A 57,671-nucleotide genomic window follows, 5' to 3' on the forward strand; every position below is an offset into this window, starting at 1 on the left:
CACTTCATCTGAAAAATTTAGATTTTTATCTTTAATTCTTAATGTATTTAATATAGACTTACACATAGGCGCATTACCTTTCTTTTTTATTTTGTTTGGTAGCTAATAATTATAGAGGTAATTGCGCCATTTTTGTATTCAAACATAAAAATTGGACTGATGATTTTTAGTCATCAGTCCAATTTATTATAGAGCCGAAAAAGTTGGTGATATAGGTTAAATTAACCGATAGAGCCTTCCATTTCGAATTTAATTAAACGGTTCATTTCTACTGCATATTCCATTGGTAATTCTTTAGTGAATGGTTCAATAAAGCCCATAACGATCATTTCTGTCGCTTCTTCTTCTGAAATACCACGGCTCATTAAGTAGAATAATTGTTCTTCTGATACTTTAGAAACTTTCGCTTCATGTTCTAATGAAATATTGTCATTGAATACTTCATTATAAGGAATAGTATCTGAAGTAGATTCGTTATCTAAAATTAAAGTATCACATTCAATATTAGAACGTGCACCTTTCGCTTTACGTCCGAAGTGAACGATACCACGATAGATAACTTTACCACCATTTTTAGAAATAGATTTAGATACGATTGTTGAAGATGTGTTTGGTGCTTTATGAATCATTTTAGCACCAGCATCTTGTACTTGACCTTTACCAGCAAAGGCGATAGATAATGTACTACCTTTCGCACCTTCACCTAAAAGAACACAGTTTGGATATTTCATCGTTAACTTAGAACCTAAGTTGCCGTCAACCCATTCCATGTTACCATTCTCATGAACAAACGTACGTTTTGTAACTAAGTTATAAACGTTGTTAGCCCAGTTTTGAATTGTAGTATAACGTACGTGTGCATCTTTATGAACGATGATTTCAACTACTGCTGAGTGTAATGAACTTGTTGTATAAACAGGTGCAGTACAACCTTCAACGTAGTTTACTGAAGCACCTTCATCAGCAATAATTAATGTACGTTCGAATTGACCCATGTTCTCAGAGTTAATACGGAAGTATGCTTGTAATGGTGTATCTAATTTAACATTCTTAGGTACATAGATGAATGAACCACCTGACCATACTGCTGAGTTTAATGCTGCGAATTTGTTATCAGCTGCTGGAACAACAGAAGCAAAGTATTCTTTAAATAGTTCTTCGTTTTCACGTAAAGCACTATCAGTATCTTTAAAGATGATACCTTTTTCTTCTAATTCTTTTTCCATATTATGATATACAACTTCTGATTCATATTGAGCAGAAACACCTGCTAAATATTTTTGTTCAGCTTCTGGAATACCTAATTTATCAAATGTACGTTTAATTTCTTCAGGCACCTCGTCCCATGAACGTTGAGTATGCTCTGAAGGTTTAACGTAGTATGTGATGTCATCAAAGTTTAATTCTGATAAATCGCCACCCCATTGAGGCATTGGCATTTTGTAGAATAATTTTAAAGCTTTTAATCTGAAGTCGAGCATCCATTCAGGCTCTTCCTTCATTTTTGAAATTTCTCTAACGATATTTTCTGTTAAACCACGTTCTGATCTGAAAATGGAAACATCCTCATCGTGGAAACCATATTTATAATCTCCAACATCAGGTGCTTTTTTAGCCATTTCAATCACTCCTTAAATATATTTAAAACGACGTGCGTGAGATTTTTAATATTCATTATTGTCTATTGCCATTGTAACAATATGCAACCTTCATAAAAAGTCAAAAGTGTAAAAAGTTAAAGTTGGACTTTAGAAATTGCTATCTATCATCACTATAAAGTTTCACATACGACTAAAGTTTACTCTTCTGTCGTCCCTTCTGCTTTACCTTCCTTTTCAACTGTTCCTTTTTCAAGTGCTTTCCAGGCTAATGTTGCACACTTGATGCGTGCTGGGAATTGAGATACACCTTGTAGTGCTTCAATATCTCCCATTTCTTCAGTGATTACATAGTCTTCACCAAGCATCATCTTAGTAAATTCTTGACTCATTTGCATTGCTTCACCTAGAGAATGACCTTTTACAGCTTCAGTCATCATAGATGCACTAGACATCGAAATAGAACAACCTTCTCCTTCGAATTTAGCATCATTAATAATGCCATTTTCAATATCAAACGTTAATCTGATACGATCACCACAAGTAGGATTGTTCATGTCTACAGTCATTGAGCCATTGTCCAAAACGCCTTTATTTCTAGGATTCTTATAATGATCCATAATTACAGATCGATAAAGTTGATCTAAATTATTAAAATTCATAAGAGAAAAACTCCTTCGTTTGTTTCAATGCTTCAACAAGTTGGTCTACATCTTCTTTAGTATTGTATACATAGAAGCTTGCACGTGCAGTAGATGATACATTCAACCATTTCATTAACGGTTGTGCACAATGGTGTCCAGCTCTTACAGCAACACCTTCTGTATCTACTGCTGTAGCAACATCATGTGGATGGATATCAGCCAAATTAAATGTGATAACACCGGCACGACGTTCTTTTGGAGGACCATAAATTTCAAGTCCTTCAATAGATGACATTTGTTCATAGGCGTATTCTGTTAATGCTTTTTCATGTTCATGAATAACATCAAAGCCTAATTTCTCAATGTAGCGAATGGCTTCACCTAATCCAATTGCTTGAGCGATAATAGGTGTACCAGCTTCAAATTTAGTAGGTAAATCTGCCCATGTAGCGTCATATTTACTTACAAAGTCAATCATATCTCCACCAAATTCAACTGGTTCCATTTCTTTTAATAAATCACGTTTACCATATAACACACCGATGCCAGTAGGTCCTAACATTTTATGACCACTGAAACTGAAGAAATCAGCGTCTAAATCTTGAACGTCTATTTTCATGTGAGGTGCTGATTGTGCACCATCGACACTAATAATTGCACCATGCTCATGGGCAACTTTAGCAATTTCTTTGACATCATTAATTGTACCTAACACATTAGACACATGTGCTATTGCTACAATTTTAGTATTATCATTTATTGTCGCTTTAACATCCTCAAGTCTTAATTCACCCTCATCTGTCATTGGAATGAATTTTAATGAGGCATTTTTACGTTTAGCTAATTGTTGCCATGGAACAATATTGGCATGGTGTTCCATTTCAGTAACAACTATTTCGTCGCCTTCTTCAACATTGGCATCTCCGTAACTGCGCGCAACAATATTGATTGCTGCAGTTGTTCCTCTAGTAAAGATGACTTCTTCAAAGTATTTAGCGTTAATGAAACGTCTTACAGTCTCACGAGCACCTTCGTATCCGTCAGTAGCAAGTGAACCAAGTGTATGAACACCACGGTGTACATTTGAATTATAACGTTTATAATAATCATCCAATACGTTCAACACTTGAACAGGTGTTTGACTGGTAGCTGTAGAATCCAGGTATGCTAATCTTTTTCCATTAACTTTTTGATCTAATATTGGAAAATCTTTGATGATTTCCTCAACATTTAATGAAGTTTCGGCCACTTTTTTCACGACCTTTCTAATATTAAAAATCTCTTTTAGATTTATATGTTTATTTATTTACTTTAAGTTCAATTACTTCTCTTAATTGACGTTTAACGTCTTCAATTGGTAATTCACGCACTACAGGATCTAAGAAACCATGAATTACTAATCGTTCAGCTTCTTTTTGAGAAATACCACGACTCATTAAGTAGTAAAGTTGCTCAGGGTCAACTCGGCCAACAGACGCTGCGTGTCCTGCTTCTACATCATCTTCATCAATTAATAAGATTGGATTGGCATCGCCTCTTGCATTCTCAGAAAGCATTAAGACACGTGACTCTTGGTTAGCGATAGATTTTGTACCACCATGTTTAATATATCCAATACCATTAAATACAGATGATGCATTTTCACGCATAACACCGTGTTTTAAGATGTAACCATTAGTTTCTTTACCATATTGAACAATTTTAGATGTTAAGTTGATTTTTTGGTCACCTGTACCGACAACAACTGATTTAAGTTCACTTGTTGAACGGTCACCAATTAAATTAGTTGTATTATCAATGATTTGATTACCTTCATTCATTAGACCTAATGCCCAATTGATTGATGCATCTGCAACAGTAGTACCACGACGAATGATATGACCAGTAAATCCTTTATCTAAATAGTCAACTGAGCCATAAGTGATATTTGAATTAGCACCGGCAATAACTTCTGAAACAATATTTAATTGGTTACCTTCACCACTTGCAGTTGATAAATAGTTCTCAACATACGTTACTTCAGCGCTTTCCTCAGTAACAATGATCACGTGGTTAAAGAAACTAGCATTATCATCATCATGTAACACAACATATTGAATTGGATCTTCAACAACTACATTTTTAGGCACATAAACAAACACGCCACCATTAATTAAAGCTGTATGCAATGCAGTTAAACGATGTTCATCAACACTCACTGCATCTGTCATTAAATATTTTTGAACTAACTCCCCGTGATTAATTAAAGCTTCTGATAATCCTTCAATTATCACGCCATTTTTTTGTGCTTGATCTGATACTTGAGTATAAGCTAAAGCATTATTATGTTGAACAACTAAATTTTTAGTGTTTTCAACGTCTATAATTTTTTTAATAGCTTCTGGAAGCTCTGATAAATTACTGAAAGATTGACCTTTAACTTCATGTTGTTTAAATGAATCAAAGTCCCATTTTCTTAATTTAGTTTTATCTGGTTTTGGCATTTCTAAAGTTTCTGTTAATTTCAACGCTTTTTGACGTAACTCAGTCATCCAAGAAGGTTCATTGTGCGCTTTAGAATAATCAACAAGTTGTTCCTCAGAAATGTTTAAAGTTTCAGTTGTCATAACTCTCTTTTCCTCCTACTTGATGAAAAATTTTAGCGACTGTAGATATTTCGTATACTTAAATGATTAAGTTTATACGATGTCTAAGTCTCACATATTTAATCGTTGATATTAATGCAATGTTTCACATTAACACCATATTTCTAGTTTCATCATTTAAAATAAACGATTGCTAGATTATTCTTTAGCACCGAATTCTTCTTTAACCCATTCATAACCTTCTTCTTCAAGACGTTTAGCTAGTTCAGGACCTCCTGATTTAACTACTTTACCACCGTACATAACATGTACTTTGTCTGGTGTGATGTAGTTTAATAAACGTTGATAGTGTGTAATCATTAAAGCACCAAATTCTTCGCCACGCATTTCGTTGATACCTTTAGATACAACTTTTAATGCGTCAATGTCTAAACCTGAGTCGATTTCATCTAGGATGGCAAATTTTGGTTCTAACATCATTAATTGTAAGATTTCGTTACGTTTTTTCTCACCGCCAGAGAAACCTTCATTTAAGTAACGTTGTGCCATATCTTTATCGATATCTAAGAAATCCATTTCTTTATCTAATTTTTTGATAAATTGCATTAAGTTGATTTCTTGTCCTTCTTCACGTTTCGCGTTAATAGCTGAACGCATGAAGTCAGCATTTGTCACACCAGTAATTTCTGATGGATATTGCATTGCTAAGAACAGACCAGCTTTTGCTCTTTCATCAACTTCTAATTCTAAAATATTAACGCCATCTAGTAACACTTCACCTTGAGTTACTTCGTATGATGGATGTCCCATAATCGCTGATGATAATGTTGATTTACCAGTACCATTTGGTCCCATAATTGCATGTATTTCACCTGTATTAATAGTTAAATTAACACCTTTTAAAATTTCTTTATCTTCAATAGACACATGTAGGTCTTTAATTTCTAATGTTGATGACATTTATATTCCCTCCGTAAAATATAAAGTTTTCTTAACTAGTTTATAATAATTTTAATTTGTAGTCAAAAAGACTTTGTGTACTTTAATACACTTCATTATAACGTAAATAGACCTTAATATAAACTTATTAAAACTCTAAATTATAGTGATTATCTATCTAAAATAATTTTTATTTGATACTCAATTTTTTCTCGCAACTGATAATCAAAGGCTTATTGTTCTCAATAGAAATATTTCCGACACAAATGTTATTAATTTAGCGCGATTTTTATAAAAATTATATTTTTACAAACTGAATATTTTATAATTATTCAAAATTCTGTTATGATGCTATTTAATTGAAAGGAGACATTCATGCAAAATTTTAAATGGATAAATATATTAAAAGGGTTTGGTATGGGAACAAGCGATTTAGTTCCTGGAATAAGTGGAGGAACCATTGCCTTACTATTAGGCATATATGATGGATTCATTTCTTCAATTAGTGGCTTATTCTCAAAACGATTTTGGCCTAGTTTAAAGTTTTTACTTCCTATTTTAATAGGTATGGCTTTAGCTGTCGGTATATTAAGTAATCTAATCAATTATTTATTAGAACATCACCAAGTAATTACTATGTTCTTCTTTACCGGTTTAATTATTGGTATCATCCCTTATTTACTAAGAACTGCGAAATTTAATAAAACGTTTAAAGCAAAACATTATAGCATTATGGTAGTAGGCATTATCATTTTAGTAGTAATTACATTAATGAATTCAAGTAATCAAAGTGCTGATACATCACTAGATTTATCATTCGGTCTTATTATTAAATATTTCTTAGCTGGTGCGTGTGCTTCAAGCGCAATGTTATTACCTGGTATTTCCGGATCGTTTATGCTACTAATATTTGGTGCTTATGGAACAATTATGTTAGCCATTGCTGATTTAGTTAAATTGAATTTCGATGGCCTACCATTATTAATTGTTGTAGGATTAGGTGTATTAGCAGGGTTTTTATTATCAAGTCGTATTATTAAATACTTCTTACATCATCATTTCTATACCACATTCGCATTAATAACTGGATTCGTTATCGGCTCCATATATGCTGTATTCCCTGGTCTTCCTCAAACTGGTATTGAGTGGACACTTTCGATCATCACTTTAATCATTGGATTTGCAGCTAGTTATTGGATTGGTCAAATTACTGATGATAATGTGTAATTAATTTTAAAATATTATATAAATATTTATAATGAAACGGACCCATAAGGTTAATCTAATGGGCCCGTTTTTCTGTTAAATTAAAATTCATTTTAAATTGAAAGCGCAAGTGCTGAGCACTTACGCTTTGTGATATAGACAAATTATTTGTTATCGTTATTACCTTTTACTTTATCGATAAGGTCGTTAGCTTTATTTTTAACGTTTTCAACTGCTTCTTTGGCTTTACCAGAAGCTTTATCGTTTTGACCTTCTTTTTCTAAATCTTTATTGTCAGTTACGTTACCAACAGTTTCTTTTAAGTTACCTTTTGCTTGTTCAAATTTATCTTCAGCCATTTAAAATTCCTCCTTGATTGTCTGTATCTTTACTTAATGATTACATACCCCTATAATCTTATCATTAAACACCTTATTCATAAATTTTATATATTATAGAATATTTTCATTCTATTGAATAATTCTTATATAATGACACTGTAACAATAAAATTAAAGGGGGTATATGATGAAATTTATTAATTTTACCGCTATGACTGAAAGTGGTTTAACTAAAAAAGTAAATCGCTTTTTAGAGGAGAATCCGTATATCGAAGTTATTAAATTTGATTATACAATGGGATCTGGTAGACAAGGCATCGGTATATTGTATAAGGACAGAAAATCTTTCTAAATAATAGAAACTCCGTAATCAAAATGGTTACGGAGTTTCTTTCATTATTATTTTGCTGGTACAACTGCACCTTTATATTTGTCTTTAATGAAATCTTGGATTTCTTTAGATTGTAACACTTCAATTAAAGCTTTAATTTTTTCATCATCTTTATGTCCTTTTTGAACTGCGATTAAGTTAGCATAAGGGTTGTTATTTGGTTTTTCAATAGCAATTGAATCTTTTTGAGGGCTTAAGCCTTGATCAATCGCATAGTTAGAGTTGATGATTGCAGCATCTACATCTTCATTTTGATAGATTTTTGGAAGATATTCTGCTGATTGTTTACTGTTGAATTTAATGTCTTTTTTGTTTTCAGTGATATCTTCGAATTTAGCATCTTCGATTTTTACACCTTTTTTAATTTTAATTAATCCTTCATCAACAAAGAATTTTAAGAAACGTCCTTGTTCAGCTGGGTTATTTGATACATAAACTGTTGCACCTTTAGGAAGGTCTTTTAAACTTTTATATTTTTTAGAGTAAACAGCCATTGGTTCTAAGTGAACTTTACCTGCGTCTTCAATTTTGTATCCTTTTTCTTTACTTTCAGTTTTTAAATAAGGTACATGTTGGAAATAGTTAGCATCCAATTCACCTTTATCTAATAATTTGTTTGGCGTAGTGTAATCATTAATTGTTTTAATTTCTAAGTCATAGTCTTTCTTTTTAAGTAAAGGTTTAGCCTTTTCAAGAATTTCAGCGTGAGGTGCTGGAGATGCGCCTACAACAATTTTTTTATCTTTATCCCCACTACCATTACCACAAGCTGCTAAAACGACTGTTAATGTTAATACTAAAAATAAGCTTAAAAGTTTTTTCATTGAATCATTCCTCTTTTCTTTTAGCGTTTGTCAATTTTATTTGTAATCCAATCCCCAATAAATTGAATTATAAATACGATAATTAAAATAAATACAGTTGAAACTAAAATGACATCGTTTTGGTTACGAGTGAAACCTGTTAAGTAAGCTAAGTTACCTAAACCACCTGCACCAATTACACCTGCAATTGCAGTAGAACCAACTAATGCGATTGCTGTTACAGTAATACCTGAAACTAGTGCTGGCATTGCCTCAGGTAGTAATACTTTTCGGACAACTGTCCAAGTACTAGCTCCCATTGACCAAGCCGCTTCGATAACACCTTTATCTATTTCTTTGAAGGCAATTTCTACTAATCTTGCATAGAATGGTGCTGCACCAATAACTAGAGCTGGTAAGGCACCAGTTGGACCACTTATTGTTCCAAGGATCACACTTGTAAATGGAATTAATAACAAGATTAAAATGATAAATGGAATCGCTCGGAATAAGTTAACAATAAATGAAACGATGCTATAAAAGACTCTAGCACCTTTAGAATTACTCTTAGCTGATAAGAATAATAATACTCCTAAAATCAATCCAAAAATAAATGCGAAAATAGTTGAAACTACAGTCATATATAATGTTTCATAAATGGCTTGCCATACTTCAGGCCATTGGACGTTAGGCATTGTAATCATCTCTTTAAAAATATCACCATAAGATTTATCCATGCTTAACCACCTCCACATTTACATGTTGCTGATGTAAATCTTCTTTAAATGTCTCAAACTCTGTTTCAGCAATATGTGGAATATGAACCACCAAGAACCCGACAGAACCACCACGGGTATTTTTTATGTTTGCTTCAAGAATATTTATATCAATGTTATGCGTTTTACTTATGTAAGATACAACTGGTTCAGTCGTATTACCACCATTGAAATTAAGTCTAACAATGTATGCATCTGAATCTAATGGTTCTAGATGTTTGATTGATTCTTCAAAATCATCATCCAAATCATCTTTCACAAATCGTCTTGTAACTTCATGTTGTGGATTTTCAAATACTTGCGTTACTTTACCTTGCTCAATTACACGTCCACTTTCCATAACGGCTACTTCATCACAAACACGTCTGATAACATGCATTTCATGAGTGATAATCACGATTGTAAGGTTTTCACGTTCTTTAATTTTTAGCAGTAGGTCTAAAATCTCATCTGTTGTTTGTGGATCTAATGCGCTTGTAGCTTCGTCACATAAGAGGACGTCAGGTTCATTAGCCAAAGCTCTTGCAATACCCACACGTTGTTTCTGCCCACCTGATAATTCTGATGGATAAGCATTTTCTCTGCCATTTAAACCAACAAGGTTAATTAATTCTTTCGCCCTTTCATTTGCTTTGGTTTTAGAATACCCTGCAATTTCTAGTGGGAACGTGATATTTCGAAGTACTGTTCGTGACCATAATAAATTAAAGTGTTGGAATACCATACTTACTTTTTGTCGTTTTCTTCTTAATTCTGCTTTTGAAAGTTTGTTAATATTATCGCCATCTATAATAATATCGCCAGAAGTAGGTTCTTCTAAATTATTGAACATTCTGATTAACGTACTTTTACCAGCACCAGAGAATCCGATAACTCCGAAAATAGAGCCCGTTTCTATATTTAAGTTAACGTTATCAACTGCTAGTACATCTTTATCTTTAGTGTGATAACGTTTTACAACTTGATTTAACTCAATCACGTTTAGTGCCTCCTTAAAAATCATTATGTAATTAAAAAATGCTTTCTCACTTTAGCAAAGTTGAGAAAGCATTGATTCATCTTTCTCTCATCTTCTAAAGTAATCAACTTTATGTGAATTGGCACCATTTCTATAACTAGACGGTTGCCGGGCTTCATAGGGCACATCCCTCCACCTCTCTTGATAAGAATTTTCGCACTATTTAATTAATTTATATCCTACCATTGCACTATAATTTCGTCAATAATTATTTTAACTTTTCTAACAAATAAGGAACAGATTGAAAAGCATAGATTCTATCTATTTCTATATCTTTATTCATTACTATTAGAACAGGAACTGACATAATTTTGTTACGCTCACTATATTTAGGATGGTAATTCAAATCGATTTTTTTAACGGGTAATTGTAGTATTTCATTCGCAATATCTAGCATTCGCTCTGACATTTTACAAGTACCACACATCGGTGTGTATCCAAAAATTAAATGTTTTTCTTTATTAAAATTCTCACAAATATCTTCTATTTCTACAGATTTACTCATGCATGATTACTAACCTTTCAGTCGTTAAATTAGGAATTAGACGTTTCTCTTTACGAACTGTAAAACCATGTTTACTCAATACATGCGCAAGATAATTCTTTGGGCATCTAGCTACCTCACAAAATGTTTTATCCACATAGATATGTTCACATTCGCTAAGATGACGTTTAAACCATTTTCTTATCTTTTCACCTTCATCATCTGAGTCTGCTAGAACAAAGACTTGCTTATCATATAATGTTTCAATCATGTCATCTAATTTATCAATACTCATTGTACCATGCGTACAAATAATATTTATAGGTTCAGCGATGACTTGTTGTACTCTCTTCTTATCAGATTTGCCTTCAACAATAATAACTTTATTTAAAATTGCCATGATAATCCACCTTCTAAGTCGATAATAAACAATCAGTTACTTTTTCACAGAACGCTAATAGATTAAACATTATTTACGATTACTTAACATTTTATATCAACAAAGTATAAATTTTAAAATTTGTTGATTAATATTTACAAAAAATAGGCAAAATAAAAACTCCATGACCGCAATCAAGGAGTTTAAATTAATTATTCACCAATCATTTCTTTGTATTGATCAGCTGATAATAAATCATCTAATTGGCTTTCATCGCTAAGTTCAACTTTAACCATCCATGCTTTCTCATATGGTGATTCGTTAACAAACTCAGGACTATCTTCTAATTCTTCATTTGATTCAACAACTTTACCAGATACTGGCGCATATAATTCAGAAACAGTTTTAACTGATTCTACACTACCAAAAGTATCCCCTTCGTTGATTTCGTCATCAACTTCTGGTAATTCAACGAATACGATATCACCTAATTCACCTTGTGCGTATTCAGTAATACCAATTGTTACTGTGTTGCCTTCAACTTTTACCCATTCATGTTCTTTAGAATATTTTAATTCGCTCGGTACTGCCACGAGAATCCCCTCCTAAAATTAATTACAATTTAATGATGCCATACCGTAAGTTTTCATTCAACTATTAAAACAAAAAGTTACAATAATTTATATAATTAGAATTTGTAATTTTAAACTATAACCAAATTTCTTTGTATTGATCTTCTTTAAATCCTAATGTGATATTATCTCCAGCAATAGCTAATGGTCGTTTAACTAACATGCCATCTGAAGCTAATAAATTTAATTTTTCATCAGTTGATAAATCTTTTAATTTATCTTTTAACCCTAGTTCTTTATATTTAGCACCATGGGTATTAAATAATTTATTAACCTCTACACCTGTTTTATCGATAATTTCTTCAAACTCTTTTTTAGTTGGTGTGTGTTGTACAATATCAATTGGTTCGTAACTTACGCCATGTGTATCTAAAAATTTTGCGGCTTTTTTACAAGTTGTGCAATTTGAATATTGATAAAATTTAATCATTCAGATGTAACCTCCTATTCTGTCTTAATTTAAATATATCAGATAATCTATGTAAACGCTCTATATTTTAAGCTTAATTTTTCAATTAAAGGAAATTATTCGTTATAATACATTTAGTAATTATCTAAAGGAGCGTTTATTATGCAAAGTATTAATACAACTGATGCGTTTAAATCAACAATTGAAAGCGACAAACCAGTTATCGTAAAATTTGAAGCTGGTTGGTGTCCTGATTGTAAATCTATGGACATGTGGATTGATCCAATCGTCGAAAAATATAATGACTATGATTGGTATACTGTTAACCGTGATGAACTCGAAGATGTAGCTGCAGATAATGATGTAATGGGTATTCCTAGCTTATTAGTATTTGAAAATGGCAATAAACTTGCGCATTTACACTCTGCTAATGCTAAATCACCTGAACAAGTAGAATCATTCTTATCAGAAACATTTAATAAATAGGATATAGAATAGTTATCTAATTTGAAAAATTAATTTGATGATACTATTCTGGCATAGATGACTAGAACTGAATAAAGTTTGTTATAGATGCTTTCTCAGTTCTGTTAGCTATGCCCGTGTAATAATAAAGACGGTTGAGACATTTATTTGTCCAGCCGTCTTTATTAATTCTAGTATTTTGAAATTAAATGTTTGTTTTTACGCAGTGCTTTTGGTGGCACTTCTTCTAAATCTGTTAGGTAAAGGAAACCTGCAATGACTTCATCTCCATGAACGCCAAATACCTTACGAACTTTTGGTTCAAAAATGTATGGTGGTGTCTTCCAACATGTACCAATTCCTTGTTCATGTAATAGCAGCATTAAGTTTTGAGCATACGCACCCATTGCAAAAAAGTTTTCACGATTTTGTCGTTGTCTTGGGTCAGTTTTAAGTACTAACACTAACATACCACCAAGATTAGTCACATTATTATAATGATCTTCTTGTTTCTCAGGATGATTTGGAAATGCAAAATGCGTTACATCTCTGCTCATTTCACCTAATCTATCTTTGGCTATATGGATAATTCTCCATGGTTCTCGCATGCCATGGTTTGGAGCATCTGCAGCTTTTTCAATCGCTTGATAAAGCTTATCATCATCTATTGTCATATCATGTTTGAATTTCTTTATACTTCTTCTTGAAGCAATTGCCTCTTGTAATTCCACAATTATCGCTCCTTATTGTTGATAACTCTTCTCAATTATAAAACCTTTACCTCTTAATTTCAAATGTATTTTAATGATTACTATAAAATAATAGTTGTTGTTTTAAAGTTTTAACATGTATTTGTCCAGGCGCTTGGGGCTCACCTAAACATCCATAGGATACAGTGCCTCCAAACACACCTTGAGCTGTTCTACTAACTAAGCCAACACTAGACATAGAAATACCAATCACCTTAGCATCAAGAGTGTCGGCACTTGTTGCTACCGCTTCAAGCAATGTAGCTACGTCTTCTTTGTCTTGTGGCATGACAGCTATTTTGACATAATCAGGGTTTAATTGATTCATTTTATAATATGTGAATTTTAAAATATCTATATCAGGTGTTTCTTGAAAATTATGATAAGATACAACAACTTGTTTATTATATCGATGTGCTAGATCAATTAAATCACGATGCGTGAAAACATCAAGATCACTATCCCATTCAATATCGATCATTTGGCAATGATGATTTTTAATAATTTCTTTTAATAATGTCATGTATGCTTCATATGTCATTTCACCTTTACCGCCTTGTGAGACCGTGCGATACGTTACCAAGACGTTAGCGTTTATATTTAATTCTTGTAGTTGTTCTAAATTGGATTTAAGCAATTCAAGATGTCGACTTTCCCATTGGTCAATTCGTAATTCGATTATATCAATATCATTACTATATTCTTTGATATTATTTATTGTTAATGTATCCAGTAATTGATTGGGAGCAACTGTGGCAGCCACTTCAACATTCGTCATAATGATCCCTTCTTCCTCAATTTAACTTGTATTTATTTTAAACTATTGGCCGTCTCTCTCCAACCTTGAGTAACTTACTTTTCAATAAAATTAATATTCAATGATTTAAAATTATGTAAATGGGTAAATAATAAATGCATACAAATTTAGGAGGTAATAATAATGGCAGTTCAATATGAAACAAAAGCTACTAACGTTGGTGGACGTAAAGGACATGTAAACACTGACGATAATGCAATAAACGTAGATGTATTACCACCACAACAAGCGGACGGAAACGCAACTAACCCTGAGCAATTATTTGCTGCTGGTTACGCTTCATGTTTCAATGGTGCGTTCGATCTTATTTTAAAACAAAATAAAGTACGTGACGCTGAACCAGAAGTTACTTTAACTGTTCGCCTTGAAGACGATCCTGATGCGGAAAGCCCAAAATTAAGCGTAGCGATTGATGCTAAAGTTAAAAATGTATTGTCTCAAGAAGACGCTGAAAAATATTTACAAGATGCACACGAATTCTGCCCATATTCTAAAGCAACTCGTGGTAACATCGATGTTGATTTAAATGTTCAAGTAGTAGATTAAATTTATATATAAAATAAATATGTGATTATTTTTAATCATATACTAATTATTAGACACAAAAATCTTTTCACGGATTTTTGTGTTTTCTTTTTTTGTGAATTTTTTAAATTTAAGTTATTCTATAAATACAGTAAATAATTAACTTTATAAAACATTTATACATATTAAAACTCAAATAGTTTTTTATAAAATCATTTATATACCAAGTTTTTTGATTTTAACCTATTATATATATAAGTAAGAAACATTAAACTATGACAGTTATGGGAGGACATGATGACTAATATTCGTATACTAAATCAAAATGATTTAGACCATTATACTCAACTCTTATTCAGCAACACGCACACTTATTCGTGGGACAAAGCCTATTTAGAAAATCTTTCAAACGATGATCTTAAACAAATGCTATCCGATGAAGATGAATTTTGTAATATTATCGGTGCTTTTAAAGATGATAAACTCGTAGCATGTGTTACTTTGCGTCAATTAAAGCAAGTTGGAAGTTCGCACAAAGCTATGATAGAGAATTTATTTTTACTTGATAAAAAAGATGAAAGTACGATTTTAAATTTAATGCAATTTGCTATAGATCACGCTAAATCTCGCAATATTGAAAAATTGATGACTTGCGTAACTTCTAATAACATTAGTGGCAAAATCTTTTTCTCATCTATAGGATTTGAAACTTTGGGTCTCGAATCGAAGTCTTCAAAAATTGGTGACGAATATTTCGATGTTCATTGGCTGTTGTATGATATCGTTTAATCCCCTATTTTAACTATACTATTAAAAATTTTTCTCCAGACATTTAATTTATAGCCACTATAATAATTGATATATTCTAAATTTTCAGATTTTGTAAAATTTAAAAATACTTAAGTCTAAGGGGATAAAATTGTTACAAGCTATTTTTCATGGAGTATTGTTAGCTATAGGCTTAATACTACCATTAGGCGCTCAAAACATATTTGTTTTTGACCAAGGCGCTAACCAAACGAAATTTAGGCGTGCACTTCCTGCTGTTATTACAGCTGGTTTATGTGATTCTTTACTCATCATACTAGCAGTGGTTGGCGTGTCCCTTATACTTATGTCATTTCCAATACTTCAAATGATTGTTTACATAATAGGATTAGTATTTCTACTTTATATGGCGTGGGCATTGTGGCATGAACAAAGTAGTGATATTGATTTGCAGGTGGCATCTCACCTGCAAATCAAATAAGCTTCGCACTTTCTGTTTCATCACTTAATCCTCATGCAATTATGGATACCATTGGCGTAATAGGTACAAGCGCTTCTGCCTATGGTGGTTCAGAAAAGGTAGCCTTCACTGTTGCGACAATTAGCGTTTCATGGCTATGGTTTATCTTTCTATCTATTGCTGGTCGTACTGTAGGTCATTTTGATAAATCAGATCATCTATTGATCTTACTAAATAAAATTTCAAGTATTATTATCTTAATTGTTGCATTAATGATACTTCAAAAAATTTATCAACTCATATTTTAAAGGTGATTTTCTAAACATTAGTAGCAGGCTAGAACTTAAAATAACTTATCATAAGTGTTTTTGGTTCTAGCCATTTATGTTTTGAAGATTTAAACAGCAAAAAACCTCTACAAGTAATTGATCTTGTAGAGAATGTTGAGTTAATATTTTATTTTTTTACTTGTGTCTATTTATATTTGCTATATTTTAATTTTCATGTTTAGTAATTTCTCCGTTTTCTGGATCAATTTTTTCAATAAACTGAAATTCATTATTTCTATATTCAAATTTTAGAATATGACAATTGCCAATAAAGTAATTAATTGCATCTGTATCTCCAATAACTTTTCTTAAAAATACGTCAATCGTAGTTCCATGACTTACAACTAAATTCGAATCACTATCTGATGTACGCATTATTTCAGTTAATGTACCTATAAAACGTTCTTCTACTTCATTTTTAGACTCTCCGTCAAACACTACTAAACGATCCCCAAAAGCATCTGTAATATCATAATTTGCATTTAATAAATCATTACTTTCGCCTTCTAAAATACCAAAATGCCATTCTTTGAGTCCCTTTAAACGGTTATAGTCTTGGTTTGGTGCGACGCATTCCAATGTATCACATGCGCGTTCAGAGCTCGATGAATATAAATTTCCAAATGAAATATTATGTTCGTTAAAATATTGACCAGCTTGTTTGGCTTGAGAGGTTCCTAAACTTGTTAAAGGAGAGTCACTTGCCCCCTGCACCTTACCTCGTAAATTAAACATTGTTTGTCCATGTCTCATTAAATAAAGTGTTTTTAACATTGTATACACCTCAAACTTAGTTTTTGTTTCAAATTACTGACATTAATTGAACGCTTTTATTTGTTATTAACCGTTCCTAAGTACAATTGTATTTTCGAGTAATAGTATACATTAATTTTTTAATTTTCAAAAACAAGAACATAGAAAAAATTTATAAAGTGGTTTGAGTCCCGTCATGGTGGGTATAAAATATTATAAGATTCACAATTCTAAAAGGAGTGTCTTTCATGAGCGACCATAATCAATATAATTATGTTAATCCAAATAAGCTCTCGTTAGATTGGGAATGTTTAATCATAAGTAAAACAGATATGTTATTAGATGGTGTTCCAAAAGAATTAATTAATTCTTGGATGGACAGAAATATTATTGAGCCTTTTTCAATAAAAGATAATGAAATTAACTTTAAAACTAAAGATGTGTGGAATGCGCTAAACACCCAAAATTGGTATTACGCTCACTCAAATTAATTTATATAGACTTATTGCTCTATTAGTACTTTCAATAAGTTGATGATCGACGTAGTTAGACATAACATACGATCTAATAGCTTTGTTATTTCGTTCATGTTTTGGAAACTCACAGTCGTTTTCAATATATTGAGCTAAACTTCCTAGAGGTGTATCATCGTTTATAAACCCAATTACAAAATCATAGAATGTCATAGTTCCCCTCCTCAGTTTAATTAATCTCTCTTAAAATATTTCATTATTAATATTGTCTAAACATATAAGATAACTCAACTTTAATATGTAATTAGCAACTTTTGCTTGTTTCTAGTATATAACTCATTGCATTAAATATACTGTTTAAGATTATTAAATCATTTACCCAATAATTAATCACTAAATTTGTTATTTATTAAGATGGTAACTTGTCGTAATTGTTACAATATGGTGAAGAAATCGAAGTTCATTTGTTTAGTTACGTAGCTTCATGCAAAAATGAAAATAAATATTAAAACATTCATCAAAAGTTATAAGGGATGTTGTGTCAGCCGCTTCATTAAGTCGGTTGGCATTTTTGTATATAAAGAAGATTAAATATAAGTTTGATATTTATTATTGCTCACTTTTACAATATTAGCAACTAAATTTTTGACAAATTCTAATATTAAGATAAAAACATACAATTACTTTGATTAACTCATTTTACCGGTATACAATAAATGATATGATTATGTAAAGTTTTACTATTTAATAAGAGGTGACACCCATGAATAATAATAAAATTTTTTGGATAAATATTTTTATTACGCTATTATTTTTGGGTTTCAATATCATTGTTACTTACAATGCAGACTTAGATGATTTCTTCTGGCTAATTCCAGGACTTACAATTAGTGGTATTACAATTGTACTAAGCTTAAGTACTGCGCTCATTTGCAAGAACCTGGTTAGCGAAGTTATTTTTCTAATCAATATTGCTATGCTTTTATACTACATTTATCCTATAGTATATACATTTTTTTAATATAAATTTAGGAGGCTTACACATGAGTTTGCATTTAACTATATTGTTATGGCTTGGTATCATTTTTGTAATAGCAGCCTCAATTATATTGGGCTTATTACTTAAATCTAAAAAAGAAGAACGTAAAGAATCATATTTAGGTTTTACCGTAATATTTTATATTTTTGGATTTGCTTTACTCATCTACGTATTCATATTTGGTATATTATAGCGTAGAATTAAAGAACAAAATGACACTGTTATTTTTGTTCTTTTTTATTTATATCTATATGTAATATTCATTAATAACTCATCAAATATGATTTGTTAATTTCTAAGGAGTATCAAAGTGAAATATTCAATTTCTCCATTTATAAAAATATTATTTGTTACACTGATAATTCTTATAACTTTTCCAACACATTTATTAGCTTATACGAGTAACTCTAATCCACTCTCACCAACTGAAGATGATTTTGATTTACAGCCAGGTGATATTATACTTACTAAGGGCCCAGTTTTATATGGTTTCTTTGGTCATTCTAGTATCGCACTTGATCACGATACCGTTTTACAAATAGAAGGCCCTGGGGACAAACCTATTACAGAGTCGTTCCATTCTTTCAAACAACGATTTGGTGAAGGCAAAGATGATTGGATTAAAATCTATCGTTGTTCTATGCCTGGAGCTGGAGAGAGAGCCGCTAAATGGGCTGAAGAACACTATAAAGATACAGATAAGACATATCTAGTCACTTTAAATCTTAAAAGTGAAAGATTTACATACTGTACTAAGATTATTTATCAAGCTTATAAATATGGCGTAAGTAAAAATTCAATTAACGAACATGGCTTACTCATCATTTCTCCATACGCGCTTGTAGATAATTTCACGAAAGATTATCAACTCAAATTAGTTAAACAATACTAAATATCCATAGTAAAAAGAGTAGCTTTGAAATAGTTACTCTTTTTCGTTAGACAGTTTCCTTGAAATAATTTATGAAATGCTCATTTTCTTCTAATAAATCAATATAAGAAATAGAGCTAAACGGGATAATACGCGTACAATTTTTTAAAGGATAGATAATAATTTCATTTTCATAATCTAGATGAATATCATTTTCTAACACCATTTTTTTAGAACCCACTACAATCGCAATTGCTTTAAAATCATTATTATCAAAGTACTTTTTTAATAATTTTTTATCCATGTTATCTCACATCCTATTCACTTCATATTTACCACTATTTTGTAAAATAACAATGAAATTACCTTATAATTTATGTAAATATATCTTTTAAAATATTTTCAAACATTTACTAGTCATTTCATTATAAAATAGTATTATATTAAATTTAGGAGTGACTATATTGAAAAAAGTTTTATTTACATTATTATTAGGTCTTTTTATATTAACTGGTTGTAGTTTTTCGAATGAAGATAAGGAAGAAGATCATTCTAAATCTAAATCTTCCTCACAGAATAAAAAAGAGAATGAAAATACTATAAAGAAAAATGATCAACATTCTAATTCTAAGTCATCAAAATATGATGCAGAAAGCGATGATGAATCTACTGATCAAAACAATGAAGACAGTTCTTCCAACGAACAGCAATCCACTTCTAATTCGAATTCTCAGAATGCAAAGCAAATCGATATTCACAATATAACTGACCGTGCCACATTAGAAGCAGTTATTAACAGCAACGATTACTCTGAAATAGATAAAATTGCTGCATATAATAGTGCAGTTGCAAATGGTGTTATTCCACAAGGTAATGTAATGGAAGGCCCTGCAAGTGAAGCTTATGCAAGTTCACTACGCGTGGAAAGTGGTCAAGAAAAATCTGTTTATGATCAGTCTAACCAGTCTTCAGAAGAAGAAAACATAGACGATCCAAATGCAGAAATCAACGCTGCAACTAATGAGGGTGAATACGTAGATGCTTTGAGAAAAAAATATAACGGCGGTTTATCTTCTGGAGAGATTCAAACTAAGCATGCAATTGAACAAGGCTATTATGATGGTGATGATGCTGAAGAAGTTTATCAAACAATACAACAACGAGAACAAGATATAGCTAACGGTAAATACGATAAATATAAGAATAATTAATAAAGTTCATTGGACTTAGAGAGAGGCAAGCTATCACATGTTAAATATGTGATGTGACTATGCCTCTCTCTATTTTACTTCTTTTCTCATTTGATATAGATAATACGGTTTTCTATTAATTTCTCCAACAATTTCAAATCCCATTTTTTGATATAGTTTCAATGCTACATCATTATCTTGTACTACTGTTAATGAAAGTTTACTGAAGCCTGATTCTTTAGCTTTTTGTTCAGCAAAATTTAATAATTGTTGCCCTACTCCTTTTCCCCTTTCATTAGGCATAGTCGCTAGCATACTAATATGGTATTCATCTTCATTACCCTCGTCCATCGTAACAAGTGAATAAAAGGACTTCGGATGTGAGATGATTGATAAGAAAGGTTTCAACTTATTCATTGAAATAATTTGAAGTACTGTTGGCGTCATCGCTCTATCAATCTGTTTTAAAGGATTGCACGTAATAGCTCCAAGCACTTGATTATCATCAAGAGCTACAAATGACATATCATGACTAAAGCGATTCGCACGATTATTCCAAAGTTGTTGTAAGTCACCAATAATTTCATTATCACTTGACTTACCTAATATAATTTTAGCCATGTCATCTATTGCCGAGTAAATTAACTGACCCCCTTCATTATGGTGAGGCTTCGCTGATTGAATTGTTATTTTCGTCACTTTCATTCCTCCTTATTTCAATTTTTTACTTATTTTTCTAAATTAAACAATATTTGAGGTTATCAGTAATATAATTTATAATATAAAAGTTAAATTACACATTTTTATTATTACAATCAATATAAAGGAAGGTCATATGAGAAAAAGAAAAAACTGGTATTCTAAATTATATTATATTTTTATTTCTGTCTTAATTATTACTATTATAGCTATTGCATTTATACTTTATAAAACACGTGAAGATAAACAAAATCGTTCATTAGATTATTATTCAAATTTCGAAGAGCTAAAAGAAAACACAACAGAAGGTAAAGATTGGCGTATTAAAACGAAAAATCGTAAAGATAATCACATGCTTGTCACAGCGATACATGGCGGAGGTATTGAACCAGGTACAACTGAACTTGCACGTCGTGTGGCCAATATAGGTGAATATGATTTTTACACATTCGAAGGATTAATGCCAAAGCATAACGAACGCTTGCATATCACTTCAACTGTGTTTGATGAACCGACACTATTAAAAATGTTAGACCACTCAGATGAGACAATATCCATTCATGGCTATTCTGGTGAAGACCCTATTGTTTACGTTGGCGGTAAGGATAAAAAATTAGCGAAATCTATCACAAAATCATTAAAAAATAGAGGTTTCACTGTTCAAAAGAGCCCTAAAGGTATTGAAGCGACATCATCATCTAATATTATTAATAGAAGTGATAATGATTCAGGCGTTCAACTTGAATTAACTACTGGACAAAGAGCATTATTCTTTAAGGATAAAAAATTAGATCAAAATACAAGAAAGAACCCAGACAATTACACACATACATTTTACAAATTCGCTAAAGCAGTTAATAAAGGCATTGAAGATGCACAGTAGTTTATTAACCCCTACACTACGTTTTCAATCATATTTAATTTGGGTATAACATATTATAGTGAGGGGGAACATGTCATGTTAGATTCATTAACTCAAGAACAAAAATATACGATAGCTAAATTTTATAAATTATACATGGAACGTTCTAATGAAGGGCAATCTGAAAGTGAAGCGAATTATTTTGGAGATAGTATAAAAGCACAAGATGATTATTTCTGTGATCGTGAATACGATGATTTTTTAGAGAATTGTAAAGTTCTAATCGATCATGGTTATCTTGAAGGACAACTTACAGCAGATAGAATTGATGACATTAGCGTTACTAACAAAGCTTTTACAGAAATAGAGCAAAGTTTTAAATAGTTAAACTACTGGGCCTAGGGCATAAGTAAAATAATGATGCTATTTTGCAATTTCGTAGTAGCTGACTGAACTGAAAAGGTGCTTAAATTATGCTTTTTCATTTCAAGTCATCCTTGCGGGCGGATCCCCAGCAAAGAGAATTTCCCTAAGAAATTCTACAATCGAACCAAGCTGGAAGTGGAACGAATTAAAAAATTCTGTCCTACTTCCAGTTTTATTTTTACGAAAAAGGTGAATATATGACTAACTGGAAAATAGATAATCAATCACAAAGACATTTGATGATTCAAGAACATGCGAATGAAATATCTATTGTTGAACCTTATCATAATGGATCTTTCAAAATATTAGCTGAAATTAACTTAAGTCAAACATCAAACGAAGCACAACTTAACGATGAAAACTTATATGTATCTGTAAGTAAAGAGCATAAAGAGATTAGCATTTTCGATAAGGTGAAATAGCTTGATTAATTATACGTTTACACTACTGTTTTTAAATAGTAATTAGATGTTAATTACAAGGTAATATGTATTATATTATATGTGTAATACAATACAATTAATGATGTAAATTTAATGGAGGTAGCGTATGGAGAAACTGTTGTTCTATACAGGCACGGTATTACTAATTATTGCGATTATATTAATCTTGTTCGCTATTTTGGCAGTATTTAAAAATAAGAATTATTTTAAATATTTTGCGATGGCTATTACGATTATTCTACTAAGTATGCTTGCTTTAGGCATTCATAAAATGATTGAAAGTAATAATCCAACTGAAAATCAAGCAACTCAATCTAAAGATAAGCAACCTAAAGAGGATAAATCATCTAATGATAAAAAGAAAAAAGACAAAAAAGATGACGACAAAGATGATAATAATGTTACTCAAGAAGAACAAAATCGTTCTGAAGAAACATCAACTAATGAAGAATTAAATACTCAAGAACAACAAAGCTCACAACAAGAGCAACCAACAACTGAAGAATCAAATAACGAAGCACCTTCTACTCAACAAGATACTACACAAGATAATACTGTAAACAATCAAAATAATATTTCTTCTAATAATAATCAAAATGCGAATCAAGCAAACGACACAAATCAAAACTATAATCAAAGTAATAGAAATAGTAATGACAATGATGATAATAGCGGTTCAAACGGAAATATCTCTACAGAGGATAGTTCAAGTACTGATAATCAGTCTAATGAAAATCAAACACAGACATATTCAGAAAATAGCTCCGCTGAACAATCTGACAATGGCGAAGCAACAACTGAGACTAATACAGATGAATCAAATATTAGTGCAAACTAATTAGTGTAATCAATATATAAATTAATTAATACAATTACTTTTACCGGGATAATCAACTTTTCGACTTATCCCGGTATTTTTTAATTTAAATTATCAAATATTATTAACTGTTGAATTTTTAGAAAAAAGTAGCTTTTGTACTACTCTCAAGTTTTTTACTATTAGGGGCATGTGGTAACAATGATGATTCAGTAGATAATGTTAAGAAAAGTACTCACAAAAAAGACAACCCTAAGGTTCACAAAGATAAAGGCGAATCAGATCGTATAGATGGTAAAAAAATCAACGATAACTAATAGCAAAACAAGCATTTACATGCTTCTTTAATTGAAACGTAAATGCTTGTTTTTTCTATCAATATTACTGACGCAACAAATTTATTAATCCACCTTCTGTCACTTATTATAATAAATATTTAACGAATCCAAATACTTTTCTATCTAAACCATTACTTGTATAAAAAGAATGAGCATTTTTTCTTTCTTCCTTTATACCACTATTCAGGGTAAGTACTTTACTTCCCAATGTACATACTAAACTCTCGCCTTTATTAAGTAAAAAATGAGCCATAACCTTTTTTCAATAATTAGAATTAATGACAAATGCTAAAACCCTCATATATTCTCCACTTTTAAAAAAAAACAATATTTTACACATACCACTTAAGCCATTAATTTTATTATCTTTCAACTATAATAACAAATAATAATCATCGCGTTGATTTAAATTTTTCAGTCTATCTTTTAATTCCTATTTATTATAGAGCCATTTTTTGTATGGCAATTTTGGGGCAATACTGTGGCAACAAAAACAAAAAGCCCACAACCACAAAGGTTATAGGCTACATTATGGAGACGGCGGGATTCGAACCCGCGTCCAGAGGTCCTGATACACATCTTTCTACGTGTGTAGTCTATTGATGAATTTCGCATAATAGTAAGCAACAGACAACCAGTATTATGCTAGTTTGATTAAATTTCATCTAAACAGACTTCAAACGGCAGTGTTTAGCATATCCTACTAGGGTTGAATCGCGTTAACAGCACGTAGGAGATGCTGTTAGGCGATGCAGAGTGCTATTACGCAGCTACTGCGAAATTATTGTTTGATTTGTCAGTTATATTTACTGAAATGTGTTGATGTCGGAGACAGCCCTCCGACACGCTTAATGTGCTCGAGGGACCCCTGTCGAATCCAAAAACGCCCCCGTAATAAAATTTATAAATCATTACAATACGTAGTGACTGACTGAACTAAGAAAGCAATATATAAAGCAATTCTTAGTTCTAGTCATTCATACTAAAGTAAAATAACACAATCGAAAGAATCCTACTTCACTCTCTATCTAACGTATTTTTTAATTCACAACATCAGTTATCATACCAAATAGCACCCGATTAATCAACAAACATGCTTAATAACGGTCTTTGATTGCACGATCAACATCACGTTTCATTGCTTTATCTTTTAAAGCTTGACGTTTATCATGTATTTTCTTACCACGTGCTACGCCTAATAAGACTTTACATTGACCATGTTTTAAATAAAGTTTTAATGGAATAAGTGAATAGCCAATTTCTCTCGTACGTTCCCCAAGTTTAATAATTTCCTTCTTATGAAGTAATAACTTTCTAGAACGTAAAGGGTCATGATTGAAACGGTTACCTTCCTCATAAGGTGCAATGTGCATATTATTAATGAACATCTCGCCACGTTTAACTTGAGCATAGCTATCTTTCAAATTGGCACTACCTCGACGAATAGATTTAATCTCTGTTCCCTTTAAAGCAATACCTGCTTCAATTGTATCTTCAATATTATAATCATGTCTGGCTTTACGGTTTTCAGCTAGTGTACCGGGTGATTTCGTTTTCTTCTTAGCCATTAATCTGTGTCACCTCTTTGCTGATTATTTTTTCTTACGACGTGATTTTTTCTTCACACTTTTATCTTTATAGAATGGTTTGTGATTCGTTTTACCTTGTTTATCACGACTACGTTGGTTTTTACCTTTTCGTTGCTTACGTTTTTTCTTCTTGCCTTTATGATCATCATCTTTTGATTTATCTAAAGACTTGCCACGTGTTTTAGCTTGAATCGTTTTACCTCTCGATGGTCGTTGACTTCGATTATTTTTTGGCAATGGCATACCAACAATTTGGAAATCAATCATTCGTTCATCTACATCGACATGTGTGACTTTCACTGTAACTTGATCGCCTATACGGAATACTTTTGCTTGGCGCTCACCAATAAGTGCCATTTGGCGTTCATCAAATTGATAATAATCATCTGTCATATTTGAAATATGAACCATACCTTCAATTGTGTTAGGTAGTTCGATAAACATACCAAAATTTGCAACAGAGCTTACAATACCTTCAAATTCATCACCGATATGTTGAATCATATACTCAGCTTTTTTCAATTCATCAGTATCTCGTTCTGCTTCAATTGCACGACGTTCACGTTGAGATGTGTGCTCAGCTAATTCAGGTAATTTATCTTCCCATTTGTGTAATTCTTTGTTATTCATTGAATTATCGATAAGATATTTTCGAATTAAACGATGAACTGTTAAGTCCGGATAACGTCTAATAGGTGATGTAAAATGTGTATAGTATTCCGCTGATAAACCGAAGTGACCTAAGTTTGTATCATCATAATGTGCTTGTTGCATTGAACGTAACATCATTGTTGATATAACCATTTGTTCAGAGCGACCTTCAACTTCTTCTTGGATAGATTGTAATGTTGAAGGATGAATATCCTCCCCCGTACCTTTAATCATAATTCCAAAGTTTGTAATAAAGTCGAAGAACTGTCTTAAACGATCTGATTTAGGTTGTTCGTGAACACGGTAAATGAAAGGAACTTCAAGTTTATTGAAATGTTCTGCCACCGTTTCGTTAGCAGCTAACATAAATGATTCAATTAAACGTTCACCTTCGCCTCGCTCACGTAAAACCACATCAGTTGGTAAGCCTTCGTTATTCACTAACACTTTAGCTTCACTTATGTCAAAGTCAATTTCACCACGACGTTTACGCATTTGGATTAAACGATTTGATAAATCTTGTGCTAAATCAAGCATTGGTGTAATTTCTTGATACTGCTTACGTACGTCAGGGGCCTTTTCAGTTATAATTTGATTAACTGCATCATATGTCATTCTGTAATTAGAATGGATTACACTATCAAAAATGTCATGATTAACCACTTCGCCTCGTTCATTGATTTCCATGCGACAACTTAGTGTTAAGCGATCGACTTCTGGGTTCAATGAACAAATACCATTACTCAAACGGTGTGGAATCATTGGAATAACACGGTCTACTAAATAAACACTTGTCGCTCTATCGTAAGCTTCTTTATCAAGTTCTGAGTCTTCTTTAACATAGTAGCTAACATCCGCAATACTTACAGTTAATTCAGTGTGACCATTTTTTAATTTTTTTACACTAATAGCATCGTCTAAGTCTTTTGCGTCTGCACCATCAATGGTAATCGTTAACTCGTCACGTAAGTCTGTACGACCTTTAATTTCATCAGGCTTAATCTCTTCAGGAACCGCTTCGGCTTCTTTCAATACATTATCAGGGAATTCGATTTCGATACCGTGCTGATAAATGATTGATAAGATATCTACTCCTGGGTCATTTTTATGGCCTAGAATCGCAGATATATGTCCTTCAGGATTATCTGTACTATCTGCATACTTCGTAATTTGAACGAGTACTTTATGACCATCTACCGCACCAAGACTTTGACCTTTCGGTATGAAAATGTCTTGCATAATACGTTTATCATCTGGGATAACAAAGCCAAAATGTTTCGCTTCACTATAGGTACCGACTACTTGAGTGACAGAATGTTTCTCGATTGATTTAACTTCGCCTTCAATTTTACCTTTATGCTCACCTTTAGACTTCTGTATTTCTACAATAACTATATCACCATCTAATGCACGATTAATCTTCGTTGGTGGAATAAAGATATCATCCATATCTTCTAGTTCAGGACGTAGGAATGCAAAGCCCTTCTTATTTTGACTTAACGTCCCTTTAATTAACTTAGAATTTGAACTTTTATGCGAATGTTTGCGTTGGTATCTATCTGTTTTAGTTCGTTCAACTAAACCTGCTTGTTCAAGTTCTACTAGCACCTTTATTAAATCTCTAAATGAGTCGGCACTATTAAGACCTAAAGCATCTTGAAAATCAGATACCGACATCGGTTCGTAATCAGGTTGCTTTATGATTTCTTCAATGGATTGCTTTAAATTCATCATGCCCCTCCTTTCTTCTTTCGTTTAATATTTTTAAATTTATTATTCAGACCAATCTAAAGTTTCTAAGAAACTGTATACATCTTCGAATACTTGTTCTTTTTCTTTATCGATTGTAATGACATGTCCTGAATTTGCATACCATTTGATGTCTTTTTCATCTGAGTCGACATTCTCGTATATATAATTTGCTGATTGAGGATTAATCATTTCATCATTTTCAGCTTGTACTACTAAAATTGGATCTAACACTTCATCGATTTCGTTTCTAACGTTATTTAATGTTTCGCTTAACTCTTTTAACGTTTCAGTAGGATGGAAGTCTTTCATTTCTTTATCAATCGTTGCTTGATCTTTGCCTTCATATTTTTTGAAGTTTCGTGCATATTCTAAAAAGCCTTCGTATATCGCACCTTGCGTTTTACCTTCAGCGGGTGCACACATAGTTATAATACCCTTTACAGGACGATTTAAGCTCAATTTCAATGCGAATACACCACCAAGAGATAAGCCTGCTACGGCAATTTCTTCATAGCCTTGGTCCACTAAATAATCATAACCATCAATCACATCTTTAAACCACACATGTGGGCTTGATTTTAGAATTTCTTCAGGTGGTGCAGCATGCCCTTCATATTGAGGCGCATAAGAAGTGTAACCTTTCTTCTGTAGGAATCTTCCTAATTGTCTTACGTCTGATGAATTACCTGTAAATCCATGTAGAAGTAAGACTGCTCGTTTTCCTTCCTCAAAGAAAAACGGTTGTGGTAATTTAATTTGCATTTAAAATCCCTCTTCCATCATTATCTCAAAATTATTCTTGCGTTATATTTTTTAATTCAAATACAATGCTTCGTATTAATATTATATTTAACTAAATATTCCCTTATTATCTCGGAAATATGCATTATTTAAATCGGACCTTAGGTCTCCTGACTAAATATCAATGACGTCGTCCGTCACTATTCATTATAAATAAAAAAGCCCGACATTAACATCGTCGGACCTTATAAACCAAAGTAACTGATACCAATCATTATTAAAAAGAAAATGACTGCTAAAATAATTGTTAATCTATGCAAGAATAAATCGACGCCACGTTGTTTTTGTTTACCAAATAACTGTTCTGCGCCACCACTAATAGCACCTGAAAGTCCATTACTTTTACCTTCTTGGAGTAATACAACAGTGATTAATGCAATACAATCAATAATTAATAGTACTATAAAAAGTGTATGCATGAAAATTGTCCTCCATTCATTATATACGTTCCGAATTATATCATATACTAGTCTTTATAATCAATGACTATCGATTAAAGGTGCTCTTACGGATGATTGAAATAACTAGCATGTATAATGCTAATACTGTAGAGCCCACAATTACGATTATAATAGGAATAATAAACAACATTGATTTAGCTGTTATTATCGCATTTATAACCATAGTTACGTTTACTAATGTAAATAATACATTTGAAACATAGACTGCAAACATAAACCACCACAGATATTTATGTCGATTCCATAATGCAATGACACCTGCTAAATATGCCAAAATATACATAATGCCAGTATATCTAAAGCTATTTAATATATTAGCTACTGCACTATCACTTGCTTTCTGTCCTGCCTGTGATAATAGTGTCTTAGCAGTTAACGTATCTAGTGCAATAAAGTTATGGATGATCAATAAAATACATAAAATTAAAGAACTGTAGCCTATTAATTTACCTGCATTGCGTTCTCTTTGACTAGGTTGATTAAGTTGATTCTCCATCTTTATTTCTCCTTCTTTTATATACATAACTATTATATCAGTTTGTATACCTAAATTAAATCTGTTCCATGTTCGTTAAAAATCATTAGTAGGTTAGATATATGTGATAAAAGCTACATTAATGATTTTGTCATTATGATTTTACAATTTAATTAATCACTTACATTGTTTAATAATTAAAAAACCTGCCACAGTCTCAACTCTGTGACAGGTAATACATAAGCGTGAACTCTATTAATGTTTTAAATAGGTTAAATTATTATACTTATTTGTCTAAATTGTAGAATGATTTGATACCATCGAATTTAGCAGTTTCAAATAATTCATCTTCAATACGTAATAATTGATTGTATTTAGCAATACGGTCAGTTCTTGATAATGAACCAGTTTTAATTTGACCAGCATTAGTAGCTACTGCGATATCAGAGATTGTAGTATCTTCTGTTTCACCTGAACGGTGAGAAACTACTGCAGTATATCCAGCTTTTTGAGCCATTTCGATTGCTTCGAAAGTTTCTGTTAAAGTACCAATTTGGTTAACTTTGATTAAGATTGAGTTACCAATACCTTGTTCAATACCTCTAGAAAGGATTTCAGTGTTAGTTACGAATAAATCGTCACCTACTAATTGAACTTTATCTCCAATACGATCAGTTAATTGTTTCCAACCGTCCCAATCATTTTCATCCATACCATCTTCGATAGTGATGATTGGGTATTTACCAATTAATTCTTCTAAGTAGTCAACTTGTTCAGCTGCGCTACGTTTCGCACCATGTTCACCTTCGAATTTAGTGTAATCATATACACCATTTTCGTAGAATTCAGATGAAGCACAGTCGAATCCTAAGAATACTTCTTCGCCAGGTTTGTAACCTGCTTTTTCGATAGCTTTAATGATTGTTTCTACAGCATCTTCAGTACCTTCAAATTTAGGAGCGAAACCACCTTCGTCACCTACTGCTGTTTCTAAACCACGCTCACTTAAGATTGATTTTAAGTTATGGAAGATTTCAGCACCCCAACGTAATGCTTCTTTGAATGATTCTGCACCTGTTGGTAAAATCATGAATTCTTGGAATGCGATTGGTGCGTCTGAGTGAGAACCACCATTAACGATGTTCATCATAGGAACTGGTAATTGTTTACCGTTGAATCCACCTAAATATTTGTATAAAGGTTGACCTAATAAGTCTGCTGCTGCACGTGCAACTGCGATAGATACACCTAAAATAGCGTTTGCACCTAATTTACCTTTGTTAGGTGTACCGTCTAATTGAATCATCATTTTATCAATAGATACTTGATCTAATACTGAAAATTCACCTTCAACGATTTCTGGTGCAATAATTTCGTTAACATTTTCAACAGCTTTAGTAACACCTTTACCGCTATAACGTGATTTATCTCCATCACGTAATTCAACTGCTTCGTGTTCACCTGTAGAAGCACCTGATGGCACTAATGCACGACCGAAAGCACCGCTTTCAGTTAATACTTCAACTTCAACTGTTGGGTTACCACGTGAGTCTAAGACTTCGCGAGCATAAACATCTGTAATAATTGGCATGTGAAAAATCTCCTTTAATTTAGATTCTAAAGCTATTATAGCTTGATTTAATCTTTAAATAAAATATTTATATCAGATAAGGACTGAATCCCTAAAGTTTCAAATATCGTATTAGGGATTTCAATATTCTTACCATTTATAACTGGACTAATTTTTAGTGTTTAATAAGTGATTCACCAGTCATGTCTGATGGTTGATCTACATTTAATAAATCTAATAGTGTTGGTGCTAAATCTCCCAGACGACCAGTTTCACGTAATGTAACGCCTTCTTTAGTTACAATAACAGGAACCGGATTAGTCGTATGAGTAGTCATTGGTTGATCATCATCTGTTAATACTTGGTCAGAGTTACCATGGTCAGCTGTAATAATTGCATAACCATTCATGTCTAAGATTTTATCAACAACTTCACCTAAGCATTCATCCACTGCTTCAATTGCTTTGATAGTTGGTTCTAACATACCACTATGTCCAACCATATCAGGGTTAGCAAAGTTTAAGATAATTAAATCTAAATCCCCTTTATCTAACTCTTCTAATAACGCATCTTTAACTTCATACGCACTCATTTCTGGTTTTAAATCATAAGTCGCTACTTTTGGTGAATCGATTAAACGACGACGCTCACCTTCAAATTCTTCATTACGTCCACCACTCATGAAGTACGTTACATGTGGATATTTTTCAGTTTCAGCAATACGTAATTGTTTTAAGTTATTATTTTGAGCAACTTCACCAATTGTATTTGTTAAATCCACTTTCTCGAAGACAACTTCAGCATCTACATTGTCATTATATTTAGTAAATGTTGCGTAGAATAAATCTTTAACTTGTTCTACTTTAAAGCCATCAAATGCTTTATTAGTAAATACTTCTGACAACTGAGCTGCTCTATCAGGGCGGAAGTTGAAGAAGATAACTGCATCTCCATCATTGATGCCATTATTTTGACCTTCAACAACAAATGGCTCAACAAATTCATCTGTTAAATCATTAGCGTAGTTAGCTTCAACGCCTTCTTTTGCTGAAGCATAAGCAGGCCCTTCAAAGTTACGGATAGCATTATATGCTTTTTGTTCACGGTCCCAACGTTTATCACGGTCCATAGCGTAATAACGGCCAGAAATAGATGCGAACTCACCTACACCTAATGATTTAAATTTAGCTTCTGTTTCCTCAATGTATTTTAGTGCTGATTTTTGGTCTACGTCACGACCGTCTAAGAATGCATGTACATAAACTTTATCTAAACCTTTTTGTTTAGCAAGTTCTAACAATGCAAATAAATGTTGGTAATGACTGTGTACACCACCATCAGATAGTAATCCAAAGACATGTAATGCAGAATCATGCTCATTAACATGTTGCACGGCGTTATTTAACACATCATTTTCAAAGAAATCGCCATCTGCGATTGATTTATTGATTCGTGTCAAACTTTGGTAAACAATACGTCCTGCACCAATGTTCATATGACCAACTTCTGAGTTACCCATTTGGCCTTCTGGAAGACCTACGTCTAAACCACTGGCTTCAATTTGTGTAGTTGGGTATTTACTGTAATAGCGGTCAAAATTTGGTTTATGCGCTTGTTTTACAGCATTACCATGTTCACTTTCACGATTAGCGAAACCATCTAAAATGATTAAAGCTGTCGGTTGTTTAGCCATAATTATTTTGCACCTTCTAACAATTGTACGAAATCTTCAACTTTTAATGATGCGCCACCTACTAATGCACCATCAATGTCAGATTGAGCCATGTATTCTTTAACGTTGTTAGGTTTAACACTACCACCATATTGAATACGTGTTGCATCAGCAACATCTTGACTAGCCACTTTCGCTACTGTTTTACGCACGTGAGCACACATTTCATTAGCATCATCAGAAGTAGCTGATTTACCAGTACCGATTGCCCAAATTGGTTCGTATGCAATAACAACTTCTTTAAGTTGCTCTTCTGATAAACCTTCTAATGCTTTTTCAACTTGATTGCTAACGATTTCATTAGCTTTGCCATTTTCGCGTTCTTCATCAGTTTCACCAACACAAATAATTGGTGTCATGCCATGATTAAATACCGCATGTGCTTTTTTATTCACATCTTCATCTGTTTCATGGAATAATTCACGACGTTCTGAGTGTCCAATAACTACGTATTTAACACCTAAGTCAGCTAATGCCACTGGAGAAGTTTCTCCTGTGAATGCACCATTATCTTCAAAATAAGTGTTTTGAGCACCAATTTTCAATCCTTTTGCTTTGCCATCATTCACTAATGAAATTAATGCATCTAATTGAATTGTTGGTGCACAAATTACTGATTCAACTTCTTTTTCATCAGGTAATGTTGGTAAATTATTAACGAAGTCTTTAGCTTCTTTAACTGTTTTGTTCATTTTCCAGTTACCAGCTATGATTGGTTTTCTCATTGATTACACTCCTATATATTTAAAATTGTAATTTTAGCGTTAAATAACTTTTTAAGACGTAAAGTCTTATTCTTTGTACATTTTCCCTTGAAAATGCTTAGAAAAACGTACACCTTTTATAAGATGATTATTTATCATTAATTGCTTTAATTCCTGGTAATTCAATACCTTCTAGGTATTCTAATGATGCACCGCCACCAGTAGAAATATGTGTGAAGTCATCTTCAAAACCTAAAGAAATTGCAGCTGCTGCTGAGTCACCACCACCGATAATTGTAGTAGCGTCTTTTAAGTTAGCAATGGCTTTACATACACCGATTGTACCTTGAGCAAAGTTACTAAATTCAAATACACCCATAGGTCCATTCCATACTACTGTATGTGCACCTTCTAATTCTTTAGAGAATAATTCAACAGTTTTAGGGCCAACGTCCATTGCTTCTTGATCAGAAGGGATGTTATCGATTGATACTTCAGTAATTTCAGCGTCATTTGAGAATTCTTTCGCAACTTTCGCATCTACTGGTAACACAATTTGATCGCCATTACTTTCAAGTAATTCTTTAGCAAAGTCGATTTTGTCTTCTTCTAGTAAAGATAAGCCAATTTCTTTGCCTTGTGCTTTTAAGAAAGTATACGCCATTCCACCACCAATAAGAATTTTATCAGCGATATTTACTAAGTTTTTAATAACACCAATTTTGTCAGATACTTTTGCGCCACCTAAAATTGCAACTACTGGTTTATGTGGATCGTTAACAACACCACCGATAAATTTAATTTCTTTTTCCATTAAATAACCAGCCGCTGTTTCTAAATGCGTTGAAATACCAACATTAGAAGCATGTTCGCGGTGAGCTGTACCGAAAGCATCATTTACAAATACATCGCCTAGTGATGCCCAATATTTACCTAGTTCAGGGTCATTTTTAGATTCTTTTTTACCATCTAAATCTTCGAAACGTGTATTTTCAACTAATAATACATCGCCTTCACTTAAGTTTTTGATAACTGATTCTAATTTTTTACCACGTGTTTCAGGTACGAAAGTAACTTCTTTACCTAATTTTTCAGATAAAGCATCAGCAACAGGTTTTAATGTAAGACCTTCTTTATCACTTTCTTGTTTAACTTTTCCTAAGTGAGAAAATAGTACTAATTTACCACCTTGTTCGATGATATATTTAATTGTTGGTAAAGCCTGAACAATACGGTTATCATTTGTGATCTTACCGTCTTTTAAAGGTACATTGAAATCAGCACGTTCTAAAACAACTTTCCCTTTTAAATCTAAATCAGAAACAATTTTCTTTGCCATTATAATTTCCTCCTCTAAATAGGAATTACTAATATAAAAATAAGCGGAGAAGCGTTAGTGCTCCCCGCTTACTCATAAGCTAACTTATTTCAATAATTTGTACAAGTGTACTGTGAATAGTACATCCATACTGAGCACAAGTTTATTTAACTATGCTTCTAAATTATTTAGATAATTCTGCTAAATATTCTAAAGTACGAACTAATTGAGCAGTGTAAGACATTTCGTTGTCATACCAAGCTGCAACTTTAACTAATTGACGGTCACCAACAGACATTACACGAGTTTGAGTAGCATCGAATAATGAACCATAAGTCATGCCAACTACGTCAGAAGAAACGATTTCGTCTTCAGTGTAACCAAATGATTCGTTTGAAGCGTTTTTCATTGCTTTGTTAACGTCTTCAACAGTAACGTCTTTTTCTAATACAACTGTTACTTCAGTTAATGAACCCGTAGCAACTGGTACACGTTGAGCACCACCGTCTAATTTACCATCGATTTCAGGAATAACTTTACCGATTGCTTTTGCAGCACCTGTTGAGTTAGGTACGATGTTTTGAGCTGCTGCACGCGCACGACGTTTGTCACCTTTTTTATGTGGACCGTCTTGAGTCATTTGGTCACCAGTGTATGCGTGAATAGTTGTCATTAAACCTTCAACTAAACCAAATTCATCACTTAATACTTTAGCAACTGGTGCTAATGAGTTAGTAGTACATGATGCACCTGAAACAACTGTTTCTGAACCATCTAAGTCATTGTGGTTAGTGTTGAATACGATTGTTTTTACATCACCTTTAGCTGGTGCAGAGATTAATACTTTTTTAGCACCTGCATTGATGTGTGCTTCTGCTTTTTCTTTATCTGTATAGAAACCAGTACATTCTAATACTACGTCGATATCTAAATCGCCCCAAGGTAATTTGCTTGCATCTGGTTCTTCGTATGATTTAACTTCTTTACCATTTACGCGGAAACCACCATCAATAACTTCAACTTCTCCTGTGAAACGACCTTGCATAGTGTCATATTTTAATAAATGAGCTAACATTTCGTCGTCTGTTAAGTCGTTTACTGCAACTACTTCAATACCTTCTACGTCTTGAATTCTTCTAAATGCTAAACGACCAATTCTACCAAAACCATTAATTGCTACTTTTACTGCCATTATAATGGCCTCCTTTAAAATGATATTTAAAAAGCTTTAAACTTTTTATTACTAATTTAATATTACCTTTGCTGCTGCTTCATCAGTAATTAAAACTGTATTTTTAGGTGCAATACTTAAGTAAGCTTTAATTGCTTCACCTTTAGATTGTCCACCTGCAACAGCGAATATAAAATCTTTGGTTTCTAAATCTTCAAGTTGTAGTCCTATTGTCTTTACTTTGTAGACTACATTTCCTTGAGCGTCAAAATAGTAACCGAAAGCTTCTGCGACGGCTTGATGATGTTGAAGGCTTTCAATCACCTGTTCTGACGATTGTCTACGATACGCCATCTTCAGCGCATCACCAATACCGTGAATTGTTATATTTGCTTGTTTAATTTTATCTAATGTATGAACCACAGAGGGTTCCATCAGAAGTGTATTATACGTTGATTCACTCACATTATCTGGTACATAAAGTGTTGTATAATAACCACCTGTTTGTTGCGCCATGCTCGCTGAAATCGTGTTAGCTTGATAAATAACATTCTCACCAAGACCACCACGAGCTGGTACGAAAAATACATTAAATGGTAGAAGATGCATGGCTCGGCTTACATTTGCCATTGTTGAACCACCTGTTACTGAAACAATAGCGTCTTCATATAAGATGCTTTCCAATAATTGGCCAGCTTGTCTTCCCATTTCGGATTTAACATTCTCTTGAGCATCTGCATCACCAGGTATAACGTGAACTTCTTTAATACCAAAAGTTGACTTAATTTGATCAGCTAATTGATTATCATCAGTATAAATATTGAAATATTCGTTAAGCTGATTCAAAACTGACTTGCCTTCTTCAGTGATTTCCATTCCAGTCGATTTGACTTGAATTAAATCTTGCTTTTTCAACATATCAGTTTCAGATCTTAAGACACGTTCGGTAATATCCATGTGCTCACTTAAACTTCTTCTACCTACTGGTTGATTATTTGAGATAGTAGTTAAGATAGAAAAGCGTCGATACATTTTATCAATTAAATCAGGTATCAGCTTCTGTTGAATTTTAATCAAGTCCTTCACTACTACCTTCCTCCTTTATGTATAAAGGGTAACCAATAGCATAAACCCAGTTTGACTTATTGTGTCCCGCGCGGGACAAAATCTAACCTCTTTACACTTGCAATAGTACTATTGTGTTGTTGAAAATGCAAGAGAAAAACTCTAATATTTAAAATTATCTGTAAAATTCCCTAATTTAAGTAGTATTTCCCATTTTATAAAGTGGCACAAAGTTTAATTAAACCCTTATTTTATAGTATTACCCTTTAAGTTTAGAAATTATTCTTTTGCAAAATACTTTCTTGTTTAAACTATTTTAATTTACAATATAAGAAATTCATTTAAGGAGGATGAAGAAATGGCTCAAGAAAATGATAATAATGTAGAAGTCATTGACCCTGAAGATCGTAGATATAAAGATGATAACTATTTTAATGGTAATGAACGTAACAACTATTCAATAAGATATCATTATGGTTGTGGTTGTCCATTTGGTTGCCTTTCTTCAATAATCATTTCTATTTTGCTTTCAATTATTTTTACCTTTTTACTCAATTGGATGTTTTAAAAAAGTAAAAAGTGAGACTTGAAACATGACTGTTTCAAAATCTCACTTTGATAACTACTAACTATATTATTCATTACTATTTGATGATTTTTGGCTTGACTGACTTTGACTAGACGTAGAACTTCGTTGTGAAGTTTGTCTTGTGGTTGATTGCTGCGTAGACGACTGAGTTGTTGATCGTTGTTGTGTTTGCGGTGATTGTTGCGTTCTAGTTTGATTGCTTGTCTGGTTACCATTAGACTTATCCGTATTTGACTCACTAGAATTACTATCACTGCTATTATTACTGTTACTTTCTTGAGTTGCTTGTTCTTTAGTGCGAGCTTCTTCTGTTGTAGCTTCTTCTTTAGTTGTTCTCTCTTGTGTTTTTTCTTCCTTAGTCTGTGCTTCTTTGGTTCTTTGTTTCTCTTCTGTTAATGGTTGTTGTTTAGTTCTTTGTTGAGTTGAAGGTGTTGCTTGTTGTGTCTGACGTTGTTGGGTTTGAGCTGTTTGCTGCGTAACATTTTCTTGAGTCACATTCGAACTATCTTCACTAGTTTTTTTATCTTTATCTGACTTATCCTTTTTGTCTTTATCTTCTTTGTCTTTTTTATCATTTTTATCTTTGTGCTCTTCAGTTGATTGATTGTTTAAGCGTTCACTTGAACGATTTGAATGATCTACAAATGCAAAAATCGCAAATGCTAATCCGCTTAATAATAATAAAACGATAATCGTACTAATAAGTTTCGAAATGCCACTCATTTTTTTCTTTTCCGGTTCACCAAAGTCATCTCTATTTCTATTGTTCTTAGACATAAGTTACCTCACTTTAATATATTAAAATTGTCTAGTCCCCTAAATGTAGCATGTAATTTTACAGTAATTCGCACGGAAATGAAATAAAAAGGTTTAAGACATTAATTATAATGATACATAATCACTTATATATGATAACATCATAAGTAATTACAAACATCAATTATGCAAATTTAATTTTATTATAATGTGAAAGTGTGAGTCATAATGAAAAAATTTGTTTCTGAAGATATATTTGAAGATGAAAATGTACCTAAACATAATCTAAAAACTATGATGTTGAATAATGATGATTATGATGACAGTCATACATCTCAGTTTGATTTTATATTTTTATCAGTCATTTTCATTCCTCTAATCATATTATTCTTAATCTTTATTCATTAGGACTATAATAGATATACAAAGAGCCCACACGATTCTCGCATGGGCTTCTACTAAAGGGAGTCAAAATTGACCTTCGTTTATTTTGTGTAGTCTATGGGGTATACTCAATTTACTCAGAGATATTGAAATCTACTATAGCGAAGGTACAAATTAATTATAACTTAACTTTAGATAATTTAAATCCTGTCTACAGCTTAGTAAATGACATATTATTGACTAATCATTGTACATTTTTTGAACAAGAAAAGTTCAATGTTGATAATAGAAAAGTTATCTTAATACTATAAATTAATAGAGGTGTAAATATGAAGCAATTCTTAATAACTGGCGGAACTGGAATGGTAGGCAGTCAATTAGTAAATGAATTAAAGAATCGCGATGTACATATTACAATACTAACTCGTAGTGATAAGCAAAGTGATGATCCAAAGATTTCTTATGTTAATTGGTCAAAAGACGGTTGGATGTCCCAAGTTCCAGATATAGATGTTGTAGTTAATTTGGCTGGTGCAACTTTAAATAAACGCTGGACTCCATCATATAAACAATTGATTATGACTAGTCGTATTCAGTCAACACAATCACTAGTTGACTTGTTTAGCCAACGGGAACATAAACCTGAAGTGCTCTTTAATGCTAGTGCAATGGGTTATTATCCACCTAGTTTATATCATACGTATACAGAAAAATATCAAACACATCCATTTGATTTTCTATCTGATGTGGTTTATCAGTGGGAACGTTTTGCTAAACGCTTTGAGTCATTTGGTACGCGAGTAGTACTTGGCAGATTCAGCATGATTTTATCTAATGATGGAGGCGCCTTACAGACGATGAAGCTTCCTTATAAATTCTTCGTAGGTGGTAAATTAGGATCTGGATTCCAATGGTATTCATGGATTCACATTAATGACTTAGTGCGCGCAATTCTATTCACAATCGATAATCCTAAAGCAAAAGGTCCATTCAATATGGCTGCACCAATTGCTGAACGCCAAAATTTATTTGGATACACACTTGCGCGTGTCATGCATCGCCCTCATGAAACATGGGTGCCATCATTCCTAATGCGATTAGCACTTGGTGAAATGTCTACGGTTGTTTTAGATACGCAAAAGGTATTACCAAATAAACTGGATGCGCTCGGTTTTACATTTAACTATTCTAATCTAAAAATTGCTTTCGAAGATTTAATAGATGCATAATAATTTAATTGGAGTTTTGAAAATGAATGACGAGAAATTAACTTATATTCTACTTATCATCGCAAGTCTATTTCTTATACTCAATGGTATTTTCGCTTTCGAACATAATTTAGTAATTATATTAATGTCTATATTCTTCATTTTAAGTGGCATTATTTTACTTATTATATCTATTCGACTGTTCCTAAAATGTTCTTCAAACAATTAAAATAGTCATAAAAAAACGGGGAGTGTTTGTTTAAACACTCCCCATTTGTATGTCATGGTTAAATTTGATTATTTATCTTCTGGTTGCATAACATTATCAATTAAACCATATTCTTTAGCTTCGTCAGCAGTTAAGAAGTTATCACGATCAGTATCTTTTTGAATTTTTTCAATACTTTGACCTGTACGTTCAGCTAAAATTTTGTTTAATTTTTCACGTGTTTTTAAAATGTGATTAGCAGCAATTTCGATTTCAGTTGCTTGTCCTTGTGCACCACCTAATGGTTGGTGAATCATAACTTCAGCGTTTGGTAATGCAAAGCGTTTACCTTTTGCGCCAGCTGCTAATAGGAATGAACCCATTGATGCAGCCATACCGATACAGATTGTTTGTACATCTGGTTTAATATGTTGAATTGTATCATAAATTGCAAATCCAGCAGTAACACTACCACCTGGAGAATTAATATATAGATAGATGTCTTTCTCAGAGTCTTGAGCTTGTAAGAATAATAATTGTGATACAATTGAATTTGCTACATTATCATCAATTGCAGAACCTAACATAATAATACGGTCTTTCAATAAACGTGAATAAATATCGTATGCGCGTTCACCGCGATTTGTTGTTTCAATTACTGTAGGAATTAAATTCATTTATATTTCCTCCTTGTGATTAACTGTTAATTAGTATTTTACATCAAAAGTCAAAAATGGTCAAAATTTAAACTCATCTAGCATTAAGAAAAGTTGACCATATTTTAATAGATTTTGTACACTATAAACATACATTCAGATTGTACTTTTAAAATAACAATTAGTACAGAAATTTGTCTTTATCATTTAATATCTCCTCGTAGTGTAACGGATAGCACGTAAGATTCCGGTTCTTAAGATAGAGGTTCGACTCCTCTCGAGGGGGCTAATAGCTTTAATTATGCACATTTTAATTTCAAGAATGCCGTTGTGGCGGCGTTCTTTTTTATTTATCTTTTAATTAAAAACCAAAGAAAACTAAATTTCAGGGACCATTCAGGGATTCAAGTCTCTAGTTCTAAAAAAAGAACTCGCCAATCCATGACGAGTTTATACTTATAATTCTATTTTTTCACCACTTCGAATTTTGTCTGCAAGTTCATTTAACTTTCTTAAACGGTGGTTGACTCCAGATTTAGATATCGGACCAGTCGATATCATTTCTCCTAGTTCTTTTAAAGAGATTTCTTGATGCTCAACTCGAAGTTTAGCAATCTCTCTTAAGCGATCAGGCAAATTATCTAATCCGATTTCCTGTTCAATTAACTGAATACTTTCTACTTGTTTCATAGCGGCACTTACAGTCTTATTAAGGTTTGCAGTTTCACAATTTACTAAACGATTCACTGAATTTCTCATATCCCTAACAATTCGCACATCTTCAAACTTCAATAATGCTTGGTATCCACCTATTAAACTTAGAAAGTCAGAAATTTTTTCAGCTTCTTTTAAATAAGCAATACTACCCTTTTTTCGTTCTAAATGTTTAGCATTTAATCCATAACTATTCATTAATTTAGTTAAACCTTCAGAATGATTCTCATATTGAGAAAATATTTCTAAATGATAGGATGATGTCTCTGGATTATTTACAGATCCTCCAGCTAGAAATGCGCCTCTTAAATAACTTCTACGCATTTCATCATCTTTAATCATGCTAGCATCTATATCGTGAACAAAAATACCATTCTTTAATATACCAAGTTCATCTAGAATTTCTTTAGCTCGCACTTTTGTACGACAAATATAAATATTATTTTTCTTTAATTTCATTTTTTTACGAACTAGAATTTCCACTTCTACATTAAATATGCGTTTAATTAATGAATAAATTCTTCTAGCAGTCGTAGCATTCTCTGTTTGAACATTAATTACGAATTGTTGATTAGATAGGCTAAGTGCACCGTTCATACGAATTAATGCGCTAAGCTCTGCTTTGGCATTGCTTTCATCAACATCAATGCGTGTTAATTCATTCTTCATATCTGATGCAAAACTCATCACATTTCCCCCTCTAATCAATTTTATATATACATGTAACTAACATCCTATATAGTTGCACTATATTACACTAATACATTAATAAACATACGCCCTATATCATACCATAGTTATACAGATGATTAGAAGTGTTATTTTTTAGGTCTAAATTGAATCGTACTTGTCATTTCAAGTGCTAAATCATAGATCAATCTTGCTAAAACTTTAGTATTGTGACGTACTAAATGATCATCTAATATTTCGACTAAATTAGATGACGTAACCATTCTAATATTATGATCTGTAATTTTATGTTCATCCATAACAACCAGTTTAGCATTACGCTCTTTATAACGTTCTAACACTTTATCATCGTATTTATCATTACTACAGATGACATAATCAATAAAATCACTTCCAGCATGTTTATGTATTGCTTGAATATGGTCCATAACATCGTAATCTGATGTTTCTCCCGGTTGAGTCATAACATTAGATATGTATAATTTAGGTGCTTTAGAACGTAAAATAGCTTCTGACATACCTTTAACACATAAATTCGAAATAACACTTGTGTATAGTGAGCCAGGTCCGAGCACGATTAAATCTGCATCTTCTAATGCGTCAATTGCTTCTTCCATAGGCTCAACATTTTCAGGTTCTAAAAAAACACGATCAATACGTTTGTTTTTCTTTGGTATTTGAGATTCTCCTCGTACAATTTCTCCGTCTTCTAACACTGCGTTTAGCATAACATTAGTATTCGTTGAAGGAATCACTTTACCTTTAATATTTAAAATCTTACTTAATTCTTTAACTGCATGACCGAAGTCATTCTTTATATTTGTTAAGGCTGCTAGTAATAAATTACCTAGTGAGTGCCCTTCGATTTGATTTTCTTTAAATCGATATTGAAATAATTCTTCTATGACTGGTTCAGCATCACTTAGTGCTGCGATAACATTTCTAATATCACCTGGAGCAGGTATATCCATCTCACTTCGTATTTTACCAGTACTACCACCATCATCAGCTACAGTAACGATGGCCGTTATATCAATGGGGTACTCTCTCAGCCCCCTTGCCAATACTGATAGGCCTGTTCCACCGCCTATGAGTACAATCTTTAATTGTTTCATTTTCTCACGCCACTTTCGATATGTGCATCTCTGTGATGAACATAGACATTATAATCAAATATTTCTGTTAATTCTTCACCAATTCGTTTAGCTAACGCAACAGAGCGATGTTGACCTCCTGTACAACCTATTGCAATTACTAATTGTGATTTACCCTCTTTTTTATAACCTGGTATCATAAATTTCAGTAAATCCATTAATTTTTCGAAAAATATTTCAGTTTCTTTCCATTTCATAACATAATGGTAAACTGGTTCATCTTCTCCTGTCAACGGTCTTAAGTCTTCAACATAATAAGGATTTGGTAGGAAACGAACATCAAATACTAAATCTGCGTCTTTTTGTATACCATGTTTAAAACCGAAACTTGATACATTGATACTAAAGGATTTAAAATTCTCATCTTCAAATTTTTCTTTCACTCTAGCTTTAAGTTCTTTCGTCGTCAATTGAGTTGTATCTACAATATAATTAGCGATTGTACGAATATTGCTAAGCAATTGCTTTTCTTCTAAGATTGAATCCATCAAAGACATTTGTCCATTTTCATTTAAAGGGTGAGCTCGTCTAGATTCTTTGTATCTAGAAATTAGTTTTTCTGTTTCCGCTTCTAAAAACATGACATCTACAATTACATCGTTTCTACTTTTGATTGCATCAATTTCTTCTACTAATGATTTAAATAATTCTTTACCTCTTAAATCTATAGCAATAGCTACTTTTTGCAAAGAAGGATTACCTTGTTCCATTAATTCTACAAATTTAGGGAGTAAAATAGGTGGTAGATTATCAACACAGAAGTAACCAATATCTTCTAAACATTGTATGACCACTGATTTACCCGCACCGGATAGACCTGTTACTACTAATAGTTCACTTTTACTCATTTCATTTTCTTTATGGTTCGTCATTTTGACACCGCCTAGTTAATCTTTTTATTGTATACATACGTTTTAGAATATCGTTAATTTACTTTCATAATATCATATGAGCTACTTATCGTAACTATCATTGCGATATCTGAATCTAATATTGATTTAAATAAAAAAGGCTAGAATTCATGCTTTAATCACTATATGATGTGATTGCATGCTCTAGCCTAATCTTATTTATGCTTCTTGCTTATCTTTTAATTCTTCAATGTAATCAATAGCACTTTGTGCTGCTATACTACCATCACCAGTAGCTGTTACAATTTGACGTAAACCTTTATCTCTAACATCACCAGCCGCAAATATACCTGGCACTTTCGTACTCATATTATCTTCAGTTACAATATAGCCCATATCATTCGTAATTCCTAGATTCACAAATGGTGCTGTTAATGGTTTCATACCAATGTAGATGAATACCCCATCTGCATCTAAAGTTTCTTCAGAGGCATCTTTGGTAGAAACAAGTGTTACAGAACCTACTTTTCCATCTTTTTCATTAATAGATTTTAAAGTATGACTCCATATAAAATCGATTTTGTCATTTTTAAACGCACGATCTTGCAAGATTTTTTGTGCTCTTAATTCATCTCTTCTGTGTACAATTGTAACTTTATCTGCGAATTTAGTTAGGAATGCACCTTCTTCAACTGCAGAATCCCCGCCACCTATTACAAATAGGTTTTTATTTTTGAAGAATGCACCATCACATACTGCACAATAACTTACACCGCGTCCACCTAGTTCTTGTTCACCAGGGACACCAATTTTTTTATATTCAGCACCAGTTGAAATAATTACCGCACGAGCTGTTATCTCTTTATTGCCTAAATTAATTTCTTTATAGTCACCTTTATCTTCAATAGATTTAATATCTCCATATTGATATTCAGCACCGAATTTTTTAGCGTGTTCGAACATTTTAGTTGATAAATCTGGACCAGTAATCATTTCGAATCCTGGGAAGTTCTCTACTTCCTCTGTATTTGCCATTTGTCCACCAGGCATGCCTCGTTCAATCATTACTGTGCTTAAATTTGCACGTGATGCATAAACTGCCGCAGTCATACCGGCTGGTCCAGCACCGATAATTGCAACATCATAATTTACTTCAGTCATTTTTATGCCTCCTACGTTTTTAATATCATGCGCATTATATATTAATATTTGAAATCTTTAAATTTATATGCTCAACAATTGATCAATTGCGTTATCTAACTTATAACGCGATACATTAAACAATTCCATAATTTTCTTTTTAGTCATATGACTATGATAATAACGATGATATAGATAAGCATGTGCAGCTACATATCTGTCAACTTCACTAAAATCAACATCGTTCGCAATTAACCCTTCACCTTTATCAATCCAACTTATAAATAATTCCGTATCTTTCTGTATGTCGTCCATTTCATATAAACTCACTAAACCTTTGTGAATGAAATCTAATTTATTTAAATGCAGTCCCTGTACTAAATAAGTAAGGTAAAGTTTTTCATAGTCATTCATTGTTTCTAAAATAGACCAAATCTCTTGAGTCATTAATATTTCTTTACCATTTAATTGATTTAATAAAAACACACCATAAAGTCTATAATGGCTATCATCATCTAATAACAGTGGTAATATTTTTTGATCAAATGTTTGTTTACTCTCTTCAAGTACCCAAGGTGCGTAGCCCACATCAACTTTAGAAATTTGCAGTAACTTCTCCCAAAACACTTTACTCTGTTCTTTATTTCCGAGGTAATAATAATTAAAGCTCAATGCATTAAACATTTGAATTGAGGCAAATTTACCTTTTTTGTATAGTGGTAATAATATTTGTTGAGATGCATCGTACTGTTTTAAATAGCTTAGTACTATGCCTAATTTAAAACTTTCATCATCATTCATTGGTACTACTTTACTTAATATTTTAAGATACTTGTGATACTTATCTTTTTCATTCGTATTGTAAAGTAGCAATGTATAGTGACATAGTGCATGTACATCTGAATTATCTTCTGCTAATAACGCTTCAAACATGTCTTTAGCAATATCATATTCACTTAAATACAAATAGCACATTGCTAATAAGTTTCGAATGACTCTATGTTCTTGAATTTTCTCATCTTGATTCAAAATATATTTACGTGCATCTTGTAATCTTCCTTGAGAAAATAAATATTGGAATAGTAATTGCGTTGAGAAAAGTTGTGCTTCGAGCTGAATTTTATCTTCACTCATATAAGACACTTCGAATGTTTTTTCTAATTCTTCTCTAAAGTCAGTATCATCAGTTAAAATCACATAATTAATACCAAACAAGAAGGCCTTGTTTGGCTCATTAAGGTCAATGTTTAATTGACTAAGTTGGTAGTAACTGTCGGCAACATGATTACCTTCAATAATGCTGTCATAAAACAAATGCTCAGCTCGTCTACCTAAATTAAGTTTGTTTAAGCAATAAGCATACTTTAATTTAATATCAAAATCTTGTGGTGACAAATCAAGCACTTTTTTATAGTATTCTACTGCCTTATTAAAATCTTGCATTTTATATTTTTGATCAGCCATTTTACGATAAAATGGTTCATCAAATTTCATCGAGATAATATTGTCATTGTTTTGCGCCATTCTTTGTCACCTCTCTTTATTTATGATGTATTAGCATAGGATTGCCATATGCAATGGCATAATCTGGTATATCTTTTGATACAACTGTTCCAGCTTTAACGACTACATGATTACCAATATGTACACCTGGTAGAATGGTCGAATTTGCACCGATTAATGTATGGTCACCAATGTACACTGGGCCATAGCGATATTCATCCACTAATACTTCGTGCGTTAATATTGTTGTATTATAACCAATTACAGAATTATTGCCAATTGTAATGAGTTGCGGATAAAAGAGATCAGGCATTACTTTATAGGCAATAGCAGTATGTTGTCCAATGGTCATATTCAATAGATTAATGTATATCCAACGTTTCCATTTTAAATTTGGTATAAAACGACATAATTCAATTAGCAATGTATTGGTGAATACTTTTGAAAAACGTACTAAACTATAAATTCGCCATAGCGGATTAATCTTATGATGTCCTTCTTTAGTTAACCGTCTCATGATTTCACTTTCGCCTTAGAGCTATTCCAAGTTAACGGACCTGCTTCTTTGTACAATGATGGTTGATATTTAATGCGACGATAAATTAAAATTACCAAACCAATTATAATTAAAATAACTGATACCAATTGCGCTACTCTAATATGACTTGTCAGCATTAAACTATCCGTTCTTAATCCCTCTACAAAGAAACGTCCAATTGAATACCATATTAAATAGAGTGTGAATGTTTCACCTACACGAAGATGCTTTCTAATTGTAATTAAAATGATGAATCCCAAAATATCCCATATAGATTCATATAAGAATGTTGGATGGTAGTATACCCCTTCAATATACATATTACGAATAATAAACTCAGGAATATGTAAATTTTCTAAAAAGGTTCTTGAGACTGGACCGCCATGGGCTTCATGATTCATAAAGTTACCCCAACGTCCAATACCTTGAGCTAAAATAATACTTGGTGCTACAATGTCACCAATTTGAAATGGATTTAAATTTTTAATTTTACAAACAATAATACCAGTGATAAATCCACCTAAAAGACCACCATGTATTGCAATACCACCATGCCATATCATTGGAATTTCAATAGGGTTTTGGGCGTAATATGGCCATTGAAAAATCACGAAGTAAATACGTGCAGCGATGAACCCAAAGATGGCACTGTAAAAGATGACGTCAACAAGCGTATCTTTATGTAAACCAACATATTTCAAGCTTTCTTGAGCTATGAAATAACCAATAAGGATTCCTACCGCAATAATGATACCGTACCATTTTATTGAAAGCGGACCTATGCTAAATGCAGTAGAATCAATATAATTCAGATTAAAAAGCATGTTTTAGTTCTCCTTGCTTTGATGACCTTTTTTTAAGATTTCTTCATTTAAACGTTGATTAAATTCTTCAGCTGTATTAATCCCCATTATATTTAAACGATAATTCATTGCTGCGACTTCTATAATGACTGCAACATTTCGTCCTGGTCTTACAGGAATTGTTTTTTTAGTGATTTCTGTATCAAGAATTTGTAATGTTTCTTCATTCAATCCAACTCGGTCATACAGTTTATCTTTATCCCAATTTTCAAGGTTAATGTTAAGACGAATTTGTTTTTGTGTGAGGATCGACCCCGCTCCAAATAATGTCATGACATTGATGATACCGAGACCCCTAATTTCTAATAAGTGCTCAATTAATTTAGGTGGTGTCCCTATTAATTCATCTTTAGTTATTTCACGAATTTCTACGTTATCATCAGCTACGAGTCGATGACCTCTTTTCACTAATTCAAGTGCAGTCTCACTTTTACCTATACCAGAATCTCCAGTGATTAACACACCCACACCATAAACATCGACTAATACACCATGTAATGATGTTGTCTTAGCTAATTCATGTTCAAGGAATGTCGTTAATCGACTCATTAAACTTGTAGTTGCATCCTTTGATACGATTAGTGGTGTATCCATTTCTTGAGCGGCATCAATCAGCTCTTGCGGAGGTTCTAATCCTCTTGTCACAATAATTGCAGGTGTTTCAGGACGACATAATTTTCTCATGCGTCCATGACGTTCCTCGTCTGGTAATAAATTATAAAACGATAATTCTGTAGTACCTAGTAATTGAATGCGGTCTGCAGCATAGTGTGAAAAATATCCAGCCATTTCTAGACCTGGTCTAGAAATATCCGTATTTTTAATAGGTTTATGTAATCCTTTTTCACCCGTAAACAATTCTAATTTAAGTAATTTGACTAATTTCTCTGTCGTTAACATGAGTTCACCTCAAAATTTTCACTTGAATTCATTCACCTATTATCATATCAAAAATAAAGACAAGATTAATATAAAAAAGAAGAAATCCTATTATATTTGTTTCGTTTACACCTTAGATTGCTTTTAAATGATTAAGGGAACAACATACAGTTTGTATTAAATCACTTAACCTCACTTATTGAATTTCTTATTATAATTCCCTTTGTTGGGTTTAATGTTATGTTATTAAAAAAACTGAGAAAAGCTAGATGTGAGCGTATTCTCAGTTAAGTCATTTAATGCGAGATGCCTATGATCCCTTAAATTACTATTAATTTTCAAAATCTATATTTCAATTTATTCTACTTTATCTCGTTCAAGTACCGTTTTTAAATATTTACCTGTGTATGATGATTCTACATTTGCAATCTCTTCTGGTGTACCAGTAGCAACTAGTGTACCACCACCATCGCCACCTTCAGGTCCTAGATCAATAATATGATCTGCTGTTTTAATGACATCTAGATTATGTTCAATAATCACAACAGTATCACCGTTCTCAACTAGACGATTAAGCACTTTTAGCAAACGACTAATATCATCGACATGCAAACCAGTTGTAGGTTCATCAAGAATATAGATGGAACGACCAGTTGAACGTTTATGCAATTCAGATGCTAATTTAACACGTTGTGCTTCTCCTCCTGATAGAGTTGTAGCTTGTTGTCCAAGCGTGATGTAACCTAAACCAACATCTACAAGTGTTTGTAATTTACGATGTATTTTAGGAATGTTTTCAAAGAAATACGTTGCTTCTTCGACTGTCATTTCAAGCACTTGAGCAATATTCTTACCTTTATAAGTCACTTCTAATGTTTCACGGTTATAGCGCTTCCCATCACAAACTTCGCATGGAACATACACATCAGGTAAAAAGTGCATTTCAATTTTAATAATGCCATCACCTTTACAAGCTTCACAACGTCCACCTTTAACATTAAAGCTAAAGCGTCCTTTTTGATAACCACGAATTTTCGCTTCATTAGTTTGAGCAAATACATCACGTATATCATCAAATACGCCAGTATAAGTGGCTGGATTAGAACGTGGCGTTCTACCGATAGGAGATTGGTCAATATCAATAATTTTATCTAATTGATCAATACCTTCAATGCTATCAAAGGCACCCGGTTTAACTTTAGATTTATTTATTTTTTGAGCTAATGATTTATATAATACTTCATTAACTAGTGAACTTTTACCTGAACCAGACACACCTGTTACAACTGTCATTACAGACAATGGAATATCTACATCTACACCTTTTAAGTTATTACTTCGTGCACCTTTGATACTAATTTTGCGATCAGTTACTTCTCGACGATGTTCAGGAACGTCGATACGTTTCTTACCGCTTAAATATTGTCCTGTTAAAGATTTCTTATCTTTCATGACTTTACTTGGTGTGCCACAAGAGACGATTTCACCACCATGATTACCTGCACCAGGACCGACATCTACGAGATAATCAGCTGCTCGCATAGTGTCATCATCATGTTCAACAACAATAAGTGTATTGCCCAAATCTCGCATTTCTTTTAAGGTGCTTATCAGACGATCATTATCACGTTGGTGTAAACCAATAGAGGGCTCGTCAAGCACATAAAGTACCCCTGTTAAGCGTGAACCGATTTGTGTCGCTAATCGAATACGTTGTGCTTCACCACCAGAAAGAGTACCTGACGCACGATTAAGTGTTAAATATTCTAATCCAACATTATTTAAAAATGACAATCTTGAAATGATTTCTTTTAAAATTTGACTTGCAATAGCTCTATCTTGTTCTGAAAGCTCGATATTTTCATAGTAATTTAATGCATTCTTGATAGAATATTCGACTACTTCTCCAATATTATATCCACCAACGTAAACAGATAGCGCTTCTTTACTTAAACGTTTACCGTAACAAGTTTCGCAAGGCAGTTCAGTCATGTATTTACTCATTACTTCACGTGTATATTCCGATGGTGATTCATGATAACGACGGTCAATATTGGGAACAACACCCTCGAATTTCATTCTTCTATGACGTGTCCCACCGTTACGACTGTGGAAAGAAAAATCAATTTCTTTATCTCCTGAACCATTCATTAATATGTTTTTCTGTCTATCAGTCAACTTTTTATATGGCTTATCCATATTAATTTTATATACTTCGCATACGCGTTTTAATAAAGTTGGGTAAAAATCTGAGCTCGTAGGTTCCCATGGTTCAATCGCACCTTCATTTAGAGTCTTATTAGGGTCTGGAACTACCAAATCAAGATCGACGGTTAATCTTTGACCTAAACCATCACAAGTTGGACAAGCACCGAACGGACTATTGAAACTAAACATTCTAGGTTCTAATTCACCAATAGAGAACCCGCAAATTGGGCAAGCATGATTCTCAGAAAATTTAAGGTCCTCGCCATCAATTACATCGACAGTAATGTTGCCATCAGCTAATTCTAAACCTGTCTCAATTGAATCTGCTAAACGTGTTTCAATACCATCTTTAACTACCAAACGGTCTACGACTACCTCGATAGTATGGTTTTTATTTTTATCTAATTCTGGAACCTCATTGACATCGACAATATCGCCGTCAACTCTAAGACGTACATAGCCTTTTTTACCAATATCTGCGATAAGTTTCTCATGACTACCTTTTCTATGAGAAACAACTGGCGCTAAAATTTGAATTTTAGTGCGTTCTTTAAGCTCTAAAATGCGATCAACCATTTGTTGCACAGTTTGAGATTCAATTTCAATATTATGATTAGGACAATATGGCTTGCCTATTCGTGCGTATAACAAACGAATATAATCATAAATCTCCGTTACCGTTGCTACTGTTGAGCGAGGATTTTTACTTGTCGTCTTTTGGTCAATTGAAATAGCTGGTGATAATCCCTCTATCGTATCAACATCTGGTTTATCCATTTGCCCCAAAAATTGACGCGCGTATGCACTTAATGATTCTACATAACGTCTTTGACCTTCAGCATAAATTGTATCGAATGCTAAAGATGATTTACCTGACCCAGATAACCCTGTCATAACAATTAATTTATTTTTTGGAATTTCAATGTCTACGTCTTTTAAGTTATGTGCACGTGCACCCTTTACTACAATCCTTGGTCCCTTCATTCAAATGTCACCCTTCTGATTTTAATTCAAATAACATATCTCTTAGTTCTGTTGCTTTTTCAAAGTCTAAATCTTTAGCTGCTTTTTTCATTTCTTTTTCTATATTTTCAATTGTTTTTTGTCTTTCTTTTTTAGTCATTTTCTTAGGTAATTCGGTTTGTTGTTTTTCATTTGTTTCATCATTATCAACCGTGGCACTAATAACATCATGAATTTTCTTATTAATTGTTTTAGGTGTGATTCCATATTTTTCATTATGTGCCATTTGTATATCACGACGTCTTTGCGTTTCATCAAGCGCATACTGCATTGAATCGGTAATTTTATCGGCATACATAATCACTTCACCTTTCTCATTTCGTGCAGCACGACCTATCGTTTGGATTAATGAGCGGTTTGAGCGCAAGAAACCTTCTTTATCTGCATCTAAAATAACAACTAATGAAACTTCCGGTATATCAATTCCCTCTCTTAATAGATTGATACCGACAACAACATCATACGTTCCCATTCTTAAGTCACGAATAATTTCAATACGTTCTAACGTTTTAATCTCTGAGTGTAGGTAATTTACTTTAATACCCGCTTCTTTCATGTATGTCTTTAAGTCTTCACTCATTTTTTTAGTTAACGTTGTGACTAAGACACGTTCATCTCTATCAATACGTTCTTGAATTTCACTAAGTAAATCATCAATTTGATTTTTAGTTGGTCGAACGTCAATTTTAGGATCTAAAAGACCAGTAGGACGAATAATTTGTTCAATCATTTCATCGGTATGTTCAATCTCATAAGGTCCTGGTGTAGCTGATACATATACCAACTGATTCGTTTTTTGTTCAAACTCCTCAAATTTTAATGGTCGGTTATCCATCGCACTAGGTAATCGGAAACCATGATCTACTAGCACTTGCTTACGCGCACGGTCACCGTTAAACATCCCTCTTATTTGTGGCAATGTAACGTGAGACTCATCAATCATTACTAACCAGTCATCACCGAAATAATCTAGTAACGTATAAGGTGTTGAACCTAAAGGTCTTAACGTTAGATGTACAGAATAGTTCTCGATACCCGAACAGAATCCCATTTCTCTCATCATTTCTAAATCATAATTCGTTCGTTGCTCTAGACGTTGTGCTTCTAATAGCTTATTCTCATCTTTTAATTCTTTTAATCGCTCTTCTAATTCCTTCTCAATACGCTCTATGGCAATCTTCATTTTTTCTTCTCGTGTTACGAAGTGAGACGCCGGGAAAATCGCGAAATGTTCACGTTCGCGAATGACTTCTCCCGTTAAATAATTAACTTCTCGAATACGATCAATTTCATCGCCAAAAAATTCAACACGAATACACATTTCTTCACGTGAAGCTGGGAAAATTTCAACCACGTCGCCACGTACTCTAAATGTACCACGTTGGAAATCAATATCATTTCTAGAATATTGTACGTCTACGAGTTTACGAAGCAGTTCACTTCGATCCATTTCCATACCAACTCGAACACTTACTACTAAATCTTTATATTCTTCCGGATTACCTAAACCATAGATACAGCTGACACTGGCAATGATAATGACATCATCACGTTCAAATAATGCACTTGTGGCAGAATGTCGTAGTTGGTCAATTTCGTCATTAATTGAGGCATCTTTCTCAATAAACGTGTCTGTTGAAGGTACATAGGCTTCTGGTTGATAGTAATCATAGTAACTAACAAAGTATTCTACTCTATTTTCAGGAAAGAATTCCTTAAACTCACTATACAGTTGCCCCGCTAATGTTTTATTGTGTGCAATGATGAGCGTTGGTTTCCCCACTTCTTTAATAACATTACTCATTGTAAATGTCTTACCTGTACCAGTGGCACCTAAAAGCGTTTGATGACGCTTTCCTTCTTTAACACCTTTGACTATTTTCTCTATTGCTTGTGGTTGGTCCCCTTGTGGATCAAACTCAGAATTCAATTTAAACGGGTAATGTTCCACCATTCTGATAAGCGCCTCCTTAAATTAAGCATTCTTAACTATTTATTTAAAACTTTAGTGTAAATAAATGATGTATGAAAATTTAACAATGATTTGTTTTAAATTGTATCTTTATTCTTAATAAAAATTCTACTGAAATAATTTAAATGACCTCTTTAAGTGAAAATCATAAATTCATTCACTTAATAATTTCCTATTATTTGTTAAGTATTCTCACTTAAGGCTATTTTATCAAATATATAAATAAAAATACAAACGTTTGTTCGCTTACGTTTGTATTTTCAAAATCATTTATTATTATTTAATATTCCACTAATGCTTGTGATTTATTCATATATAATTTAATGGCGCCCGCTCTTAAATATGCTTTAAATTTTACTTCCATCTGAACAAATTGTGCATTTACACTATAAATCAACTTACAGTAACATTCAAAAGCTCTGTTTGATAGTATTTAGTCTTGATGCTTATGAAATTCAAGGTTGTCTATAATGACATATCCAGCTAATAGGGATACTACATCGATAAAGATTATCCATTCATTATGAAAGAATCCTTTGTAAATTGAAGCAGCTATCAAAATCAATGTCACAATAACACCCACCCATTTACTTCGAGTTATGACACTAAACAACACGACTAATACACATGGAAAAAATGCAGCTAAAGCGTACCAAATCATTTATCTCACCCATTTTTTCGATTTAAAATCGCCATTGTAGTTTCTCGCAATTCTGCTCGAGGAATGAAGTTTTCAGTTAGCATTTCAGGTATGACATTTTCTATGAAATCTTGAACAGAACTTAAGTGATCAAATTGCATGATTGTTTCCAAGCTGTGTTCATAAATTTCAAAGAATAAGTCCTCGGGATTACGTTTCTGTATTTCGCCGAACGTTTCATACAATAAATCAATTTTGTCGGCTACAGATAAAATTTGACCCTCTAACGAATCATCTTTCCCCTCTTGTAGTCGTTCTCGATAAATATCTTTATAAGGTTCAGGTATTTCTTCATTAATAAACGTGTCCACCATATCTTGTTCAACTTGAGAAAACAACATTTTCAATTCCGTTTTAGCGTACTTTACTGGTGTTTTAATGTCACCAGTAAACACTTCGGCAAAATCATGATTCAGTGCCTTTTCATATAAACTTTTCCAATCAATAGTATTACCATGATATTCTTCTACAGTCGCTAAATATTGTGCAATCTTGGTAACTTTAAAAGAGTGAGCAGCAACATTATGTTCAAAATATTTAAATTTACCTGGTAAGCGAATTAATTTCTCTAAATCAGAAAGTCTCTTAAAATATTGATGAACACCCATTTTACCTTACCTCCATACTCTATTAAATAAAGATTATACTTACATTTATTATATCAATCAACATTTCTATGAGAAGTGTCAATTCTTTATACATTGTAAAATGTTGAAAAAGTATAAAAAAATAAGACCCTCAGCATAGTTTCACGCTTAAATGAACTATCGAAGTGTCTTAAGTATACAATTTGTCGAATGATTATATTACGATTCGTTATATTGAATTTGAAGCTTTCATCATTTTATCAAATACTTTGGTTGGCAATATAGCATGTAAAAATTCAAGGGGTTTAGCTGCAAATCCTGTTAGATAACGCGGTTTAGGTTTATTACTGTCTATTGCTTTTGAATTCGCTTTTGTTACTACCATTGGATTTGAAAGCATATTAGAATGATATTGCTTTTTCATACTTTGAGTCACTTTCATCGCAGTAGCTTCATAGGCACCGCCTTTTGTAGAATCAGCCAATTTATCAGCAGCGATGATCCCCCAATCTGTTTTAATCCCACCTGGTTCAATAATAGATACTTCTATCCCGAATTCCTCTACTTCCATTCGTAAAGCATCGCTAAAGGCTTCTAATGCATATTTCGTAGGATGATACCAAGCGCCAAAATAAGTTGTAAGTCGTCTACCCATAGATGAAATATTAATGATATGTCCTGATTTTTGTGCTCTCATATGTGGTAAAACTAGCTGTGTAATAAGTGCTAAACCAAATATATTTACTTCAAATTGCCGTTTCGCTTATTCAATTGTGACATCTTCGATTGCACCATATTAACCATAACCGGCATTATTAACGAGTACATCAATTCTTCCTTCGTTTTCGATAATAGTATCGATTGCCGTTTTGATTGAAGCTTCATTTGTTAAATCTAATTTTAATGGGTTCACCTGTTTTATATTTTCAAGACTTTCTATCCTACGACTAGCGCCATAAACTATATTTCCCTGTACTGCTAAATATTCTGCTGTTTTATAACCAATACCACTTGTTGCTCCTGTAATTAAAATGACTTTTCCCATAAATGATTTCACCTTTATATTCTATTTTGAAAACACGATTATGCGTAAAAAGCACAAATCTATTATTAAAAATTCGCTTATATTGAGCTTACTTCAATACATAACAATTATTTCATTTTTCTTTTATTAACCAATATATACTAGTTACACAGGAATGTATTGTGATAAGTATTTTAATTAAAGATTAGATTGTTTTCCTAAAATGTACAGAAAGCGGTTCCTAAACATTTATATAAAATAAAACACCCCTTGCTCTAACTATGCCGCGCTAATTCGTTTAATCTTCCTATAAATTTCTATAAAACGGCATTATTCAAAAAAAGAGTTCAATAACTATGCTAAATTGCATAGCCATTGAACTCTGACATCTGAATATATTAAAACTAATGTCTATAAACTTGTTAGTGAATAAAATTATAGCTTGAAGTGTTTGTAATTGTTCTATTTGTAACATGGTTATAATGACCATTCCAGTTCATTTCTGAA

At 32.6% G+C, this 57,671-nt stretch carries 62 protein-coding genes, 1 tRNA gene, 1 other RNA gene, 3 pseudogenes and 1 riboswitch (1 of these 68 running past the window's edge); of the genes and pseudogenes, 20 read left to right on the forward strand and 47 right to left on the reverse strand.

Annotated elements, in window-relative coordinates:
- Nucleotides 1-221 precede the first annotated feature (221 nt).
- The 5 genes from sufB to sufC form a co-directional block, all read right to left on the reverse strand.
- Nucleotides 222-1,619, reverse strand: a complete 1,398-nt coding sequence (gene sufB, locus BB045_RS00005; RefSeq protein WP_011276300.1) for a Fe-S cluster assembly protein SufB — start codon at nt 1,617-1,619, stop codon at nt 222-224.
- Nucleotides 1,620-1,798: 179 nt separating this feature from the next.
- Nucleotides 1,799-2,260, reverse strand: coding sequence for a Fe-S cluster assembly sulfur transfer protein SufU (gene sufU / locus BB045_RS00010; protein ID WP_070581519.1), 462 nt, complete (start codon nt 2,258-2,260; stop codon nt 1,799-1,801).
- On the reverse strand, nt 2,250-3,500 hold the full coding sequence (locus BB045_RS00015; RefSeq protein ID WP_176744748.1) for a cysteine desulfurase: 1,251 nt from the start codon (nt 3,498-3,500) through the stop codon (nt 2,250-2,252). Before BB045_RS00015 ends, sufU begins: the two co-directional genes overlap by 11 nt.
- 40 nt (nt 3,501-3,540) lie before the next feature.
- Entirely contained in the window at nt 3,541-4,848 is a 1,308-nt protein-coding gene (sufD, locus tag BB045_RS00020; RefSeq protein WP_037548923.1) for a Fe-S cluster assembly protein SufD, read from the reverse strand.
- Between the two features lie 177 nt (nt 4,849-5,025).
- Nucleotides 5,026-5,787, reverse strand: a complete 762-nt coding sequence (gene sufC, locus BB045_RS00025; protein WP_011276304.1) for a Fe-S cluster assembly ATPase SufC — start codon at nt 5,785-5,787, stop codon at nt 5,026-5,028.
- Between the two features lie 354 nt (nt 5,788-6,141).
- Here sufC and popT point away from each other — a divergent pair, with 354 nt between their 5' ends.
- Entirely contained in the window at nt 6,142-6,993 is an 852-nt protein-coding gene (gene popT, locus BB045_RS00030) for a polyprenyl-phosphate transporter PopT (RefSeq protein ID WP_053024275.1), read from the forward strand.
- A gap of 143 nt (nt 6,994-7,136) precedes the next feature.
- On the opposite strand, the gene BB045_RS00035 is transcribed toward popT, so the two are convergent.
- Nucleotides 7,137-7,331, reverse strand: a complete 195-nt coding sequence (locus BB045_RS00035; RefSeq protein WP_011276307.1) for a CsbD family protein — start codon at nt 7,329-7,331, stop codon at nt 7,137-7,139.
- Nucleotides 7,332-7,499: 168 nt separating this feature from the next.
- Between BB045_RS00035 and BB045_RS12075 the strand changes: the two genes are divergently transcribed.
- Complete coding sequence (locus BB045_RS12075) at nt 7,500-7,664, forward strand: hypothetical protein (protein ID WP_178377497.1); 165 nt, start codon at nt 7,500-7,502, stop codon at nt 7,662-7,664.
- A gap of 47 nt (nt 7,665-7,711) precedes the next feature.
- Here BB045_RS12075 and BB045_RS00040 read toward each other — a convergent pair whose 3' ends face one another.
- The 7 genes from BB045_RS00040 to BB045_RS00070 form a co-directional block, all read right to left on the reverse strand.
- Nucleotides 7,712-8,527 carry a MetQ/NlpA family ABC transporter substrate-binding protein gene (locus BB045_RS00040; RefSeq protein ID WP_075140367.1) on the reverse strand — a complete coding sequence of 272 codons (816 nt, stop codon included), beginning with the start codon at nt 8,525-8,527 and terminating at the stop codon, nt 7,712-7,714.
- Nucleotides 8,528-8,547: 20 nt separating this feature from the next.
- Nucleotides 8,548-9,243, reverse strand: a complete 696-nt coding sequence (locus tag BB045_RS00045; RefSeq protein ID WP_011276310.1) for a methionine ABC transporter permease — start codon at nt 9,241-9,243, stop codon at nt 8,548-8,550.
- Nucleotides 9,236-10,261, reverse strand: coding sequence for a methionine ABC transporter ATP-binding protein (locus BB045_RS00050; RefSeq protein WP_070581522.1), 1,026 nt, complete (start codon nt 10,259-10,261; stop codon nt 9,236-9,238). Before BB045_RS00050 ends, BB045_RS00045 begins: the two co-directional genes overlap by 8 nt.
- 84 nt (nt 10,262-10,345) lie before the next feature.
- A riboswitch (SAM riboswitch) is annotated at nt 10,346-10,451 on the reverse strand.
- A gap of 57 nt (nt 10,452-10,508) precedes the next feature.
- A complete protein-coding gene (locus tag BB045_RS00055) occupies nt 10,509-10,805 on the reverse strand; it encodes a thioredoxin family protein (protein ID WP_011276313.1) in 297 nt (98 codons plus the stop codon).
- On the reverse strand, nt 10,798-11,184 hold the full coding sequence (locus BB045_RS00060; protein WP_037537242.1) for a toprim domain-containing protein: 387 nt from the start codon (nt 11,182-11,184) through the stop codon (nt 10,798-10,800). The genes BB045_RS00055 and BB045_RS00060 overlap by 8 nt, the downstream gene beginning before the upstream one ends.
- Before the next feature lie 191 nt (nt 11,185-11,375).
- The gene (gene gcvH / locus BB045_RS00065) at nt 11,376-11,756 is read right to left on the reverse strand and encodes a glycine cleavage system protein GcvH (protein ID WP_011276315.1); all 381 of its coding nucleotides are present in this window, start codon (nt 11,754-11,756) and stop codon (nt 11,376-11,378) included.
- A gap of 115 nt (nt 11,757-11,871) precedes the next feature.
- Nucleotides 11,872-12,225, reverse strand: a complete 354-nt coding sequence (locus BB045_RS00070) for an arsenate reductase family protein (protein WP_011276316.1) — start codon at nt 12,223-12,225, stop codon at nt 11,872-11,874.
- A gap of 141 nt (nt 12,226-12,366) precedes the next feature.
- On the opposite strand from BB045_RS00070, the gene BB045_RS00075 reads away from it, so the two are divergent.
- Nucleotides 12,367-12,690, forward strand: coding sequence for a thioredoxin family protein (locus tag BB045_RS00075; RefSeq protein WP_011276317.1), 324 nt, complete (start codon nt 12,367-12,369; stop codon nt 12,688-12,690).
- Nucleotides 12,691-12,860: 170 nt separating this feature from the next.
- Here BB045_RS00075 and BB045_RS00080 read toward each other — a convergent pair whose 3' ends face one another.
- Together BB045_RS00080 and aroD are read right to left on the reverse strand one after the other, a co-directional pair.
- Nucleotides 12,861-13,400 carry a nitroreductase family protein gene (locus tag BB045_RS00080; RefSeq protein WP_070581524.1) on the reverse strand — a complete coding sequence of 180 codons (540 nt, stop codon included), beginning with the start codon at nt 13,398-13,400 and terminating at the stop codon, nt 12,861-12,863.
- Nucleotides 13,401-13,470: 70 nt separating this feature from the next.
- On the reverse strand, nt 13,471-14,196 hold the full coding sequence (gene aroD, locus BB045_RS00085) for a type I 3-dehydroquinate dehydratase (RefSeq protein WP_070861056.1): 726 nt from the start codon (nt 14,194-14,196) through the stop codon (nt 13,471-13,473).
- Nucleotides 14,197-14,358: 162 nt separating this feature from the next.
- Between aroD and BB045_RS00090 the strand changes: the two genes are divergently transcribed.
- The 3 genes and pseudogenes from BB045_RS00090 to BB045_RS00100 all read left to right on the forward strand — a co-directional run bounded on the left by BB045_RS00090 (nt 14,359) and on the right by BB045_RS00100 (nt 16,296).
- Nucleotides 14,359-14,781, forward strand: a complete 423-nt coding sequence (locus tag BB045_RS00090) for an organic hydroperoxide resistance protein (RefSeq protein ID WP_016931015.1) — start codon at nt 14,359-14,361, stop codon at nt 14,779-14,781.
- Nucleotides 14,782-15,057: 276 nt separating this feature from the next.
- Nucleotides 15,058-15,549, forward strand: coding sequence for a GNAT family N-acetyltransferase (locus BB045_RS00095; RefSeq protein WP_070839152.1), 492 nt, complete (start codon nt 15,058-15,060; stop codon nt 15,547-15,549).
- A gap of 130 nt (nt 15,550-15,679) precedes the next feature.
- A pseudogene (locus BB045_RS00100) lies at nt 15,680-16,296 on the forward strand (LysE/ArgO family amino acid transporter).
- Nucleotides 16,297-16,482: 186 nt separating this feature from the next.
- Here the strand turns inward: BB045_RS00100 and BB045_RS00105 are convergent.
- The gene (locus BB045_RS00105; protein WP_070581527.1) at nt 16,483-17,091 is read right to left on the reverse strand and encodes a histidine phosphatase family protein; all 609 of its coding nucleotides are present in this window, start codon (nt 17,089-17,091) and stop codon (nt 16,483-16,485) included.
- Between the two features lie 227 nt (nt 17,092-17,318).
- On the opposite strand from BB045_RS00105, the gene BB045_RS00110 reads away from it, so the two are divergent.
- Complete coding sequence (locus BB045_RS00110; RefSeq protein ID WP_011276324.1) at nt 17,319-17,561, forward strand: hypothetical protein; 243 nt, start codon at nt 17,319-17,321, stop codon at nt 17,559-17,561.
- On the opposite strand, the gene BB045_RS00115 is transcribed toward BB045_RS00110, so the two are convergent.
- Nucleotides 17,553-17,756 (reverse strand): sterile alpha motif-like domain-containing protein, encoded by a 204-nt coding sequence (locus BB045_RS00115; RefSeq protein WP_070441713.1) that lies wholly within the window; start codon nt 17,754-17,756, stop codon nt 17,553-17,555. The two genes, BB045_RS00110 and BB045_RS00115, sit on opposite strands and share 9 nt — an antisense overlap.
- Before the next feature lie 550 nt (nt 17,757-18,306).
- On the opposite strand from BB045_RS00115, the gene tsaA reads away from it, so the two are divergent.
- The 3 genes from tsaA (at nt 18,307) to lnsA (ending at nt 19,474) form a co-directional block, all read left to right on the forward strand.
- Nucleotides 18,307-18,564 (forward strand): type II toxin-antitoxin system antitoxin TsaA, encoded by a 258-nt coding sequence (gene tsaA / locus BB045_RS12245; RefSeq protein WP_070441716.1) that lies wholly within the window; start codon nt 18,307-18,309, stop codon nt 18,562-18,564.
- A 22-nt stretch (nt 18,565-18,586) separates the two neighbouring features.
- Entirely contained in the window at nt 18,587-18,775 is a 189-nt protein-coding gene (tsaT, locus tag BB045_RS00125; RefSeq protein WP_011276326.1) for a type II toxin-antitoxin system toxin TsaT, read from the forward strand.
- A 141-nt stretch (nt 18,776-18,916) separates the two neighbouring features.
- Nucleotides 18,917-19,474 carry a lipoprotein N-acylation protein LnsA gene (gene lnsA, locus BB045_RS00130; RefSeq protein ID WP_370591732.1) on the forward strand — a complete coding sequence of 186 codons (558 nt, stop codon included), beginning with the start codon at nt 18,917-18,919 and terminating at the stop codon, nt 19,472-19,474.
- A gap of 46 nt (nt 19,475-19,520) precedes the next feature.
- Here lnsA and BB045_RS00135 read toward each other — a convergent pair whose 3' ends face one another.
- Entirely contained in the window at nt 19,521-19,757 is a 237-nt protein-coding gene (locus tag BB045_RS00135; protein WP_016931008.1) for a hypothetical protein, read from the reverse strand.
- Between the two features lie 151 nt (nt 19,758-19,908).
- On the opposite strand from BB045_RS00135, the gene BB045_RS00140 reads away from it, so the two are divergent.
- Nucleotides 19,909-20,664, forward strand: coding sequence for a hypothetical protein (locus BB045_RS00140; protein WP_305954503.1), 756 nt, complete (start codon nt 19,909-19,911; stop codon nt 20,662-20,664).
- A gap of 69 nt (nt 20,665-20,733) precedes the next feature.
- Here the strand turns inward: BB045_RS00140 and BB045_RS00145 are convergent, their stop codons facing one another.
- A complete protein-coding gene (locus tag BB045_RS00145; protein WP_075140369.1) occupies nt 20,734-21,342 on the reverse strand; it encodes a GNAT family N-acetyltransferase in 609 nt (202 codons plus the stop codon).
- A gap of 136 nt (nt 21,343-21,478) precedes the next feature.
- On the opposite strand from BB045_RS00145, the gene BB045_RS00150 reads away from it, so the two are divergent.
- From BB045_RS00150 to BB045_RS00165, 4 genes are all read left to right on the forward strand, one after another.
- Nucleotides 21,479-22,225: a poly-gamma-glutamate hydrolase family protein gene (locus tag BB045_RS00150; protein ID WP_070581531.1), complete on the forward strand. Its 747-nt coding sequence runs from the start codon at nt 21,479-21,481 to the stop codon at nt 22,223-22,225.
- A 75-nt stretch (nt 22,226-22,300) separates the two neighbouring features.
- A complete protein-coding gene (locus BB045_RS00155; protein WP_016931004.1) occupies nt 22,301-22,588 on the forward strand; it encodes a hypothetical protein in 288 nt (95 codons plus the stop codon).
- Nucleotides 22,589-22,827: 239 nt separating this feature from the next.
- Entirely contained in the window at nt 22,828-23,052 is a 225-nt protein-coding gene (locus BB045_RS00160; RefSeq protein WP_070581532.1) for a hypothetical protein, read from the forward strand.
- A gap of 127 nt (nt 23,053-23,179) precedes the next feature.
- A complete protein-coding gene (locus BB045_RS00165) occupies nt 23,180-23,911 on the forward strand; it encodes a hypothetical protein (protein WP_070839158.1) in 732 nt (243 codons plus the stop codon).
- Between the two features lie 846 nt (nt 23,912-24,757).
- On the opposite strand, the gene ssrA is transcribed toward BB045_RS00165, so the two are convergent.
- The 12 genes from ssrA to BB045_RS00225 form a co-directional block, all read right to left on the reverse strand.
- Nucleotides 24,758-25,119, reverse strand: a transfer-messenger RNA (tmRNA) gene (gene ssrA, locus BB045_RS00170).
- 206 nt (nt 25,120-25,325) lie between these two features.
- Nucleotides 25,326-25,796, reverse strand: a complete 471-nt coding sequence (smpB, locus tag BB045_RS00175; protein WP_011276368.1) for an SsrA-binding protein SmpB — start codon at nt 25,794-25,796, stop codon at nt 25,326-25,328.
- Between the two features lie 24 nt (nt 25,797-25,820).
- A complete protein-coding gene (gene rnr / locus BB045_RS00180; RefSeq protein ID WP_070581534.1) occupies nt 25,821-28,199 on the reverse strand; it encodes a ribonuclease R in 2,379 nt (792 codons plus the stop codon).
- Between the two features lie 42 nt (nt 28,200-28,241).
- Nucleotides 28,242-28,982 carry an alpha/beta hydrolase gene (locus tag BB045_RS00185; protein WP_070581535.1) on the reverse strand — a complete coding sequence of 247 codons (741 nt, stop codon included), beginning with the start codon at nt 28,980-28,982 and terminating at the stop codon, nt 28,242-28,244.
- A 224-nt stretch (nt 28,983-29,206) separates the two neighbouring features.
- Nucleotides 29,207-29,440, reverse strand: coding sequence for a preprotein translocase subunit SecG (secG, locus tag BB045_RS00190; protein WP_011276371.1), 234 nt, complete (start codon nt 29,438-29,440; stop codon nt 29,207-29,209).
- 67 nt (nt 29,441-29,507) lie between these two features.
- The gene (locus tag BB045_RS00195; protein WP_011276372.1) at nt 29,508-29,978 is read right to left on the reverse strand and encodes a hypothetical protein; all 471 of its coding nucleotides are present in this window, start codon (nt 29,976-29,978) and stop codon (nt 29,508-29,510) included.
- A gap of 265 nt (nt 29,979-30,243) precedes the next feature.
- Complete coding sequence (gene eno / locus BB045_RS00200) at nt 30,244-31,548, reverse strand: surface-displayed alpha-enolase (RefSeq protein WP_070581536.1); 1,305 nt, start codon at nt 31,546-31,548, stop codon at nt 30,244-30,246.
- A gap of 154 nt (nt 31,549-31,702) precedes the next feature.
- Nucleotides 31,703-33,220, reverse strand: coding sequence for a 2,3-bisphosphoglycerate-independent phosphoglycerate mutase (gene gpmI, locus BB045_RS00205; RefSeq protein WP_070581537.1), 1,518 nt, complete (start codon nt 33,218-33,220; stop codon nt 31,703-31,705).
- Between the two features lie 2 nt (nt 33,221-33,222).
- Nucleotides 33,223-33,984, reverse strand: coding sequence for a triose-phosphate isomerase (tpiA, locus tag BB045_RS00210; RefSeq protein ID WP_011276375.1), 762 nt, complete (start codon nt 33,982-33,984; stop codon nt 33,223-33,225).
- A gap of 127 nt (nt 33,985-34,111) precedes the next feature.
- Nucleotides 34,112-35,302 carry a phosphoglycerate kinase gene (locus BB045_RS00215; protein ID WP_075140370.1) on the reverse strand — a complete coding sequence of 397 codons (1,191 nt, stop codon included), beginning with the start codon at nt 35,300-35,302 and terminating at the stop codon, nt 34,112-34,114.
- A 163-nt stretch (nt 35,303-35,465) separates the two neighbouring features.
- Nucleotides 35,466-36,473 (reverse strand): type I glyceraldehyde-3-phosphate dehydrogenase, encoded by a 1,008-nt coding sequence (gap, locus tag BB045_RS00220; protein WP_011276377.1) that lies wholly within the window; start codon nt 36,471-36,473, stop codon nt 35,466-35,468.
- A gap of 51 nt (nt 36,474-36,524) precedes the next feature.
- Nucleotides 36,525-37,538 (reverse strand): sugar-binding transcriptional regulator, encoded by a 1,014-nt coding sequence (locus BB045_RS00225; protein WP_011276378.1) that lies wholly within the window; start codon nt 37,536-37,538, stop codon nt 36,525-36,527.
- Nucleotides 37,539-37,875: 337 nt separating this feature from the next.
- Here BB045_RS00225 and BB045_RS00230 point away from each other — a divergent pair, with 337 nt between their 5' ends.
- Nucleotides 37,876-38,085: a hypothetical protein gene (locus tag BB045_RS00230; RefSeq protein ID WP_011276379.1), complete on the forward strand. Its 210-nt coding sequence runs from the start codon at nt 37,876-37,878 to the stop codon at nt 38,083-38,085.
- A 66-nt stretch (nt 38,086-38,151) separates the two neighbouring features.
- Here the strand turns inward: BB045_RS00230 and BB045_RS00235 are convergent, their stop codons facing one another.
- Nucleotides 38,152-38,883 carry a DUF4887 domain-containing protein gene (locus tag BB045_RS00235; protein ID WP_070581539.1) on the reverse strand — a complete coding sequence of 244 codons (732 nt, stop codon included), beginning with the start codon at nt 38,881-38,883 and terminating at the stop codon, nt 38,152-38,154.
- A gap of 207 nt (nt 38,884-39,090) precedes the next feature.
- Between BB045_RS00235 and BB045_RS00240 the strand changes: the two genes are divergently transcribed.
- From BB045_RS00240 to BB045_RS00250, 3 genes are all read left to right on the forward strand, one after another.
- Nucleotides 39,091-39,270, forward strand: a complete 180-nt coding sequence (locus BB045_RS00240) for a hypothetical protein (protein WP_011276381.1) — start codon at nt 39,091-39,093, stop codon at nt 39,268-39,270.
- A 305-nt stretch (nt 39,271-39,575) separates the two neighbouring features.
- The gene (locus tag BB045_RS00245; protein WP_070581540.1) at nt 39,576-40,475 is read left to right on the forward strand and encodes a TIGR01777 family oxidoreductase; all 900 of its coding nucleotides are present in this window, start codon (nt 39,576-39,578) and stop codon (nt 40,473-40,475) included.
- Between the two features lie 22 nt (nt 40,476-40,497).
- The gene (locus tag BB045_RS00250; RefSeq protein ID WP_075140371.1) at nt 40,498-40,683 is read left to right on the forward strand and encodes a hypothetical protein; all 186 of its coding nucleotides are present in this window, start codon (nt 40,498-40,500) and stop codon (nt 40,681-40,683) included.
- Nucleotides 40,684-40,751: 68 nt separating this feature from the next.
- On the opposite strand, the gene clpP is transcribed toward BB045_RS00250, so the two are convergent.
- Entirely contained in the window at nt 40,752-41,339 is a 588-nt protein-coding gene (gene clpP / locus BB045_RS00255) for an ATP-dependent Clp endopeptidase proteolytic subunit ClpP (RefSeq protein WP_011276385.1), read from the reverse strand.
- 193 nt (nt 41,340-41,532) lie between these two features.
- Between clpP and BB045_RS00260 the strand changes: the two genes are divergently transcribed.
- A tRNA-Arg gene (locus BB045_RS00260) sits at nt 41,533-41,604 on the forward strand.
- Nucleotides 41,605-41,774: 170 nt separating this feature from the next.
- Here BB045_RS00260 and whiA read toward each other — a convergent pair.
- From whiA to BB045_RS00330, 14 genes and pseudogenes are all read right to left on the reverse strand, one after another.
- Nucleotides 41,775-42,719: a DNA-binding protein WhiA gene (whiA, locus tag BB045_RS00265; RefSeq protein ID WP_037548865.1), complete on the reverse strand. Its 945-nt coding sequence runs from the start codon at nt 42,717-42,719 to the stop codon at nt 41,775-41,777.
- 131 nt (nt 42,720-42,850) lie between these two features.
- Nucleotides 42,851-43,837 (reverse strand): gluconeogenesis factor YvcK family protein, encoded by a 987-nt coding sequence (locus tag BB045_RS00270; protein ID WP_075140372.1) that lies wholly within the window; start codon nt 43,835-43,837, stop codon nt 42,851-42,853.
- Nucleotides 43,834-44,748 (reverse strand): RNase adapter RapZ, encoded by a 915-nt coding sequence (gene rapZ, locus BB045_RS00275; protein ID WP_075140373.1) that lies wholly within the window; start codon nt 44,746-44,748, stop codon nt 43,834-43,836. The genes BB045_RS00270 and rapZ overlap by 4 nt, the downstream gene beginning before the upstream one ends.
- A 198-nt stretch (nt 44,749-44,946) precedes the next feature.
- A complete protein-coding gene (gene trxB, locus BB045_RS00280; protein ID WP_011276389.1) occupies nt 44,947-45,888 on the reverse strand; it encodes a thioredoxin-disulfide reductase in 942 nt (313 codons plus the stop codon).
- Nucleotides 45,889-45,951: 63 nt separating this feature from the next.
- On the reverse strand, nt 45,952-47,391 hold the full coding sequence (locus BB045_RS00285) for a tetratricopeptide repeat protein (protein ID WP_070839164.1): 1,440 nt from the start codon (nt 47,389-47,391) through the stop codon (nt 45,952-45,954).
- Nucleotides 47,392-47,407: 16 nt separating this feature from the next.
- On the reverse strand, nt 47,408-47,887 hold the full coding sequence (locus BB045_RS00290) for an acyltransferase (protein ID WP_070839167.1): 480 nt from the start codon (nt 47,885-47,887) through the stop codon (nt 47,408-47,410).
- Entirely contained in the window at nt 47,884-48,732 is an 849-nt protein-coding gene (lgt, locus tag BB045_RS00295) for a prolipoprotein diacylglyceryl transferase (protein ID WP_070581544.1), read from the reverse strand. Before lgt ends, BB045_RS00290 begins: the two co-directional genes overlap by 4 nt.
- Before the next feature lie 3 nt (nt 48,733-48,735).
- Nucleotides 48,736-49,671: an HPr(Ser) kinase/phosphatase gene (hprK, locus tag BB045_RS00300; protein ID WP_011276393.1), complete on the reverse strand. Its 936-nt coding sequence runs from the start codon at nt 49,669-49,671 to the stop codon at nt 48,736-48,738.
- 336 nt (nt 49,672-50,007) lie between these two features.
- The gene (gene uvrA, locus BB045_RS00305) at nt 50,008-52,842 is read right to left on the reverse strand and encodes an excinuclease ABC subunit UvrA (RefSeq protein WP_070581545.1); all 2,835 of its coding nucleotides are present in this window, start codon (nt 52,840-52,842) and stop codon (nt 50,008-50,010) included.
- Between the two features lie 7 nt (nt 52,843-52,849).
- Complete coding sequence (gene uvrB / locus BB045_RS00310; RefSeq protein ID WP_075140374.1) at nt 52,850-54,835, reverse strand: excinuclease ABC subunit UvrB; 1,986 nt, start codon at nt 54,833-54,835, stop codon at nt 52,850-52,852.
- Nucleotides 54,836-55,286: 451 nt separating this feature from the next.
- Nucleotides 55,287-55,514: a CsbA family protein gene (locus BB045_RS00315; RefSeq protein ID WP_011276396.1), complete on the reverse strand. Its 228-nt coding sequence runs from the start codon at nt 55,512-55,514 to the stop codon at nt 55,287-55,289.
- 5 nt (nt 55,515-55,519) lie between these two features.
- The gene (locus tag BB045_RS00320; protein WP_011276397.1) at nt 55,520-56,161 is read right to left on the reverse strand and encodes a YfbR-like 5'-deoxynucleotidase; all 642 of its coding nucleotides are present in this window, start codon (nt 56,159-56,161) and stop codon (nt 55,520-55,522) included.
- Nucleotides 56,162-56,369: 208 nt separating this feature from the next.
- Nucleotides 56,370-57,185, reverse strand: a pseudogene (locus BB045_RS00325) (oxidoreductase).
- Nucleotides 57,186-57,586: 401 nt separating this feature from the next.
- Nucleotides 57,587-57,671: pseudogene (locus BB045_RS00330) on the reverse strand (COG3942 and LysM peptidoglycan-binding domain-containing protein) (it continues 772 nt past the right edge of the window).

Source organism: Staphylococcus sp. MB377 (genome assembly GCF_001922505.1).
GTDB classification, from domain to species: Bacteria; Bacillota; Bacilli; order Staphylococcales; family Staphylococcaceae; genus Staphylococcus; species Staphylococcus haemolyticus.

Excerpts from the sequence above, each read along its gene's own strand:
- hprK (WP_011276393.1), bottom strand. The coding sequence starts at position 49,671 with ATGTTAACGACAGAGAAATTAGTCAAATTACTTAAATTAGAATTGTTT.
- gpmI (WP_070581537.1), bottom strand. The coding sequence starts at position 33,220 with ATGGCTAAACAACCGACAGCTTTAATCATTTTAGATGGTTTCGCTAAT.
- BB045_RS00240 (WP_011276381.1), top strand. The coding sequence starts at position 39,091 with ATGAAAAAATTTGTTTCTGAAGATATATTTGAAGATGAAAATGTACCT.
- sufB (WP_011276300.1), bottom strand. The coding sequence starts at position 1,619 with ATGGCTAAAAAAGCACCTGATGTTGGAGATTATAAATATGGTTTCCAC.
- whiA (WP_037548865.1), bottom strand. The coding sequence starts at position 42,719 with ATGAGTTTTGCATCAGATATGAAGAATGAATTAACACGCATTGATGTT.
- BB045_RS00115 (WP_070441713.1), bottom strand. The coding sequence starts at position 17,756 with ATGACATTCTATGATTTTGTAATTGGGTTTATAAACGATGATACACCT.
- BB045_RS00095 (WP_070839152.1), top strand. The coding sequence starts at position 15,058 with ATGACTAATATTCGTATACTAAATCAAAATGATTTAGACCATTATACT.
- BB045_RS00215 (WP_075140370.1), bottom strand. The coding sequence starts at position 35,302 with ATGGCAAAGAAAATTGTTTCTGATTTAGATTTAAAAGGGAAAGTTGTT.
- BB045_RS00320 (WP_011276397.1), bottom strand. The coding sequence starts at position 56,161 with ATGGGTGTTCATCAATATTTTAAGAGACTTTCTGATTTAGAGAAATTA.
- BB045_RS00230 (WP_011276379.1), top strand. The coding sequence starts at position 37,876 with ATGGCTCAAGAAAATGATAATAATGTAGAAGTCATTGACCCTGAAGAT.
- BB045_RS00290 (WP_070839167.1), bottom strand. The coding sequence starts at position 47,887 with ATGAGACGGTTAACTAAAGAAGGACATCATAAGATTAATCCGCTATGG.
- BB045_RS00060 (WP_037537242.1), bottom strand. The coding sequence starts at position 11,184 with ATGGCAATTTTAAATAAAGTTATTATTGTTGAAGGCAAATCTGATAAG.
- eno (WP_070581536.1), bottom strand. The coding sequence starts at position 31,548 with ATGCCAATTATTACAGATGTTTATGCTCGCGAAGTCTTAGACTCACGT.
- BB045_RS00195 (WP_011276372.1), bottom strand. The coding sequence starts at position 29,978 with ATGGAGAATCAACTTAATCAACCTAGTCAAAGAGAACGCAATGCAGGT.
- BB045_RS00135 (WP_016931008.1), bottom strand. The coding sequence starts at position 19,757 with ATGGATAAAAAATTATTAAAAAAGTACTTTGATAATAATGATTTTAAA.
- BB045_RS00250 (WP_075140371.1), top strand. The coding sequence starts at position 40,498 with ATGAATGACGAGAAATTAACTTATATTCTACTTATCATCGCAAGTCTA.
- uvrA (WP_070581545.1), bottom strand. The coding sequence starts at position 52,842 with ATGAAGGGACCAAGGATTGTAGTAAAGGGTGCACGTGCACATAACTTA.
- BB045_RS00070 (WP_011276316.1), bottom strand. The coding sequence starts at position 12,225 with ATGATTAAATTTTATCAATATTCAAATTGCACAACTTGTAAAAAAGCC.
- BB045_RS00035 (WP_011276307.1), bottom strand. The coding sequence starts at position 7,331 with ATGGCTGAAGATAAATTTGAACAAGCAAAAGGTAACTTAAAAGAAACT.
- rnr (WP_070581534.1), bottom strand. The coding sequence starts at position 28,199 with ATGAATTTAAAGCAATCCATTGAAGAAATCATAAAGCAACCTGATTAC.
- trxB (WP_011276389.1), bottom strand. The coding sequence starts at position 45,888 with ATGACTGAAGTAAATTATGATGTTGCAATTATCGGTGCTGGACCAGCC.
- BB045_RS00285 (WP_070839164.1), bottom strand. The coding sequence starts at position 47,391 with ATGGCGCAAAACAATGACAATATTATCTCGATGAAATTTGATGAACCA.
- BB045_RS00245 (WP_070581540.1), top strand. The coding sequence starts at position 39,576 with ATGAAGCAATTCTTAATAACTGGCGGAACTGGAATGGTAGGCAGTCAA.
- aroD (WP_070861056.1), bottom strand. The coding sequence starts at position 14,196 with ATGACGAATGTTGAAGTGGCTGCCACAGTTGCTCCCAATCAATTACTG.
- popT (WP_053024275.1), top strand. The coding sequence starts at position 6,142 with ATGCAAAATTTTAAATGGATAAATATATTAAAAGGGTTTGGTATGGGA.
- BB045_RS00160 (WP_070581532.1), top strand. The coding sequence starts at position 22,828 with ATGACTAACTGGAAAATAGATAATCAATCACAAAGACATTTGATGATT.
- BB045_RS00155 (WP_016931004.1), top strand. The coding sequence starts at position 22,301 with ATGTTAGATTCATTAACTCAAGAACAAAAATATACGATAGCTAAATTT.
- smpB (WP_011276368.1), bottom strand. The coding sequence starts at position 25,796 with ATGGCTAAGAAGAAAACGAAATCACCCGGTACACTAGCTGAAAACCGT.
- BB045_RS00315 (WP_011276396.1), bottom strand. The coding sequence starts at position 55,514 with ATGATTTGGTACGCTTTAGCTGCATTTTTTCCATGTGTATTAGTCGTG.
- secG (WP_011276371.1), bottom strand. The coding sequence starts at position 29,440 with ATGCATACACTTTTTATAGTACTATTAATTATTGATTGTATTGCATTA.
- BB045_RS00235 (WP_070581539.1), bottom strand. The coding sequence starts at position 38,883 with ATGTCTAAGAACAATAGAAATAGAGATGACTTTGGTGAACCGGAAAAG.
- BB045_RS00075 (WP_011276317.1), top strand. The coding sequence starts at position 12,367 with ATGCAAAGTATTAATACAACTGATGCGTTTAAATCAACAATTGAAAGC.
- BB045_RS00055 (WP_011276313.1), bottom strand. The coding sequence starts at position 10,805 with ATGAGTAAATCTGTAGAAATAGAAGATATTTGTGAGAATTTTAATAAA.
- BB045_RS00185 (WP_070581535.1), bottom strand. The coding sequence starts at position 28,982 with ATGCAAATTAAATTACCACAACCGTTTTTCTTTGAGGAAGGAAAACGA.
- rapZ (WP_075140373.1), bottom strand. The coding sequence starts at position 44,748 with ATGACGAACCATAAAGAAAATGAAATGAGTAAAAGTGAACTATTAGTA.
- BB045_RS00165 (WP_070839158.1), top strand. The coding sequence starts at position 23,180 with ATGGAGAAACTGTTGTTCTATACAGGCACGGTATTACTAATTATTGCG.
- sufD (WP_037548923.1), bottom strand. The coding sequence starts at position 4,848 with ATGACAACTGAAACTTTAAACATTTCTGAGGAACAACTTGTTGATTAT.
- BB045_RS00110 (WP_011276324.1), top strand. The coding sequence starts at position 17,319 with ATGAGCGACCATAATCAATATAATTATGTTAATCCAAATAAGCTCTCG.
- BB045_RS00150 (WP_070581531.1), top strand. The coding sequence starts at position 21,479 with ATGAGAAAAAGAAAAAACTGGTATTCTAAATTATATTATATTTTTATT.
- sufU (WP_070581519.1), bottom strand. The coding sequence starts at position 2,260 with ATGAATTTTAATAATTTAGATCAACTTTATCGATCTGTAATTATGGAT.
- gap (WP_011276377.1), bottom strand. The coding sequence starts at position 36,473 with ATGGCAGTAAAAGTAGCAATTAATGGTTTTGGTAGAATTGGTCGTTTA.
- BB045_RS00090 (WP_016931015.1), top strand. The coding sequence starts at position 14,359 with ATGGCAGTTCAATATGAAACAAAAGCTACTAACGTTGGTGGACGTAAA.
- BB045_RS00045 (WP_011276310.1), bottom strand. The coding sequence starts at position 9,243 with ATGGATAAATCTTATGGTGATATTTTTAAAGAGATGATTACAATGCCT.
- BB045_RS00105 (WP_070581527.1), bottom strand. The coding sequence starts at position 17,091 with ATGTTAAAAACACTTTATTTAATGAGACATGGACAAACAATGTTTAAT.
- sufC (WP_011276304.1), bottom strand. The coding sequence starts at position 5,787 with ATGTCATCAACATTAGAAATTAAAGACCTACATGTGTCTATTGAAGAT.
- clpP (WP_011276385.1), bottom strand. The coding sequence starts at position 41,339 with ATGAATTTAATTCCTACAGTAATTGAAACAACAAATCGCGGTGAACGC.
- tpiA (WP_011276375.1), bottom strand. The coding sequence starts at position 33,984 with ATGAGAAAACCAATCATAGCTGGTAACTGGAAAATGAACAAAACAGTT.
- lgt (WP_070581544.1), bottom strand. The coding sequence starts at position 48,732 with ATGCTTTTTAATCTGAATTATATTGATTCTACTGCATTTAGCATAGGT.
- BB045_RS12075 (WP_178377497.1), top strand. The coding sequence starts at position 7,500 with ATGAAATTTATTAATTTTACCGCTATGACTGAAAGTGGTTTAACTAAA.
- BB045_RS00040 (WP_075140367.1), bottom strand. The coding sequence starts at position 8,527 with ATGAAAAAACTTTTAAGCTTATTTTTAGTATTAACATTAACAGTCGTT.
- tsaA (WP_070441716.1), top strand. The coding sequence starts at position 18,307 with ATGAATAATAATAAAATTTTTTGGATAAATATTTTTATTACGCTATTA.
- BB045_RS00270 (WP_075140372.1), bottom strand. The coding sequence starts at position 43,837 with ATGAAACAATTAAAGATTGTACTCATAGGCGGTGGAACAGGCCTATCA.
- uvrB (WP_075140374.1), bottom strand. The coding sequence starts at position 54,835 with ATGGTGGAACATTACCCGTTTAAATTGAATTCTGAGTTTGATCCACAA.
- tsaT (WP_011276326.1), top strand. The coding sequence starts at position 18,587 with ATGAGTTTGCATTTAACTATATTGTTATGGCTTGGTATCATTTTTGTA.